53 protein-coding genes and 3 riboswitches (2 of these 56 cut by a window edge) are annotated in these 57,425 nt (G+C 66.5%); of the genes, 14 read left to right on the top strand and 39 right to left on the bottom strand.

Annotated features, from left to right (window positions below; genetic code table 11):
* The 3 genes in view from AAHS21_RS11290 to modA are tightly spaced (at most 9 nt apart) and all read right to left on the bottom strand, a layout consistent with a single transcriptional unit that may run on beyond the window.
* Positions 1-210, bottom strand: the start of a protein-coding gene (locus AAHS21_RS11290; RefSeq protein ID WP_342927743.1) for a sulfate/molybdate ABC transporter ATP-binding protein. It extends 915 nt beyond the left edge of the window; only the first 210 of its 1,125 coding nucleotides appear in the window; the start codon lies at positions 208-210; the stop codon falls past the left edge of the window.
* 3 nt (positions 211-213) lie between these two features.
* A complete protein-coding gene (locus AAHS21_RS11285) occupies positions 214-1,008 on the bottom strand; it encodes an ABC transporter permease (protein WP_342927742.1) in 795 nt (264 codons plus the stop codon).
* Positions 1,009-1,017: 9 nt separating this feature from the next.
* Positions 1,018-1,800, bottom strand: coding sequence for a molybdate ABC transporter substrate-binding protein (modA, locus tag AAHS21_RS11280; protein WP_342927741.1), 783 nt, complete (start codon positions 1,798-1,800; stop codon positions 1,018-1,020).
* A 257-nt stretch (positions 1,801-2,057) separates the two neighbouring features.
* On the opposite strand from modA, the gene AAHS21_RS11275 reads away from it, so the two are divergent.
* Positions 2,058-2,735: an SDR family oxidoreductase gene (locus AAHS21_RS11275; protein ID WP_342927740.1), complete on the top strand. Its 678-nt coding sequence runs from the start codon at positions 2,058-2,060 to the stop codon at positions 2,733-2,735.
* 293 nt (positions 2,736-3,028) lie between these two features.
* Entirely contained in the window at positions 3,029-4,417 is a 1,389-nt protein-coding gene (locus AAHS21_RS11270; RefSeq protein ID WP_342927739.1) for an NAD(P)/FAD-dependent oxidoreductase, read from the top strand.
* On the opposite strand, the gene AAHS21_RS11265 is transcribed toward AAHS21_RS11270, so the two are convergent.
* The 7 genes from AAHS21_RS11265 to AAHS21_RS11235 all read right to left on the bottom strand — a co-directional run bounded on the left by AAHS21_RS11265 (position 4,414) and on the right by AAHS21_RS11235 (position 9,557).
* Positions 4,414-5,055, bottom strand: coding sequence for an urease accessory protein UreD (locus AAHS21_RS11265; RefSeq protein ID WP_342927738.1), 642 nt, complete (start codon positions 5,053-5,055; stop codon positions 4,414-4,416). The two genes, AAHS21_RS11270 and AAHS21_RS11265, sit on opposite strands and share 4 nt — an antisense overlap.
* Positions 5,045-5,713, bottom strand: coding sequence for an urease accessory protein UreG (ureG, locus tag AAHS21_RS11260; RefSeq protein ID WP_342927737.1), 669 nt, complete (start codon positions 5,711-5,713; stop codon positions 5,045-5,047). The genes AAHS21_RS11265 and ureG overlap by 11 nt, the downstream gene beginning before the upstream one ends.
* A gap of 172 nt (positions 5,714-5,885) precedes the next feature.
* A riboswitch (guanidine-III (ykkC-III) riboswitch) is annotated at positions 5,886-5,948 on the top strand.
* 162 nt (positions 5,949-6,110) lie between these two features.
* Positions 6,111-6,746, bottom strand: coding sequence for an urease accessory UreF family protein (locus AAHS21_RS11255; RefSeq protein WP_342927736.1), 636 nt, complete (start codon positions 6,744-6,746; stop codon positions 6,111-6,113).
* A gap of 5 nt (positions 6,747-6,751) precedes the next feature.
* Positions 6,752-8,473, bottom strand: coding sequence for an urease subunit alpha (locus tag AAHS21_RS11250; RefSeq protein ID WP_342927735.1), 1,722 nt, complete (start codon positions 8,471-8,473; stop codon positions 6,752-6,754).
* The gene (locus AAHS21_RS11245) at positions 8,473-8,784 is read right to left on the bottom strand and encodes an urease subunit beta (protein ID WP_342927734.1); all 312 of its coding nucleotides are present in this window, start codon (positions 8,782-8,784) and stop codon (positions 8,473-8,475) included. Before AAHS21_RS11245 ends, AAHS21_RS11250 begins: the two co-directional genes overlap by 1 nt.
* Positions 8,781-9,083 (bottom strand): urease subunit gamma, encoded by a 303-nt coding sequence (locus AAHS21_RS11240; RefSeq protein WP_342927906.1) that lies wholly within the window; start codon positions 9,081-9,083, stop codon positions 8,781-8,783. Before AAHS21_RS11240 ends, AAHS21_RS11245 begins: the two co-directional genes overlap by 4 nt.
* Before the next feature lie 51 nt (positions 9,084-9,134).
* Complete coding sequence (locus AAHS21_RS11235) at positions 9,135-9,557, bottom strand: PaaI family thioesterase (protein ID WP_342927733.1); 423 nt, start codon at positions 9,555-9,557, stop codon at positions 9,135-9,137.
* A gap of 301 nt (positions 9,558-9,858) precedes the next feature.
* Between AAHS21_RS11235 and AAHS21_RS11230 the strand changes: the two genes are divergently transcribed.
* From AAHS21_RS11230 to AAHS21_RS11190, 9 genes are all read left to right on the top strand, one after another.
* The gene (locus tag AAHS21_RS11230; RefSeq protein ID WP_342927732.1) at positions 9,859-10,251 is read left to right on the top strand and encodes a BlaI/MecI/CopY family transcriptional regulator; all 393 of its coding nucleotides are present in this window, start codon (positions 9,859-9,861) and stop codon (positions 10,249-10,251) included.
* Between the two features lie 38 nt (positions 10,252-10,289).
* Positions 10,290-11,240, top strand: a complete 951-nt coding sequence (locus tag AAHS21_RS11225) for a M56 family metallopeptidase (protein ID WP_342927731.1) — start codon at positions 10,290-10,292, stop codon at positions 11,238-11,240.
* Positions 11,241-11,349: 109 nt separating this feature from the next.
* The gene (gndA, locus tag AAHS21_RS11220; protein ID WP_342927905.1) at positions 11,350-12,807 is read left to right on the top strand and encodes an NADP-dependent phosphogluconate dehydrogenase; all 1,458 of its coding nucleotides are present in this window, start codon (positions 11,350-11,352) and stop codon (positions 12,805-12,807) included.
* 26 nt (positions 12,808-12,833) lie between these two features.
* Positions 12,834-14,270, top strand: coding sequence for a GuaB1 family IMP dehydrogenase-related protein (locus tag AAHS21_RS11215; RefSeq protein ID WP_342927730.1), 1,437 nt, complete (start codon positions 12,834-12,836; stop codon positions 14,268-14,270).
* A gap of 118 nt (positions 14,271-14,388) precedes the next feature.
* A complete protein-coding gene (locus tag AAHS21_RS11210) occupies positions 14,389-15,759 on the top strand; it encodes a hemolysin family protein (protein WP_342927729.1) in 1,371 nt (456 codons plus the stop codon).
* The gene (locus AAHS21_RS11205; protein WP_342927728.1) at positions 15,756-16,796 is read left to right on the top strand and encodes a hemolysin family protein; all 1,041 of its coding nucleotides are present in this window, start codon (positions 15,756-15,758) and stop codon (positions 16,794-16,796) included. The genes AAHS21_RS11210 and AAHS21_RS11205 overlap by 4 nt, the downstream gene beginning before the upstream one ends.
* A gap of 285 nt (positions 16,797-17,081) precedes the next feature.
* Complete coding sequence (locus AAHS21_RS11200; protein ID WP_342927727.1) at positions 17,082-19,280, top strand: malate synthase G; 2,199 nt, start codon at positions 17,082-17,084, stop codon at positions 19,278-19,280.
* Between the two features lie 53 nt (positions 19,281-19,333).
* On the top strand, positions 19,334-21,421 hold the full coding sequence (locus AAHS21_RS11195; RefSeq protein WP_342927726.1) for a substrate-binding domain-containing protein: 2,088 nt from the start codon (positions 19,334-19,336) through the stop codon (positions 21,419-21,421).
* A gap of 119 nt (positions 21,422-21,540) precedes the next feature.
* Positions 21,541-22,413 (top strand): haloalkane dehalogenase, encoded by an 873-nt coding sequence (locus tag AAHS21_RS11190; protein WP_342927725.1) that lies wholly within the window; start codon positions 21,541-21,543, stop codon positions 22,411-22,413.
* Between the two features lie 12 nt (positions 22,414-22,425).
* On the opposite strand, the gene AAHS21_RS11185 is transcribed toward AAHS21_RS11190, so the two are convergent.
* The 13 genes from AAHS21_RS11185 to AAHS21_RS11125 form a co-directional block, all read right to left on the bottom strand.
* A complete protein-coding gene (locus AAHS21_RS11185; protein WP_342927724.1) occupies positions 22,426-23,697 on the bottom strand; it encodes a DUF222 domain-containing protein in 1,272 nt (423 codons plus the stop codon).
* A gap of 165 nt (positions 23,698-23,862) precedes the next feature.
* Complete coding sequence (gcvP, locus tag AAHS21_RS11180; RefSeq protein ID WP_342927723.1) at positions 23,863-26,688, bottom strand: aminomethyl-transferring glycine dehydrogenase; 2,826 nt, start codon at positions 26,686-26,688, stop codon at positions 23,863-23,865.
* 33 nt (positions 26,689-26,721) lie between these two features.
* A riboswitch (glycine riboswitch) is annotated at positions 26,722-26,843 on the bottom strand.
* A 181-nt stretch (positions 26,844-27,024) separates the two neighbouring features.
* A complete protein-coding gene (locus tag AAHS21_RS11175; protein WP_342927722.1) occupies positions 27,025-27,657 on the bottom strand; it encodes a MerR family transcriptional regulator in 633 nt (210 codons plus the stop codon).
* 248 nt (positions 27,658-27,905) lie between these two features.
* Entirely contained in the window at positions 27,906-28,400 is a 495-nt protein-coding gene (locus AAHS21_RS11170) for a bifunctional nuclease family protein (RefSeq protein WP_036469133.1), read from the bottom strand.
* A gap of 117 nt (positions 28,401-28,517) precedes the next feature.
* A complete protein-coding gene (locus AAHS21_RS11165) occupies positions 28,518-29,264 on the bottom strand; it encodes a MerR family transcriptional regulator (protein WP_342927721.1) in 747 nt (248 codons plus the stop codon).
* Positions 29,264-29,734, bottom strand: coding sequence for a glycogen accumulation regulator GarA (gene garA, locus AAHS21_RS11160; protein WP_108923474.1), 471 nt, complete (start codon positions 29,732-29,734; stop codon positions 29,264-29,266). Before garA ends, AAHS21_RS11165 begins: the two co-directional genes overlap by 1 nt.
* A gap of 201 nt (positions 29,735-29,935) precedes the next feature.
* The gene (gene gcvH / locus AAHS21_RS11155; RefSeq protein WP_342927720.1) at positions 29,936-30,334 is read right to left on the bottom strand and encodes a glycine cleavage system protein GcvH; all 399 of its coding nucleotides are present in this window, start codon (positions 30,332-30,334) and stop codon (positions 29,936-29,938) included.
* Between the two features lie 24 nt (positions 30,335-30,358).
* The gene (locus AAHS21_RS11150; RefSeq protein WP_342927719.1) at positions 30,359-31,234 is read right to left on the bottom strand and encodes a DUF881 domain-containing protein; all 876 of its coding nucleotides are present in this window, start codon (positions 31,232-31,234) and stop codon (positions 30,359-30,361) included.
* A gap of 5 nt (positions 31,235-31,239) precedes the next feature.
* Positions 31,240-31,572: a small basic family protein gene (locus AAHS21_RS11145; protein WP_096287752.1), complete on the bottom strand. Its 333-nt coding sequence runs from the start codon at positions 31,570-31,572 to the stop codon at positions 31,240-31,242.
* A gap of 16 nt (positions 31,573-31,588) precedes the next feature.
* Positions 31,589-32,503, bottom strand: a complete 915-nt coding sequence (locus tag AAHS21_RS11140; protein WP_342927718.1) for a DUF881 domain-containing protein — start codon at positions 32,501-32,503, stop codon at positions 31,589-31,591.
* Positions 32,496-33,116 carry a CDP-alcohol phosphatidyltransferase family protein gene (locus AAHS21_RS11135; RefSeq protein ID WP_342927717.1) on the bottom strand — a complete coding sequence of 207 codons (621 nt, stop codon included), beginning with the start codon at positions 33,114-33,116 and terminating at the stop codon, positions 32,496-32,498. The genes AAHS21_RS11140 and AAHS21_RS11135 overlap by 8 nt, the downstream gene beginning before the upstream one ends.
* A gap of 63 nt (positions 33,117-33,179) precedes the next feature.
* Positions 33,180-35,504: an accessory Sec system translocase SecA2 gene (secA2, locus tag AAHS21_RS11130; RefSeq protein ID WP_342927716.1), complete on the bottom strand. Its 2,325-nt coding sequence runs from the start codon at positions 35,502-35,504 to the stop codon at positions 33,180-33,182.
* A 47-nt stretch (positions 35,505-35,551) separates the two neighbouring features.
* Positions 35,552-37,192, bottom strand: a complete 1,641-nt coding sequence (locus AAHS21_RS11125; RefSeq protein WP_342927715.1) for an acetolactate synthase — start codon at positions 37,190-37,192, stop codon at positions 35,552-35,554.
* 94 nt (positions 37,193-37,286) lie between these two features.
* Between AAHS21_RS11125 and AAHS21_RS11120 the strand changes: the two genes are divergently transcribed.
* Positions 37,287-39,206 (top strand): ABC transporter ATP-binding protein/permease, encoded by a 1,920-nt coding sequence (locus AAHS21_RS11120; protein ID WP_342927714.1) that lies wholly within the window; start codon positions 37,287-37,289, stop codon positions 39,204-39,206.
* A gap of 59 nt (positions 39,207-39,265) precedes the next feature.
* On the opposite strand, the gene AAHS21_RS11115 is transcribed toward AAHS21_RS11120, so the two are convergent.
* From AAHS21_RS11115 to AAHS21_RS11105, 3 genes are all read right to left on the bottom strand, one after another.
* The gene (locus AAHS21_RS11115; RefSeq protein ID WP_342927713.1) at positions 39,266-40,756 is read right to left on the bottom strand and encodes an FAD-binding protein; all 1,491 of its coding nucleotides are present in this window, start codon (positions 40,754-40,756) and stop codon (positions 39,266-39,268) included.
* On the bottom strand, positions 40,753-41,253 hold the full coding sequence (locus AAHS21_RS11110) for a VOC family protein (RefSeq protein ID WP_342927712.1): 501 nt from the start codon (positions 41,251-41,253) through the stop codon (positions 40,753-40,755). Before AAHS21_RS11110 ends, AAHS21_RS11115 begins: the two co-directional genes overlap by 4 nt.
* 123 nt (positions 41,254-41,376) lie before the next feature.
* Positions 41,377-42,060, bottom strand: a complete 684-nt coding sequence (locus AAHS21_RS11105; RefSeq protein WP_342927711.1) for a TetR/AcrR family transcriptional regulator — start codon at positions 42,058-42,060, stop codon at positions 41,377-41,379.
* A gap of 117 nt (positions 42,061-42,177) precedes the next feature.
* On the opposite strand from AAHS21_RS11105, the gene AAHS21_RS11100 reads away from it, so the two are divergent.
* Positions 42,178-42,621 (top strand): nitroreductase/quinone reductase family protein, encoded by a 444-nt coding sequence (locus tag AAHS21_RS11100; protein ID WP_342927710.1) that lies wholly within the window; start codon positions 42,178-42,180, stop codon positions 42,619-42,621.
* Positions 42,622-42,627: 6 nt separating this feature from the next.
* Here the strand turns inward: AAHS21_RS11100 and AAHS21_RS11095 are convergent, their stop codons facing one another.
* Both AAHS21_RS11095 and AAHS21_RS11090 read right to left on the bottom strand, forming a co-directional pair.
* Positions 42,628-43,308 (bottom strand): hypothetical protein, encoded by a 681-nt coding sequence (locus AAHS21_RS11095; RefSeq protein WP_342927709.1) that lies wholly within the window; start codon positions 43,306-43,308, stop codon positions 42,628-42,630.
* Positions 43,309-43,427: 119 nt separating this feature from the next.
* Positions 43,428-44,369, bottom strand: coding sequence for a sterol desaturase family protein (locus AAHS21_RS11090; protein WP_342927708.1), 942 nt, complete (start codon positions 44,367-44,369; stop codon positions 43,428-43,430).
* A gap of 81 nt (positions 44,370-44,450) precedes the next feature.
* Here AAHS21_RS11090 and AAHS21_RS11085 point away from each other — a divergent pair, with 81 nt between their 5' ends.
* On the top strand, positions 44,451-45,644 hold the full coding sequence (locus AAHS21_RS11085; RefSeq protein WP_342927707.1) for an NAD(P)/FAD-dependent oxidoreductase: 1,194 nt from the start codon (positions 44,451-44,453) through the stop codon (positions 45,642-45,644).
* Between the two features lie 3 nt (positions 45,645-45,647).
* Here the strand turns inward: AAHS21_RS11085 and AAHS21_RS11080 are convergent, their stop codons facing one another.
* From AAHS21_RS11080 to AAHS21_RS11030, 11 genes are all read right to left on the bottom strand, one after another.
* Positions 45,648-46,358: an MgtC/SapB family protein gene (locus tag AAHS21_RS11080; protein ID WP_342927706.1), complete on the bottom strand. Its 711-nt coding sequence runs from the start codon at positions 46,356-46,358 to the stop codon at positions 45,648-45,650.
* 154 nt (positions 46,359-46,512) lie between these two features.
* The gene (locus AAHS21_RS11075; protein WP_342927705.1) at positions 46,513-46,857 is read right to left on the bottom strand and encodes a DUF732 domain-containing protein; all 345 of its coding nucleotides are present in this window, start codon (positions 46,855-46,857) and stop codon (positions 46,513-46,515) included.
* A 4-nt stretch (positions 46,858-46,861) separates the two neighbouring features.
* On the bottom strand, positions 46,862-47,185 hold the full coding sequence (locus tag AAHS21_RS11070) for a DUF732 domain-containing protein (RefSeq protein WP_342927704.1): 324 nt from the start codon (positions 47,183-47,185) through the stop codon (positions 46,862-46,864).
* 12 nt (positions 47,186-47,197) lie between these two features.
* A complete protein-coding gene (locus AAHS21_RS11065; RefSeq protein ID WP_342927703.1) occupies positions 47,198-48,598 on the bottom strand; it encodes a PPE family protein in 1,401 nt (466 codons plus the stop codon).
* A gap of 72 nt (positions 48,599-48,670) precedes the next feature.
* Positions 48,671-49,903 carry a PPE family protein gene (locus tag AAHS21_RS11060; protein WP_342927702.1) on the bottom strand — a complete coding sequence of 411 codons (1,233 nt, stop codon included), beginning with the start codon at positions 49,901-49,903 and terminating at the stop codon, positions 48,671-48,673.
* A gap of 909 nt (positions 49,904-50,812) precedes the next feature.
* Complete coding sequence (locus AAHS21_RS11055) at positions 50,813-51,169, bottom strand: DUF732 domain-containing protein (protein WP_342927701.1); 357 nt, start codon at positions 51,167-51,169, stop codon at positions 50,813-50,815.
* A gap of 6 nt (positions 51,170-51,175) precedes the next feature.
* Entirely contained in the window at positions 51,176-52,372 is a 1,197-nt protein-coding gene (locus tag AAHS21_RS11050) for a PPE family protein (protein ID WP_342927700.1), read from the bottom strand.
* 21 nt (positions 52,373-52,393) lie between these two features.
* Positions 52,394-53,599: a PPE family protein gene (locus AAHS21_RS11045; protein WP_342927699.1), complete on the bottom strand. Its 1,206-nt coding sequence runs from the start codon at positions 53,597-53,599 to the stop codon at positions 52,394-52,396.
* Positions 53,600-53,952: 353 nt separating this feature from the next.
* A riboswitch (M-box (ykoK) riboswitch) is annotated at positions 53,953-54,125 on the bottom strand.
* A 133-nt stretch (positions 54,126-54,258) separates the two neighbouring features.
* Positions 54,259-56,091, bottom strand: coding sequence for a type VII secretion AAA-ATPase EccA (gene eccA, locus AAHS21_RS11040; protein WP_342927698.1), 1,833 nt, complete (start codon positions 56,089-56,091; stop codon positions 54,259-54,261).
* Positions 56,088-57,287, bottom strand: coding sequence for a type VII secretion protein EccE (gene eccE, locus AAHS21_RS11035; protein WP_342927697.1), 1,200 nt, complete (start codon positions 57,285-57,287; stop codon positions 56,088-56,090). The genes eccA and eccE overlap by 4 nt, the downstream gene beginning before the upstream one ends.
* Positions 57,288-57,306: 19 nt before the next feature.
* Positions 57,307-57,425, bottom strand: the 3' end of a protein-coding gene (locus AAHS21_RS11030; RefSeq protein ID WP_342927904.1) for a type VII secretion-associated serine protease mycosin. The gene runs 1,750 nt beyond the window's last position; 119 of the gene's 1,869 nt are visible here — the last part of the coding sequence; the start codon falls outside the window, past its right edge; the stop codon is at positions 57,307-57,309.

Here is a 57,425-nt window from a genome sequence, read left to right as displayed (position 1 = left end):
GTCGACCCTGGCGGCGGTGTCGGTCAGCACCCGATCCCCCAACCGCACCACGCCCTCATCCGGGCGAACCAGACCGGCGATGACGTGCAGGGCGGTCGACTTTCCCGCGCCGTTGGGTCCGAGCACCGCGAGCACCTCGCCCGGGGACACCGAAAACTCCACGTCCAACTGGCGGTCGGCGACGACCGCGCGAAGCTGCAGCTCGCTCACCGGCTACCCAGCCTCCGTTCCGGTCAGTCGACGAGCGCCCAGGCCGAGCACCACCAGCGCGGCCACCGCGACGAGCAGAATCGACAGTGCCACGGCCGCATTCGCGTCGGTCACCCGTTGCAGATAGATCTCCAGCGGCAGGGTGCGGGTAACCCCTTGGCGCGAACCCGCGAAAGTCAGCGTCGCGCCGAACTCGCCCAGCGAGCGGGCGAACGCGAGCACCGCGCCGGACGTCAGTCCGGGCAGCAGCAGCGGCAGGGTGACCCGCCACCACACCGTGCTGGGGCGTGCCCCGAGCGTGGCCGCGACCACCTCATAGTTGGCGCCCGCCGTGCGGGCCGCGCCCTCGAGGGAAATCACCATAAACGGCAACGAGACAAAGGTCTGCGCCAGCACCACGGCGGTGGTGCTGAAGGCGATGCTCAAGCCCGCGGCTTCCAGGTACTGCCCGAGCAGCCCGAGCCGGCCGAACGCGTAGAGCAACGCGATACCTCCCACCACCGGTGGCAGCACCAGCGGCAACAGGATCAGGGGCCGCAGCAACCGGACCAGCAGGGCCGTACTGCGGGCCAGCACCAGTGCCATCGGCACGCCCAGCAGCACGCACAGGACGGTGCTTGCGGCCGCGGTCTTGAGGCTGAGCAGCAGCGCCGTCTTTGACGACGCGCTGGTGATCAGCGACCAGAAATTCGGCCAGTCGACCTTGACCGCGATCGCCAGCAGCGGCAACACCACGAAGGCGGCTCCGACGGCGGCAGGCACATACACCCAGCGGGGCAGGTTCGTGGGCCGGCGCACGGTTGCGGGTCAGGGTTTCGCGAAGCCGTATTGAGCCAGGATTTTCTGGCCGGCGTCAGAGGTCACCAGCGTCACGAACTTGCGCGCGGTCGCCGGTTGCGACGCCTTCTTCAACACCCCGATGGGGTAGACGTTGATCGCACCCGCGGCTTCGGGAAAGTTGACCGTCGCCACTTTGTCTTTCGCGTTCTTCGCATCCGTGACGTAGACCAGCGCGGCGTCGGCCTGCCCGGTGGTCACCTTGTTGAGTACGTCGGTCACGCTGGTTTCCTCGCTGACCGGGCTGAGATGCACCCCGGTGCTGTCTTCGATGCGCTGGGTCGCCGCCCCGCATGGCACCGGCTTCTGGCAGATCACCACGTTGACGCCCGGCTTGGCCAGATCGGCGAAGGAGCCGATGTTGCGCGGATTGCCCGGCGCGGTGACGATGACCAGCGTGTTGGCGGCAAAATTCGTCGGGTTCCCGGCGAGCAGCCCGGCCTTGACGACGGTGTCCATCTGCGCGGTGTCCGCCGACGCGAACACGTCGGCGCTCGCACCCTGCGTCAGTTGGGTGGCGAGTTCGGAGGAGCCGGCGAATTCGAATTCGACGCCGCTACCGGGATTGTCGGCCTTGAACTGCTGACCGAACTGGGTGAACGCCGGCTTGAGCGATGCCGCGGCGAACACCACGATCGAAGCGGGCGGCGACGGCGACTGACCGGGTGACGAGGACGGTTTCGAGCTACAGGCGACCAGGCCCGCGACGAGGATCGTGCATACCGACCAGGACAGCACCGCGATCCGACGCATGGTCAGACCCTAGCTTGCGGCAGAGGGAGCAGTGCCGACCAAAGAGTTATCGAAAATTGTCCGCGCGTCGTGGCGTCCTTAGTTTCCCCTTAGAACTACTGTCCAGTAACATTCGGCGTAGATTGACGCCATACGCGCTGAGATCCCAGGCATCGGTCCTGTGGCGTGACACCATCGGAATCACGATCACATCGCCGAGCAGAGCGTTAACGCTGGTGAAGGCCAGGGTCTGGGGTTCAACGTTGAACACGAGGAGGATGGCTGTGGAGGTGCTGGTCACCGGCGGCGACACGGATCTGGGGCGGACAGTAGCCGAGGGATTTCGCGATGGCGGTCACAAGGTGACCCTCGTGGGTGCACGGCGCGGCGACCTCGAGGTCGCCGCCAAAGAGCTCGACGTCGACGCGATCGTCTGCGACACCACCGACGCGGCCAGCCTCGAAGAGGCTCGTGGGTTGTTCCCCCACCATTTGGACACCATCGTCAACGTGCCCGATAGCGGCTGGAGCGATGGCGACCCACGCACATATTCGCTGTCCGACACCGCCGCCGTATGGCGCAGTTCGCTCGAGGCGACCGTGCTGTCGGCGGTGCTGACGGTGCAGGCGGTTGGCGATCACCTGCGCTCCGGTGGCTCCATCATCAGCGTCGTGCCGGAAAACCCGCCCGCGGCCAGTGTCGACGCCGCGATCAAAGCCACGCTGTCGAGCTGGATCGCCGGACAGGCCGGCATTTTCGGCACTCGCGGGATCACGGTGAACGCCGTGGCGAGCGGACGCAGCGCCCAAGCCGGTTACGAAGGGCTCTCGCGCACATCGCCTTCCGTCGCCGACGAGGTCGCACGGTTGGCGTTGTTCCTGACCACCCCGGCGGCCCGCCACATCACCGGCCAGACCCTGCACGTCAGCCACGGCGCCCTCGCGCGTTTCGCCTAGGCAGTATTCAAACGGGGTCCAAATCCCCTGTGTGCCAAGATGTTTGGTGATACGCCAAGCGGAAACCATTGCCGAACAGATCAAGAGCAAGGTCTACGGCTGTTGTTCGACATGTAACGGGCGTCGCATTCGGTGCCGGACATGACGCGAATCACGTTGGCGCGACCAGCGGCAATGGATCGGTGTGGTTGATTGCACAGGCTTACTATCTGGGTTTTGGGGCGGCCGGATGACTAGCGTTGTAGCTAACTGAGACCGCATCCCACGAAGCCCCACCAGGAGCATTCAAAGCAATGAGCCCCCAGCAAGAAGGCACAGCTGATCCGAAGCGACGCCATCAGGTCGTCATCATCGGATCGGGTTTCGGCGGACTCAATGCGGCAAAGAAACTCAAGCATGCCGACGTCGACATCAAATTGATCGCCCGCACCACTCACCACCTGTTCCAGCCGTTGCTCTATCAGGTGGCCACCGGCATCGTGTCCGAAGGCGACATCGCCCCGCCCACCAGAGTCGTGCTGCGGCGGCAGCGCAATGTCCAGGTGCTGCTCGGCGACGTCACGCACATCGATCTCGCCGGCAAGTTCGTCGTCTCGGACTTGCTGGGTCACACGTACGAAACTCCTTATGACAGCCTGATCGTCGCCGCCGGCGCCGGCCAGTCCTACTTCGGCAACGACCAGTTCGCGGAGTTCGCCCCCGGCATGAAGTCGATCGATGACGCACTCGAGGTGCGGGGCCGAATCCTGAGCGCCTTCGAGCAGGCCGAGCGGTCTCGCGATCCGGAACGACGAGCCAAACTCTTGACGTTCACCGTCATCGGGGCCGGGCCCACCGGCGTCGAAATGGCCGGGCAGATCGCGGAATTGGCAACCCACACCCTGAAAGGTTCGTTCCGGCACATCGATTCCACCCGGGCGCGGGTGATTCTGCTCGACGCCGCGCCCGCGGTGCTGCCGCCGTTCGGCGAGAAGCTGGGCACTCGGGCGCGTGCACGGCTGGAGAAGATGGGCGTCGAGATCCAGTTGGGGGCGATGGTGACCGACGTCGACCGCAACGGCATCACCGTCAAAGATTCCGACGGCACCATCCGACGTATCGAGTCCGCCTGCAAGGTCTGGTCCGCGGGTGTCCAGGCCAGCGGTTTGGGCAGTGACCTCGCAGACCAGTCGGCCGCCGAACTCGACCGTGCGGGACGAGTCAAGGTGCTGCCCGATCTTTCCGTGCCCGGATATCCCAACGTCTTCGTCATCGGCGACATGGCCGCGGTCGAGGGAGTGCCGGGAGTCGCGCAGGGCGCGATCCAGGGTGCCAAGTACGTCGCCAGCACGATCAAAGCCGAACTCGCGGGCGCCGACCCCGCGCAGCGAGCGCCCTTCCAGTACTTCGACAAGGGCTCGATGGCCACGGTGTCGAGGTTTTCGGCGGTGGCCAAGGTCGGGCCGCTGGAGTTCAGCGGTTTCATCGCCTGGCTGATGTGGCTGGTGCTGCACCTGGTGTATCTGGTCGGGTTCAAGACCAAGGTCAGCACCCTGCTGTCCTGGACTGTGACCTTCCTCAGCACCCAGCGTGGGCAGCTGACCATCACCGAGCAGCAGGCGTTCGCGCGCACCCGCATCGAACAGCTTGCGGTGCTGGCCGCGGAAGCGAAGCGACCTGCCGCTGCCAGAAAGGCGAGTTAGCCGACCAGCCGGTCGGCCTGCCACGTGCTGAGCGTCCCGCCACCTGCCAACTCCAGCACCGTGGCGACGCTGGGCATCTCAGTGAATTCTGCTGCCGGGTAACATAATTCGCTGACTGTCGCGCGTGGGGCAGCGATGCTGTCGTCGGCCACCGACCCGGCGCCCAAATCCACCCGGTGCCGCAGCAGGGGGCGATCGTGCCGGTCGGCGCGCAGCGATCCCGACCAGAAGCCTTCGCGCTCGTTGCATCTACCGATCTGCACTCGCTCGCGAAAGCGGACGCGGCCGTCGTCGCGCAGGATCAGCGCCACCGTCGAGATGTGCCGCGCATCGGCGGCCACGACGGTCGGCTCCAGATCGACGTCGAGGCTGCCGCTCACCTCGATACTCCAATCGCTTTGCGAGGTAGGCGTTTTAGGCCCGGGTAGCGCCACGGTGGCCGCGGCGCTGCGCAGCTTCAAGACCGCGCCGGTTTCGACGACGACCCGGATGCTGATGGTGTCACCGCCCAACGGGGTGGCTGCCGCCGATACCAGGTGCACGGTGTCGGGCGCCGTGCAGCGGGCTTGAATGCCACCGCCCCACTGGATGCGCGGCCAGCGGTCACGCGAGGCGACCAGCACAACCTCAGAGTGCATTGGCGCCCAGCTGAGCATGCACCCAGGCCAGCACCTCGGTGGCGGCGGGGTCCTTGGTCAGTGACTGCAGCACCGTCGGGCGGCCGTCGCGCACTGCGTGGGCATCGCGGGCCATCACGTCCAGGTCGGCACCAACCAGCGGTGCAAGATCAATCTTGTTGACTACCAACAGATCCGAGTAGGACACCCCCGGACCGCCCTTGCGTGGCACCTTGTCGCCGCCGGCCACGTCGATCACGAAGATCTGGACGTCGACCAAGCCCGACGAAAACGTCGCCGTCAAGTTGTCGCCGCCGGATTCGACCAGGATCAGGTCCAACGCATCGTGCGCGCCGATCAGATCGTCGATCGCGTCGAGGTTCGCGGTGATGTCGTCGCGAATCGCCGTGTGCGGGCAGCCGCCCGTCTGCACGGCCGCGATCCGGTCGTTCGGCAGCACCGCGTGCTTACGGAGGAAGTCGGCGTCCTCGGTGGTGTAGATGTCGTTGGTCAGCACCGCCAGCGACAGCTCGTCACGCAGTTGCCGGCACAGCGCGGCGACGAGCGCGGTCTTCCCGGAGCCGACCGGACCGCCGACTCCGATGCGCAGCGGCTCCCCCGACTGCCTGACGCGTTTCGGGCGCTCGGTGTGCGAATGACTGTGGGAATGTGGTGGCATGTCGTGTCTTTCAGGGCTCGCGCTCGGCGTGGTTTAGGCCAGCGTATCGACCGAAAGATGGCCGAGTCGGCGAGGTGGGGATTCGCCAGTCGAGGCCATTCCCAGGAAAGTCACAGCCGCTGAGGGCTGCGACGAACTTGAAGTCCAAGGCCGAGCCTGTACCTTAAACCGTGGCGCGCCGAGACGGCCGCCCGGACGAGTTCGCCGTACCCGGAGAGCGAAAAGACGGTGACCGCGGGATGCCCATCAGCCCTGGTACGACGACTACATCGTTCTGCTGATGTCGGTGACGATCATCGGCCTGGGCGTCTTGTACCTCGCGGTGACGCGAGCCCACACCAAGAGCGACGCGCCACACGCCGACGCCATCCCGAAAGCATAAGCACAGCAGCATCTTTCACGACACGAACAGCGGCCGCTCGCGTTCGGCGTGGCGCTGGGCCAGGGTATCGAGCAGCGGGTCCGACAGATCGGCCAGCCCCGCGGCCGCCTCGTCGGCGGTGCGCTCGCACACCGGCGCCAGCCGAAACGTCAGCGCCGCCACGTCGGCCGGGTCCAGCGCCAGCAGCCGCTGGGCCGCGGTCGCCGAGCCCGTCATCGTGGTGTAGACGATCGCCAGCGCGGTGTGCTCGGGATTCAGGCCGCTGACCGCGCCGACCCGTCCCGCGGCGACGGCGAGGTGCGGTCGCGGGCCGAGATCGTCCCAGCAGACATCGGGCCAGACCCGTCGCGCCAGCCTCGCCAACCCGCGGCCCTGGCCGCGTGAGGCTCGCCGGGCCGCCGGTGCCGGGGTGCGGGCGTCGGTCTCCTGATCGGCTCGATCGGCGTCAAGCTCGCCGCGATGAACCGCCGCGGCGATCGACGCCGTGACCAATCCGTGGCTGCGGATCCGCCGCTGCAAGAACGCTTCCAGCGTGTCCAGGTCGACTACCAGGCCGCCGGTGACAGCTTCTTCCGCGCCGCCGGAATGCACGTGAGCCCCGGCCGGCAGTCGCGAATCGGCCAGGGTGAGCAGCGTCGCCAATGCGGACATGTGACTCAGAACAGGAAATAGCGTTGTGCCATCGGCAGTTCGGCCGGCGGCTCTTCGTGCCAGACCTCGCCGTCGATGCGCACGGTGAAGGTGTCCGGGTCCACTTCGATGTTCGGCAGCGCGTCGTTGAGCGGCAGCGAGGCTTTGCCGAGCGCGCTGGTATCGCGCACCGGGACCAATCGCCGTTTGACGGCCAGCTTCTCGGCCAGGCTCGCCTCGATCGCCTGCGGCGCAACGAAATGCACCGACGTGGCCGCGGACGCCGCGGGCGCGGCGCCGAACATCGGCCGCGGCAGCACCGGCTGCGGGGTCGGGATGGACGCGTTGGCATCACCCATCGCCGCCCAGGCGATCATGCCGCCCTTGAGCACCGCGTGGGGGCGGACCCCGAAGAACTCCGGATCCCACAGCACCAGATCGGCCAGCTTTCCTACTTCCACCGAGCCGATCTCGCCGTCGAACCCGTGCGCGACGGCCGGGCAGATGGTGTATTTCGCGACGTAGCGCCGTACTCGCAGGTTGTCCGCGGCGCCGTCGCCGGGCAGTGCCCCACGCCGGCGCTTCATCACGTGCGCCGTCTGCCAGGTACGCAGCACCACTTCCCCGATGCGGCCCATCGCCTGCGAATCACTGCCGATCATCGAGATCGCACCGATATCGTGCAACAGGTCTTCGGCCGCCATGGTCGACGGCCGAATCCGGCTCTCCGCGAAGGCCAGATCCTCGGGAACCTGAGGATTGAGGTGATGGCAGACCATCAACATGTCCAGATGCTCGTCGAGGGTGTTCAGCGAATGCGGGCGGGTCGGGTTGGTGGAACTGGGCAGCACATTCGGCTGGCCGGCCACCCGGATGATGTCGGGCGCGTGGCCGCCGCCGGCGCCCTCGGTGTGATACGTGTGGATGGAGCGGCCGGCGATCGCGGCCAGGGTGTCTTCGACAAAGCCCGTCTCGTTCAGCGTGTCAGTGTGCAACGCCACCTGGACCCCTGCGGCGGCGGCCACGGTGAGGCAGGCGTCGATGGCCGCCGGGGTGGATCCCCAATCCTCGTGCAGCTTGAAACCCGAAGCGCCGCCACGCAATTGTTCCCACAGCGCCTCGCCGCTGACGGTGTTCCCCTTGCCCAGCAGCGCGAAGTTCACCGGCCAGCCGTCCAGCGCCTCGAGCATTCGGGCCAGGTGCCAGGATCCGGGGGTCACCGTCGTCGCCTTGCTGCCCTCGGCCGGACCCGTGCCGCCGCCGAGAATGGTCGTGATCCCCGACCCCAGCGCTTCGGGCATCAGCTGCGGGCAGATCAGGTGCACATGACAGTCGACGGCGCCGGCGGTGAGGATGCGGCCGTTGCCGGCAATGACCTCGGTGGATGGACCCACCACCAGCTCCGGATGCACGCCCGTCATGGTGTCGGGGTTACCGGCCTTGCCGATCGCGACAATGCGGCCGTCACGAATACCGATGTCGGCCTTGATGATTCCCCAGTAGTCGATGATTACCGCGCCGGTGATCACGGTGTCGGGTGCGCCCTCGGCGCGGGTGGCCCGACCTTGGCCCATCGACTCCCGCAAGACCTTGCCGCCGCCGAAGACCGCCTCGTCGCCGGCCAGTCCGGGCCCCCCACTGCGGTCTTCGGTGATCTCCACCAGTAGGTCGGTGTCGGCCAGTCTGATCCGATCGCCGGTGGTGGGGCCGTACAGCTGGGCGTAATGCTCCCTCGACAGGTATGTCATCAGATGTCCAGTCGTCCAGGCGGATTCAACGTCAGGCCGTGCACCTCGCGGCTTCCGCGCAGCGCGACCAGACCGACGGTCTTGGCGACCCCGGGTTCGAACCGGACCGCGGTGGCCGCCGGGATGTCCAGGCGATAGCCGCGGGCGGCCGCGCGGTCGAACCACAGCGCCGAGTTGGCCTGCGGCAGATGGACGTGACTGCCCACCTGCACCGGACGATCACCGGTATTGACGATCTGCATCTCGATCCGCTGCGCGCCGGCGTTGATCTCGATATCGCCGCTGCCGTAGAGGATTTCGCCCGGAATCATAGGATCGGGCGGTGGACGGTGACCAGCTTGGTGCCGTCCGGGAAGGTCGCTTCCACCTGCACGTCGTCGAGCATCTCGGGTACCCCCTCCATCACGTCGTCGCGACTGAGCACCTCGCACCCGCTGGTCATCAGCTCGGTGACGGTGCGCCCGTCGCGCGCGCCCTCCAGAATGTGGTCGGTGATGACCGCGACCGCTTCGGGATGATTGAGGCGCAGGCCGCGGGCGCGGCGTCGGTGGGCCAATTCGGCGGCATAGGACAGCAGGAGCAGCTCCTGCTCGTGCGGCGTCAGGCGCATGGTCTGGGATCCTGCCATGCTCCGCTGATGGAGGCCTGCGACGCCGCCCGCTCAGCCTTCGCGGGGCTCGAGATTCTGCAGCCGCACCTGTCCGCGCGCGATGACCTTGTCCTTGTCGTCGGTGATGGTGACCAGCCACAGCTGCTGGCGCCGGCCCCGGTGAATCGGCTCGGTGACGCCGTAGACGGTTCCCGAGCCGATCGAACGCAGGAAGTCTGTGTTGTTGTTCACACCGACAACTTCGCCGCCGCCCTGGGTGGACAGCCAGGTGTAGGCGGACACGCTGGCCATGCTCTCCACCATCGCGCAGTACACACCGCCGTGTACCAGGCCCATCGGCTGTAGCAGCTTGGGTGTGACCTCGAGCTGGGCGCGAGCTCCGTCGGGGCTTACCTCGGTGAATCGCAGGCCTAGCTCGGTATCGAATGGCGCGGTGAAGTCCGGCGGGATCACTGCTTCTGACGACGTTGACACCCTCTGTTGTCTACACCATGCGGCGGCAAAGAACAGGCGAGCCCCGTGCGCAAAGGCACGGGGCTCGCCGATCGAGTAGACCGGGGGTCACTGCAGCCCTCAGGACACTCCGGCGGTCTGTTGCGCTCGACCTCCTTGAGTATAGGCAAGGCTGCCCTAACTTTGCAAGGGTAGGCTGTGAACTATGCCGGCCGGGTCCACGTGTAGCCGTGGTCGGATAACGAATAGCCCGGCCGTCTTTACGACCGCCGGTAGTAAGCCGGAGTACGCTTGTTTCAACGCTGATGGAGATGAACGAACTATGGCCAAGCTGACACGGCTAGGGGACCTGGAACGCGCAGTGATGGACCACCTGTGGTCCACGCCCGAACCGCAGACGGTCCGTCAGGTGCACGAAGCCCTGTCGGCGCGCCGCGACCTTGCCTACACCACGGTGATGACCGTGCTGCAGCGGCTGGCCAAGAAGAACCTGGTATCCCAGATCCGCGATGACCGGGCGCACCGCTACGCACCCGTGCACGGCCGCGACGAACTGGTCGCCGGGCTGATGGTGGATGCCCTGTCGCAGGCCGAAGACCCGGGCGGCAGGCAGGCCGCGCTGGTGCATTTTGTCGAGCGCGTCGGCGCTGATGAGGCCGAAGCGCTGCGCCGCGCCCTTGCCGACCTGGAAGCAAATCAACGCAATACGCCATGAGCTGGCGCTAGACCGGCGGCCTGAGGGACACTAGTGATGTGTCCGCGATGGCCTTCACCTTCCTCGCGGTGCTGCTGATTGGCCCAACGCCAGCCCTGTTAGCGCGCGCGTCCTGGCCACTGCGTGCCCCGCGTGCGGCGATGGTGCTGTGGCAAGCCATCGCCGTGGCCGCCGTGCTCTCCACGTTCAGCGCCGGCATCGCGATTGCCACCCGCATCCTCATGCCTGGCCCCGACGGCCGCCCCACGGCCAGCGTCGTCGGCGCCGCGGGGCGGCTCGGTTGGCCCCTGTGGACGGCCTACATCGCCGCCTTCGCGCTGACCGTGCTGGTCGGTGTGCGCCTGGTGGTGGCCGTCCTGCGGGTCGCGATCGCCAACCGGCGCCGGCGGGCTCACCACCGGATGCTGGTCGACCTCGTGGGGGTCGGGCACGACGCGGCCCTTTCCCAACCCTGCGCACGCACCCGCGACCTGCGCGTGCTCGAGGTGGACGAACCGCTGGCCTACTGCTTACCCGGGGTCCGCAGCCGGGTCGTCGTCAGTGAAGGAACGCTCACCAAGCTCAACAACGACGAAGTCTCGGCCATCCTCACCCACGAGCGGGCGCATCTGCGTGCCCGGCACGACCTGGTGCTGGAAGCGTTCACCGCGGTGCATGCCGCGTTCCCTCGGCTGGTCCGCAGTTCCAATGCACTGGGCGCGGTGCAGTTGCTGGTCGAGCTGCTCGCCGACGACGCCGCGGTGCGTGCGGCCGGGCGAACTCCCCTGGCCCGGGCACTGGTCGCCTGCGCGGCCGGGCGGGCGCCCTCGGGAGCGCTGGCCGCGGGTGGTCCCAGCACCGTGGTGCGGGTCCGCCGGTTGTCCGGGCGGGGCAACAGCGTGATGCTTTCGGCGGCCGCGTACCTGGCCGCGGCGGCCGTTCTGGTGGTGCCCACCATCGCACTCGCGGTGCCCTGGCTCACCGAGCTCAAGCGACTGTTCAACCTCTAGCGCAGCCCACAGCGAATCCCTTTGGCGGACCGGAACTCCGCTGTGCCACAGTGTGACGGAAACCGTGTAGCAAAAGTTCTCCAACCTGAGAGGCGAAGACATGAGTGCCTTGGACTCCAAGGATTCGAAGACTGGTACCGCGCAGATCGGCGTCACCGGGCTGGCAGTCATGGGCTCGAATCTCGCCCGCAACTTCGCCCACCACGGCTACACCGTGGCGCTGCACAACCGATCGATCGCCAAGACCGACGCACTGCTCGCCGAGCACGGCGACGAGGGCAAGTTCGTGCGCTCGGAGACCATCGAAGAGTTCCTGGACGCGCTCGAGAAGCCGCGTCGGGTGATCATCATGGTCAAGGCGGGCGACCCCACCGACGCCGTGATCAACGAGCTCGCCGACGCCATGGAAGAAGGCGACATCATCATCGACGGCGGCAATGCCCTCTACACCGACACCATCCGCCGGGAGAAGGCGATCCGCGAACGCGGGCTGCACTTCGTCGGCGCCGGCATCTCCGGCGGTGAAGAAGGTGCGCTCAATGGGCCGTCGATCATGCCCGGCGGGCCGGCCGAATCGTACAAGTCGCTGGGCCCGCTACTCGAGGAGATCTCGGCGCACGTCGACGGCGTGCCGTGCTGCACTCACATCGGCCCCGACGGCGCTGGGCACTTCGTGAAGATGGTGCACAACGGCATCGAGTACTCCGACATGCAGCTGATCGGCGAGGCCTACCAGCTGCTGCGCGACGGACTGGGCAAGTCCGCACCAGAGATCGCCGACGTCTTCGCCGAGTGGAACTCCGGCGACCTGGACAGCTATCTCATCGAGATCACCGCCGAGGTGCTCAAACAGACCGATGCCAAGACCGGCAAGCCGCTGGTGGACCTGATCCTGGACGAGGCCGAACAGAAGGGCACCGGCCGCTGGACGGTGAAGTCCGCGCTTGACCTCGGCGTGCCGGTCACGGGCATCGCCGAGGCGGTCTTCGCCAGGGCGCTGTCGGGTTCGGTGGCCCAGCGCAAGGCCACCACCGGACTGGCCTCCGGTGATCTCGGCGAAAAGCCCACCGACGCAACACAATTCACAGAGGATGTGCGCTGCGCGCTGTACGCGTCGAAGATCATCGCCTACGCCCAGGGCTTCAACCAGATCCAGGCCGGCAGTATTGAGTACGACTGGAACATCACCCCCGGCGACATGGCCACCATCTGGCGCGGCGGCTGCATCATCCGGGCTAAATTTCTCAACCGCATCAAAGAGGCTTTCGACGAGAACGCCGACTTGCCGTCGCTGATCGTCGCGCCGTACTTCCGCGAAGCCATCGAGGCATCAATCGACAGCTGGCGCCGCGTTGTGGTGACCGCAACGCAGCTGGGCATCCCGATCCCCGGGTTCGCCTCGGCGCTGTCGTATTACGACGCTCTGCGCACCGAGCGGCTGCCCGCCGCGCTGACCCAGGGCCTGCGTGACTTCTTCGGCGCCCACACGTACGGGCGCATCGACGAAGACCCGGACAAGCGCTTCCACACGCTGTGGAGCGGCGACCGCAGCGAAGTGCCGGCGTAGCGGGGATCTACCAGGGGGCGAGTGCGATGAAGTATCTGAACGGCGACCGGCCCGGCTACGACTTGACCTATAACGACGTGTTCATCGTGCCGAACCGGTCCGATATCGCGTCGCGGTTCGATGTCGACCTGTCCAGCAGTGACGGTTCTGGCACCACGATCCCGGTGGTCGTCGCCAACATGACGGCGGTGGCCGGGCGGCGGATGGCCGAGACGGTCGCGCGGCGCGGGGGCGTCGTGATCCTGCCGCAGGATCTTCCGATCACGGCGGTTCAGCGGACGGTGGAGTTCGTGAAGAGCCGGGACCTGGTGCTCGACACCCCGGTCGTGCTGTCCCCCGACGATTCGGTGTCCGATGCGCTCGCGCTGATCCACAAGCGGGCGCACGGCGCCGCGGTGGTGCTCTTCGAGGGCCGCCCCATCGGCTTGGTCACCGAGGCGTCCTGCTTCGGGGTGGATCGTTTCGCCCGGGTGCGCGACGTGGCCGTGTCCGACTTCGTCAGCGCCCCGCTGGGCACCGAGCCGCGCAAGATCTTCGACCTGCTGGATCACGCACCCATCGAGGTCGCTGTCATCACCGCCGCGGACGGCAAGCTCGCCGGCATCCTGACCCGCACGGGCGCGGTGCGTGCCGGTCTCTACGCCCCCAATACCGACGCGGAGGGCCGGCTGCGCGTCGGCGCGGCGGTCGGCATCAGCGGTGACGTGGGAGCCAAAGCCCGTTCGCTGGCCGAAGCCGGCGTCGACATGCTCGTCATCGACACCGCGCACGGGCATCAGCACCGAATGCTGGACGCGATCAGATGCGTGGCGTCGCTGGACCTGGGCCTGCCGCTGGCGGCCGGCAACGTGGTGTCCGCGGAAGGCACCCGTGACCTGCTGAACGCGGGAGCCAGCATCGTCAAGGTCGGCGTCGGGCCCGGCGCGATGTGCACCACCCGGATGATGACCGGTGTCGGGCGCCCGCAGTTCTCTGCCGTCCTCGAATGTGCCACTGCTGCAAGGCAACTCGGTGGATATGTGTGGGCCGACGGCGGGATACGGCATCCGCGTGATGTCGCGCTGGCGCTGGTCGCAGGGGCGTCGAACGTCATGATCGGGTCGTGGTTCGCCGGCACCTACGAGTCGCCCGGTGACCTGATGCGCGACCGCGACGACCAGCCGTACAAGGAGAGCTACGGCATGGCGTCCAAGCGGGCGGTGGTGGCGCGCAACGCCGCGGACAGCGCGTTCGACCGCGCCCGCAAGGCGTTGTTCGAGGAGGGCATTTCGCGGTCGAGGATGAGCCTGGACCCCGACCGCGGCGGCGTCGAGGATCTGATCGACCACATCACCTCGGGCCTGCGCAGCACCTGCACCTATGTCGGTGCCACGAACCTGGCGGAGCTGCACGAGCAAGCCGTCGTCGGGGTTCAGTCGGCCGCAGGCTTCGCCGAGGGCCACCCGCTTCCGCTGGGGTGGTAATCGGGCCAGATGTCTTCGCTACCATGTGAATTTCTAGATCTGCACGCTCGCAGCAGCGCGCTGCGCGGCATCAAGCGAAAGGGATGACGTGCCGCAGCCATCGCGGTAGCCGCCCGCCATGAACCTCACCGTGACCCTCGTCAGCGTGCTCGCCATCGCCCTGCTCATCTTCGGCAACGCGGTCTTCGTGGCGGCCGAATTCTCGCTGACGGCGCTGGACCGCGCCACCGTCGATGCCAACGCCCGTAAGGGCGGTCGGCGCGACCGCTACATTCAGCGCGCCCAGGACCGGCTGTCTTTCCAGCTCTCGGGTGCCCAGCTCGGCATTTCGATCACCACCCTGGTGACCGGTTATCTGACCGATCCGATGGTTGCCGACCTGCCGCACCCCTGGCTGGACGCCCTCGGCGTGTCGGATCGGCTGGCCGACGGCATCACCGCGTTCATGGTGATGGTGATCGTGACCTCGGTGTCGATGGTTTTCGGCGAGCTGGTCCCGAAGTATCTGGCCGTGGCGCGGCCGCTGTCGACCGGGCGCGCCGTCGCCGGTTTCCAGCTGATGTTCTCGCTGCTGTTCACTCCGGTGATCCGGCTGACCAACGGCGCGGCGAACTGGATCGTCCGCAAGATGGGTATCGAGCCGGCCGAAGAACTGCGATCGGCGCGCTCGCCGCAGGAGTTGCTCTCGCTGGTGCGCAGCTCGGCCCGCGCCGGGGCCCTGGATCCCGCCACGGCCGCGCTGGTCCGGCGGTCGCTGCAGTTCGGCGCCCGGACCGCCGAGGAGCTGATGACGCCGCGGTCGAAGATCGTGGCGTTGCAGACCGACGACACCGTCCGGGACCTGATTGCCACCGCGGCCGAATCCGGGTTCTCCCGCTTCCCCATCGTCGACGGCGATCTCGACGAAACCGTGGGCATCGTGCACGTCAAGCAGGTGTTCAATGTCCCGCGCGCCGAGCGCGCATCGACGCTGCTGACCACGCTCGTGCAGACAGTGCCGGTGGTGCCGTCGACCCTGGACGGTGACGCGGTGATGGCCGAGATCCGGGCCAACCCGTTGCAGACCGCGATGGTCGTCGACGAATACGGCGGCACCGCGGGGATTGTGACGGTCGAGGATCTGATCGAAGAGATCGTCGGCGACGTGCGCGACGAGCACGACGACGCCACACCGGATGTCGTGGCCGCGGGCGACGGCTGGCAGGTTTCGGGTTTGCTGCGCACCGACGAGGTGGCCGCCGCCACCGGCTACCGGGCTCCGGAGGGTCCGTACGAGACGATCGGCGGCCTGGTGCTGCGCGAACTCGGCCACATCCCGGTGGTCGGCGAGACCGTCGAGCTGACCGCGCTCGACGGGGATGGCTTGTTGGACAGCGAAATCCGCTGGCAGGCGACGGTGATCCGGATGGATGGCCGCCGGATCGATCAGGTCGTGTTGACCGAACTGAGCAGCCGTGGCGAAACACACGCCGAGCAGGGCCAGCGATGAACGACACACTCGGAGTGCTGGTGGCGCTCCTGCTGATCGCCACCAACGCCTTCTTCGTCGGCGCGGAGTTCTCGCTGATCTCGGCCCGGCGCGACCGGCTGGAAGCGCTGGCCGAACAGGGCAAGAAGCGGGCGGTGACCGTGATCCGCGCCAGTGAGCAATTGGCCTCGATGCTGGCCGGATCGCAGTTGGGGGTCACGGTGGCCTCGCTGCTGCTCGGCCGTGTCGGTGAGTCGGCGGTCGCCAACCTGTTGCATTCGGCTTTCGGGTTGACCGGGATTCCCCTGGCGTTGCGACACACGTTGTCGTTCGTGATCGCGCTCGCACTGGTGGTGACACTGCACGTGCTGTTGGGCGAGATGGTGCCGAAGAACATCGCACTGGCCGGCCCGGAGCGCACTGCGATGCTGCTGGTGCCGCCCTACTTGGCTTACGTGCGCGTCGCCCGACCGTTCATCTTCTTCTACAACAAATGCGCCAACGCGATCCTGCACCTGCTGCGCGTGGAACCCAAAGACGAGCTCGACATCACGGTCTCGCCCGCCGAGCTGAGCGCGATGATCGCCGAATCGGTGTCCGAAGGCCTGCTGGACCCCGAAGAGCACACCCGGCTGACCCGGGCGCTGCAGATCGGCAATCGCGTGGTCGGTGACGTGGCCGTCCCGCTCGAGGATGTCCGGGCGGTGCCGGTCGCGGCGCCGGGGTCGGGGCCGACGGTCGGCGACGTCGAAAGTGCCCTGGCGCAGACCGGCTACTCCCGCTTCCCCGTTGCGGCCGCCGACGGCAGATTCATCGGGTACCTGCACATCAAGGACATGCTGCCACTGGGCGACGACCCGCAGACGGTCATCGACCTCTCGTTGGTGCGCCCGCTGCCGCGGGTGAGCATCACGTTGCCGCTGGCCGATGCCCTGTCGCGGATGCGTCGCACCAACAGCCATCTGGCGCTGGTGACCGACGGCCGCGGCGTCGTGGCCATGGTGGCGATGGAGGACCTGATGGAGGATCTGGTCGGCAGCATGCGCGAGGCGCACTGAAGCCGCCGCCCGCCAAAGGGGGTCCCGTCCAGCCCGTATGATTGAACGGCGCCAGTCCAAGAAGGGGCGAGGGCAGGGTGCGGCGGCGGAATACGCGTTGCCAGAAGGCGCTCCCCAGGGCCCGTCGGGAAGCCCACGGCAAAGCCCGCCACCCGCACCGTGACCTGCTATTGCGGGTTGGGCGCCGGCGATCGTTCGGGCCGTCGGCCGGTAGGCTGACGGCGTAGCTAGTTGGGGCCAGTCGGGAGTCGAGTGGGACCAATGAGGCAACTATGGAGGAGAAAAATGACTGACCGCGTGTCGGCGGGGAATCTGCGCGTCGCCCGAGTGCTCTACGACTTCGTGAACAACGAGGCGCTGCCCGGCACCGGCATCGACCCCGACAGCTTCTGGGCCGGCGTCGACAAGGTGGTCACCGATCTCACCCCGCAGAACCAGAGTTTGCTGAACACCCGCGACGACTTCCAGGCGCAGATCGACAAGTGGCACCGGCAGCGCGTCATCGAACCGCTCGACGCCGAGGCCTATCGCCAGTTCCTCACCGACATCGGGTACCTGCAGCCCGAACCCGACGACTTCACGATCACCACGTCCGGGGTGGACGACGAGATCACCACGACCGCCGGCCCGCAGCTGGTGGTGCCGGTGCTCAACGCGCGTTTCGCGCTGAACGCGGCCAACGCCCGCTGGGGCTCCCTGTATGACGCCCTGTATGGCACCGACGTCATCCCGGAGAGCGACGGTGCTGAAAAGGGCAGCAGCTACAACAGCATTCGCGGCGACAAGGTGATCGCCTACGCCCGCAACTTCCTCGACCAGGCGGCGCCGCTGGCGTCGGGCTCGTGGGTGGACGCGACGGGGCTGAGCATCGAAGACGGCCAGCTGAAGATCGCCCTGGGTGCGCAGTCCACGGAGCTGGCCGACCCGGAGAAATTCGTCGGGTACAGCGGCGAGCTCGGCTCCCCCAATTGGTCGGTGCTGCTGGTCAACCACGGGCTGCACATCGAGATCCTGATCGACCCCGAGTCTCCGATCGGTAAGACCGACGCGGCCGGCATCAACGACGTGGTCCTGGAATCGGCCATCACCACGATCATGGACTTCGAGGACTCGGTGGCCGCCGTCGACGCTGACGACAAGGTGCTGGGCTACCGCAATTGGCTCGGTTTGAACAAGGGCGACCTGTCTGAAGAGGTCCGCAAGGACGGCAAGACCTTCACCCGCGTGCTCAACGCCGACCGCACCTACGCCACCCCGGACGGTGGCGAGCTGACCCTGCCCGGGCGCAGCCTGCTGTTCGTCCGCAACGTCGGGCACCTGATGACCAACGACGCGATCGTCAGAGCCGAGCCCAACGGCGAAGAAACAGAGGTGTTCGAGGGCATCATGGATGCGCTGTTCACCGGTCTGACCGCGATCCACGGGCTCAAGACCGGCGACGCCAACGGACCGCTGACCAACAGCCGAACCGGTTCGATCTACATCGTCAAGCCGAAGATGCACGGCCCCGCCGAGGCGGCGTTCACGTGCGAGCTGTTCAGCCGTGTCGAGGACGTGCTGGGCCTGCCGCAGGGCACGATGAAGGTCGGCATCATGGATGAGGAGCGGCGCACCACGCTGAACCTCAAGGCCTGCATCAAAGCGGCCGCCGACCGGGTGGTGTTCATCAACACCGGCTTCCTGGACCGCACCGGCGACGAGATCCACACCTCGATGGAGGCCGGTCCGATGATCCGCAAGGGTGCGATGAAGAACACCACGTGGATCAAGGCCTACGAGGACGCCAACGTCGACATCGGGTTGGCCGCCGGGTTCTCCGGCAAGGCCCAGATCGGCAAGGGCATGTGGGCGATGACCGAGCTGATGGCCGACATGGTCGAACAGAAGATCGCTCAGCCGAAGGCCGGCGCCACCACCGCGTGGGTGCCCTCGCCGACGGCGGCCACTCTGCACGCGATGCACTACCACCAGGTGGACGTGTTCGCCGTGCAGAAGGAGCTCGAGGGCAAGAAGCGCACGACGATCGACGAGCTGCTGACCATCCCGCTGGCCAAGGAACTGGCCTGGGCGCCCGAGGAGATCCGTGAGGAAGTCGACAACAACTGCCAGTCGATTCTGGGCTACGTGGTGCGCTGGATCGACGAGGGCGTCGGCTGCTCGAAGGTGCCCGACATCCACGACGTGGCCCTGATGGAGGACCGCGCCACACTGCGGATCTCCAGCCAGCTGCTGGCGAACTGGCTGCGCCACGGCATCATCACCAGCGAAGATGTCCGCGCCAGCCTGGAGCGGATGGCCCCGCTGGTCGATCAGCAGAACGCTGGCGACGCCGCCTACCACCCGATGGCGCCCAACTTCGACGACAGCATCGCGTTCTTGGCCGCCCAGGAACTGATCCTGTCCGGTGCGCAACAGCCCAGCGGCTACACCGAGCCGATCCTGCATCGGCGACGGCGTGAGCTCAAAGCCCGCGCCGGTGCCTGATTCGGGCTCACCGGGACAGATGACGATTCGACGGAGAGGCAGCGGTCGCCGCAATGGGTAGGCACAGCATGCCCGGGAAGTCGGCCGACGAGCCTTCCGACGAGTCCACGACCAAGTTCACCGCCCGTGACCTGGTGTCGCGCTACCAACAGGAACGGGACAAGCCGGTCCCACGCGACTCCGGCGAGGACGACTACCCGGACGACTACGACTACCCGGACCAGCACGGCGCCGAGGCGCACTTCGCGGACGACGAGAACTACGAAGACGACGACCATGCCGACGAGGATTTCCCCGCCGACGAGGACCACTACGCCGCCGATGGCGTCGACGACGAATACCCCGAGTTCCCTTCTCGGCCAGTCAGTCCCGAGCCGGAGGAACCGAAGCAGGGCCGCGTTCTGGGCGATTGGCGTGGCGGGCACCGCAGCACCGGCGGGCGACGGGGAGTCAGCATCGGCGTGATCGTGGCCCTGGTCGCGGTGATCGTGGTGGTCGGCACCGTCATTCTGTGGAGTTTCTTCGGCGACGCGTTGTCGCATCGCTCGCACAATGCCGCTGCACGCTGCGTGGGAGGCAAGGAAACCGTTGCCGTCGTTGTCGATCCGTCGATCGTCGACCAGGTACGGCCGTTCGCGGAAAGCTACAACTCCTCGGCCGGCCCGGTCGGTGACCACTGCATGGTGGTGGAGGTCAAACCGGCCGGCTCCGACGCCGTCATCGCCGGCTTCATCGGCAAGTGGCCGGCGGACTTGGGTTCCCAACCGGCGCTGTGGATCCCGGGCAGTTCGGTGTCGGCCGCCCGGCTGGCCACGGCGGCTGGCCAGAAGACGATCAGCGACAGCCGCTCACTGGTGACGTCTCCGGTACTGCTCGCCGTTCGGCCCGAACTGCAGCAGGCGCTGTCCAACCAGAACTGGGCTGCTCTGCCCGGCCTGCAGACGAATCCAAACGCGTTGGCGGGATTGAAGTTACCGGCATGGGGATCGTTGCGACTGGCGTTGCCGACGAGCGGCAACAGCGACGCGTCCTATTTGGCGGGTGAAGCGGTGGCGGCGGCGTCGGCACCGCCCGGCGCACCGCCCACCCAGGGCACGGCCGCCGTGCGCTCGTTGACGAGCGCCCAACCCAAATTGGCCGACAACTCGCTCACCGAGGCGATGAACGCGCTGCTGAAGCAGGGTGATCCGGCTACCGCCCCGGTGCATGCCGTGATCACCACCGAGCAGCAGCTGTTCCAGCGCGGCGAATCGCTGTCGGACGCCAAGAACACCTTGGCTTCCTGGCTGCCGCCGGGGCCGGCGCCGGTCGCCGACTACCCCACGGTGCTGCTCAGCGGCTCGTGGTTGTCGAAGGAGCAGACCTCGGCGGCCAGCGAATTCGCCCACTTCATGCGCAAGCCCGATCAACTCGCGAAGCTGGCCAAGGCCGGCTTCCGGGTGAACGGCGTGAAACCGCCGAGCAGTCCGGTGACGAGCTTCGCCGCACTGCCCGCCACCCTGTCGGTGGGCGACGACACCATGCGCGCCACGCTCGCCGATGCGATGGCCGCGCCGACGAGCGGGCTGGCGGCGACGATCATGCTGGACCAGTCGATGCCCGGCGACGAAGGCGGAAAAACCCGGCTAGCCAACGTGATCGCGGCGCTGCAGGACCGGATCAAAGCACTACCGCCGACCGCGATATTGGGGCTGTGGACGTTCGACGGCCACGAGGGCCGCTCGGAGGTGGCGACGGGACCGCTGTCCGACCCGGTCAACGGCCAGCCCCGCCCGGCGGCGTTGGCGGCGGCGCTGGACAAGCAGTACTCCTCGGCCGGCGGCGCGGTGTCATTCACCACGCTGCGCATGCTCTATCAAGACATGCAGACCAATTACCGAGCTGGACAATCGAATTCGATTCTGCTGATCACAGCTGGACCGCATACCGACCAGTCCCTCGACGGGCCGGGACTGCAGAATTTCATCCGCACCAGCGCTGACCCGGCCAAGCCGATCGCCGTCAACGTCATCGACTTCGGCGCCGACCCAGACCGCGCCACCTGGGAAGCGGTCGCCCAGCTCAGCGGTGGCAGCTATCAGAACATGGCGACCTCGGCCTCCCCGGACCTGGCCAACGCAATCGGCACATTCCTGAGCTGATGCTCGCGGATCGACGGCCGCCGTGCGGCCGCATTCGCCGATAGTGCGTGGACAAGCGCCCTCCCCGCGCCTATCGCAGCGGGCCTACCATCGTGAACATCGATCGAGCAGGGAGGGTCATGGAGCAGGAGTTCAAACCAGATTTCACCCCGGATCCACGGCTGTATCCGTTCGAGTCGCGCTGGTTCGACAGTTCGCGGGGCCGCATCCACTACGTCGACGAAGGAACCGGTCCGCCGCTGCTGCTGTGCCACGGTAACCCGACGTGGAGTTTCCTTTACCGTGACATCATCACGGCTCTTCGCGGCCAATTCCGTTGCATCGCACCGGATTATCTCGGTTTTGGGCTGTCGGATCGCCCGGCCGGATTCGGGTACACGGTCGATCAGCATGCCCGGGTGATCGGCGAGTTCGTGGATCATCTGGGACTGGACGGCTATGTGACGATGGGTCAGGACTGGGGCGGACCGATCAGCATGGCGGTCGCGGTCCAGCGCGCCGAGCGGGTGCGCGGTGTCGTGCTGGGCAACACCTGGTTCTGGCCGGTCGACGTGCTGACGACCAAGATATTCTCGCGTGTGATGTCGAGCGCACCACTGCAAAAAGCGATCCTGCAGCAAAACTTCTTCGTCGAGCGATTGATCCCCGCGGGCACGGCACAACGGCCGGGAACTGCGGTGATGGACCACTACCGCGGCGTGCAGCCCAGCCCGGCCGCACGCTTGGGGGTGGCCGAGATGCCCAAGGAATTGTTGGCAGCCCGGCCGCTACTGGAACGGCTGAGCCGCGAAGTCCCGGCCAAGCTCGGCGCCAAGCCGACCCTGCTGGTGTGGGGCATGAAAGACTTCGCGTTCCGGCCTGGTCCGACCATTCCGCGGATGCGGGCGACGTTCCCCGATCACATGCTGGTCGAGCTGCCCGCGGCCAAGCACTTCATCCAGGAGGATGCGCCCGACGAGATCGCCTCGGCAATTATCAAATGCTTCGGCTGAACTGCGTTGAACCTAGGCGGCATGCTTAGCCAGTGCGATACCGACTCGCACTTCAATGGCGCTGAGCGTGATCGTGGGTGCCCGCGGTAGGGCCGCCGACCGGTAGGTCTGTCCCGTTGGTGTGGTGAATTCGGCGGTGTGGGTGTGGGTTTCGTCGATACCGGTGGTGACCCGCCAGCCGGCGGCCTCTTTGGCGTAGTTGCACCGCTCGCACGAGCCGAGACCGTTGGCCGCGGTGGTCGCTCCGGCCGCGGCCCATGGTTGCGCATGGTCGCGATGCCGGATCGGCGCGTCGCAATAGGGCGTGCGACAACGTTGATCGCGCAACTTGATGAAGCTGGCCAGACCGCGCGGGAAAAGCCGCGCCCGCGACTCCATCGCTACCAGCGCGCCAGAGCGAGGATGAGCGTAGAGCCTCCGCAGCGTCGCCCGGGACCGCCGGTCGGCGACGGCGTTAGACACCAGTGCGCGGGCGACCGCGGCCGGAATGGGGCCGTAGCCGCCGACGTCGGCCGGTGCGCTGCCACCGCCCAACAGCGTTTCGTCCGAGAGGACAAGATTGACCGCCACCGGCATGGGGACCGCCGCGTCATGCCCGGTGACCCGTTCGACGAGGGTGTCCGCCATCGCTTGTCCCCGGGAGCGTCCGTCACCGCGCCCGTCAGCTTCGCGGCGCAGCGCCGCATACACCGAAACCCCCTGGGCTACCGGCAATAACGCGGTCAGATAGGTCATCGTGTCGGGCGCCGGCCGGATGGTGACGGTGCGTTCGCTCTCGGCCCTGGCGGCTCGTTCGACCACGGCATGGGGGTCCAGCCGATAGGCGATCGCCTTGGCGGCGGCGGCCACTCGCGCATCGCCCATTCCGTCCAGTCCGGCCGCGTCCGCGCACATTTCGGCATCCAAGGCGCGACGGTCTTCGACATCCAGGCACGCGCTCTCGCGCACGATGAGGGTGGCCCGCCACTCCGAGAGCACACCGTCTTCGAGTGCCGCGAGAGTATGAGGCATCTCGTGCACCAGGGCTTTGGCGAGGCCCAGATGTCGGCTGCCCCGGGCCGGCGAATCCCGTCGTGCGAGCGCGATCTCGCTGGCCACTCCGCGTCCGCGCTGCGCCGCGGGCATTCCGAGGGCCGCTTCGGCAGCCCGGCGCGCCGCGTCGAGGGCAGCCGCAGCCCGGGCCTGTGCCGCCGCTGCCGCGGATTTGATTCTTTCCAGCTCCGCGATGCGTTCGATCAGCGCCGATTGGCCGGCTAGCGGATCGATGGCAAATATGTCGAACATGTGTTCGAGTATACGGCACTCCACTGACTTAAACTTGTGGCAAGGTCGCCTGTTGTGGATAACTGCGGCCGGGACTGAAAGGTTGTTGACATCGTGCGGTCGCGGCGAAGGGCGCTGCGTTGCTGCCGAGGCCACCGGCAAGTGCCACGTCGAAGTGGGTTCGGCCTACTCGTACGTCTCGATCGGCGGGCAGGAGCACATGAGGTTGCGGTCCCCGTAGGCGCCGTCGATGCGGCGCACCGGCGGCCAGACCTTCGGCCGGAAGCCCTTGCCCAGCGGGTAGGCGGCCTCCTCGCGGGTGTACGGGTGATCCCAGTCCGAGACCAGCAGGCACTCGGCGGTGTGCGGCGCACCCCGCAGCGGATTGTCGTCGGCAGACCACTCCCCCGAGCCGACGCGATCGATCTCACCGCGGATGGCGATCATCGCGTCGCAGAATGCGTCGATCTCGTTGAGGTCCTCGCTCTCGGTGGGCTCCACCATCAGCGTGCCGGACACTGGGAAGCTCATGGTCGGCGCGTGAAAACCGTAGTCCGCCAACCGCTTTGCCACATCGTCGACGGTCACGCCGGTGGTTTTGGTGATGCCGCGCAGATCCAGGATGCATTCGTGGGCGACCATGCCGTTCTCGCCGGTGTAGAGCACCGGGAAGTACTCGTCGAGCCGGCGGGCGATGTAGTTGGCCGAGGCGATCGCGGTCAGCGATGCCGCCCGCAGTCCGTCGGCGCCCATCATCCGGATGTAGGCCCAGCTGATCGGCAGGATCGAGGCCGATCCGTACGGCGCCGACGACACCGGGTGCCCCTCGGGCAGTTCGGGTGCGTGCGGGTGGCCCGGCAGGAACGGGGCCAGATGCGCACGCGCGGCGACCGGGCCCACACCGGGGCCGCCGCCACCGTGCGGGATGCAGAACGTCTTGTGCAGGTTCAGGTGGCTCACGTCGCCGCCGAACTTGCCCGGCCGGGCCAGGCCGACCAGCGCGTTGAGGTTGGCCCCGTCGACGTACACCTGCCCGCCGGCGTCGTGCACCGCCGCGCAGATCTCGGCTATGTCATGCTCGTACACCCCGTGCGTGGACGGGTAGGTGATCATCAGCGCTGAGAGCCGATCGGCATGTTCGCCGATCTTGGCGCGCAGATCGTCGAGGTTAACGTCGCCGTTGTCGTGGCAACCCACCACGACCACCCGCATGCCGGCCAGGGCGGCGGACGCCGCGTTGGTGCCGTGCGCGCTGGACGGGATCAGGCAAACGTCGCGGTGCGGTTCGCCGCGGCTGGCGTGATAGTCGTGGATCGCCAACAGGCCCGCGTACTCGCCCTGCGACCCGGCGTTCGGTTGCAGGGACACCGCGTCGTAGCCGGTGATGTGCACCAGCCAGGTCTCCAGGTCTCTGATCAGCCGGCGGATGCCCGGGGTGTCGGCCTCCGGAGCGAACGGGTGCAGCCGGGAAAACTCCGGCCAGGTGATCGACTCCATCTCGGCGGCGGCATTGAGTTTCATCGTGCACGAGCCGAGCGGAATCATGCTGCGGTCCAAGGCGATGTCCTTGTCCGCCAGGGTGCGCAGGTAGCGCATCATCGCCGTCTCGGTGTGGTACTGCGTGAAGGCGGGATGGGTGAGGAATTCCGATGTGCGGTTGGCGATGTCGGCGCCGGAAGAATCGGCGGGCGCCACCCCGAACGCGTCCAGGACGATCGCCACGTGGGCGTCGGTGGTGGCCTCGTCGCAGGACACCGACACGTGGTCGGCGTCGACGCGCCAGAGGTTGACGCCCCTGGCCTTGGCCTTGGCCAGCACTTCGTCCGCACGTCCGGGCACTCGGGCCAGCACCGTGTCGAAGAACCTCTCGTGCACCAGCGCCTCACCCAGCGCGGCGGCGATGGATTGGGCGCGGCCGTGGACCCGGCGGGCGATGGCGGTCAGGCCGTCGGCGCCGTGGTAGCTGGCGTACATCGCGGCCATCACGGCAAGCAGCACCTGCGCGGTGCAGATGTTGCTGGTCGCTTTGTCGCGGCGGATGTGCTGCTCGCGGGTCTGTAGCGCCAGGCGGTAGGCCGGTGACCCATCGCTGTCGACCGAGACGCCGACCAGTCGGCCCGGCAGCTGACGCGCGTGCGCGGTGTGCACCGCCAGATACCCGGCGTGCGGGCCGCCGAATCCCATTGGCACACCGAATCTTTGGGTGCTACCGAACGCGACGTCGGCACCGATCTCGCCCGGCGGGGTTATCAACGTACACGCCAGCAGGTCGGCGCCGATCGCGACCAGCGCGCCCCGCTCGTGCGCCTCGGCGACCAGCGCGGACCAATCAGTGATCCGGCCGCTGGCGCCGGGCAGTTGGGTGATGACACCGAAGAAGTCACCGATCGGCAGGCCGTCACGCAGGTCAGCGGTGACAATCTCGATCCCCAACGGTTCAGCGCGGGTCGTCAGCACGGCAGCGGTCTGCGCGAAAACGTCGGCGTCGACGGCCAGCCGGCTGGTCTTGGCGCGCGACGCCCGGTGCATCAGGGTCATGGCCTCGGCGGCCGCGGTCCCTTCGTCGAGCATCGAGGCGTTGGCGATCTCGAGCCCGGTCAGATCGGCGACCATGGTCTGGAAGTTCAGCAGCGCCTCCAGCCGGCCCTGGCTGATCTCGGGCTGGTACGGCGTGTAGGCCGTGTACCAGGCGGGATTCTCCATGATGTTGCGCAGCAACACCGGCGGGGTGAGCGTGTCGTAATAGCCCTGCCCGATCATCGACACCGCGACGGTATTGGTGTCGGCCAGCGCTCGTAATTCGGCCAGCGCCTCGGCCTCGCCGGCGGCCGGCGGCAGCGCGCTCAGACCCGGGGCGAGACCGCTGTCGGAGAGTTTGTCGAGGATGCCGGCCGGTACGGCCTTGGCCGCCAGCTCGTCGAGCGAGCCGACTCCGATCACGTCGAGCATGGCCTCGATGGCCTGGCTGTCCGGTCCGATATGACGGGCGGCGAAACTGGATGGGTCGACCACGGGTACTCCTGACGTCGGCAGAGGGACTATCGGCCCTCTCCCTCTGTCCTTACCCAGTCACGGGCGCCTGAGAGATTCGGCGCGTAGTCCCCCCAAGCGCCTTTCCCCATCGGCGGGTGCCGCTCGAAGCGGCACCGCTTTCCAGAGGCATCGTCACCTTGACGCGGTCCGGGTGCCTGAGAGGTTGACGGAGAGGTGTTGCTCCTTCGGCGTCCATGGCTGGCTGCCACAGAACTCTCCCGCGCGGGCGTGATGCAACGCCCAGTTTACCCTTGAGTGAAGCCCGGTACATGAAATATCCCAACAATGCGTGTCGGGATAACGAACAGTGGGTTGCTATCCGATTTTGCGGTCGCGATGCTTGCGCCGCGACGCCAGCTCGTCCTCGGGCGCGGCGATCGACTCGCCGCCGTCGGCGCGCTCACCCGGGAAGTCGGCAATCACGCCGGTCAGCTCGCGCATGGCGCCCGAGACGGCGATGCCGAACACGCCCTGGCCGCCCTGCAGCAGGTCGACGACCTCTTCGGCGGAGGTGCACTCGTAAACGGTGGTGCCGTCCGAGAACAGGGTGATGTTAGCCAGATCCTCGACGCCGCGCTGACGCAGATGGTCGACGGCGACGCGGATGTTGTGCAGCGAAATGCCGGTGTCCAGCAGCCGCTTGACGATCTTGAGAACCAGAATGTCTTTGAAGGAGTACAACCGCTGGCTGCCGGAACCGGCCGCACTGCGAATCGACGGCACCACCAACGACGTGCGTGCCCAGTAGTCCAGCTGCCGGTAGGTGATTCCGGCGATCTGGCAGGCGCTCGGCCCGCGGTAGCCGACGAGCTCGTCGGGGACCGAATCGTCAGGAAACAGGCCGGGCTGCACGGGGCCGGCCGCCACGGTGACGCTCGGTTCACCATTGGTTGCGGCATCCGTTTGGTCAGCAAGGTCCAGCTGTTCTTGACGTGGCTGGTCGCTCACAGTGAATCCTCTCGCCGATCGCGCTCTAGTCACTAGCTGCGTCCACTGGCTGCCTTTACAGCCGCGTTGGCCAAGGCCCGAGTGTTAGAGAGCTTACGCTGTCCAATCGCTGCCGTGCCTTAACTTGTCCTCAAAGTATGGCGGCCGTAAGGGCAAGGGGCGTGCTATCCATCAGGCGTGTCGACATCACAGTGTCAGATGAGACGGATCCGTGATGTCGGTACCCACCTTAACGCGGGGTTTCCCGCCTAGGTCGCCTTGAAATCATCGGGCGACACGCTGTCGAGAAATTCCTTGAATTTCTCCACCTCGTCTTCGCGAACAGCGGTGTTGGATTCCTCGTCGCTCTCGTCGGGGATGAGCAGGCCCGCCTGGGCGAGCACGGCCTCCTCCACGTAGATCGGGACACCGACGCGAAGCGCTATCGCCACCGAGTCCGACGGGCGCGCCGACACCGTGATGTTGCGGTCGAAGACGAGGTCGGCGTAGAAGGTGCCTTCCTGCAGATCGACGATCCGGACTTCTTTGAGTGAATGACCAAGTGCTGCAATGAGATCGCGAATCAGGTCATGCGTGAGCGGCCGGGGCGGCTCGACGCCTTGTTGTTCGAGCGCAATGGCGGCCGCTTCGGACTGGCCGATCCAAATCGGCAGGTAGCGGTCTCCGTTGGCCTCGCGCAACAACAGCACCGGCTGGTTCTGCGGCTGCTCGACGCGAATGCCGACAACACGAACTTCACCCATTTGTGTCTGCCCTCCGCACATGCCGCCGTGTCCGACTTTCGCTCGGCGTGACGACCCGGTGGGGCACCATTCCTCTCCGTGTCGTCGAACGCCAAGCTGTTGAGGGAAGTCTAGTCCTCAGCGTCGCAGAACGTCGCGAACGGCTGACTTGATCAGCGACGTGTGCAAAGTAATTGCAAGCGCGGCAACCTCACGCGCCAGATCGTCGGCGCGATCGCGGGCGCCGGCCTTGTCGGCTTTGATGAGCGGGCCCGCGATCTGGGCGATCAGATCGGACTGTCGGTCGGCCGCCGAGCGGAACGCACGCAGATGCCGTGGCTCGACGCCGTAGTCGGACAGCGCCCGGGCGCACTGCAAGATCACGACGGTGTGCTCGTCGAAGAATCCGCCCGGACCGGTGGTGACGACTCCCGCTTTGAGCAGCGCGGTGAGCAGATCTTCGTCCACACCCGCGCGTTCGAGGAGGTCTTCTCGGCTCAACCGGACGCGGGTGGGTGCCACCGCGGCCGCGTCGGGTCCGGTTTCGGGGGCGGCCTCGCCGTCGCTCACCGAAACCAATCGCGGTACGCCATAAGGCGATCCGAACGGCGGCAGCTCGCCGTCGGGCTGGGCATCGAGCTGGGCCCGGATCACCTTCAGTGGCAGGTAGTGGTCGCGCTGTGCGGTGAGAATGAAGCGCAGTCGCGCGCAGTCGTAAGCAGTGAATCTGCGGTATCCCGACGCGGCGCGTTGCGGCGTCACCAGTCCTTCGGCTTCCAAGAACCGAATCTTGGAAATCGTGACATCGGGGAAATCCGGCCTCAACAGGTCCAAGACCGCCCCAATCGACATCCCGGCAAGAGCCGAGCTATCGGGTGCGCTCACTAGCCTCCGGATCCTCCGTCGTCGTCACCTTTGGGTCCCGTCAGGAACACCAAGCGGAACTTGCCGATCTGTACTTCGTCGCCGTTCGCCAGCACTGCTGAGTCCACCGGCTCGCGATTGACGTACGTGCCGTTGAGGCTACCCACATCGACCACGTGGAATTCGTTGTTTTCCAACCTGAATTCGGCGTGGCGGCGGCTCACCGTCACGTCGTCGAGGAATATGTCGCTGTCGGGGTGCCGTCCGGCCGAGGTGATGGCCTGGTCGAGCAGGAAGCGCGATCCGGCGTTGGGCCCCCGTTTGACGACTAGCAACGCCGAGCCCGCGGGAAGCCCTTCAACCCCGGAGACCGTGCTCTCGGCGCCCGACTGGGCGGGCGCGTCCAGTTCGTTCAGGAAGTCGGCGCGGAAGACCGAAGTCGTCTCCACGGTGACTTCGTCCGAAGTCTGGTCGTTGTCCATATCCGTCACGCGCTGCTCCTCACTGGCCGCTGTGGCGTCGTCTGACCGGGCCGTTCGGCCGGCTTCCCACTAGGTTTCTTCACCCTGTATTGCCGATTACTTGCCTTCTAACGCTGATGTGTTGACCGTACCGCGCGGTGGTTCCGAATGCGCTAGCCACCGGCAGGATCGCTGACCGGCCAGCCCCCGTGGCAGGGACACTAGCAACCGTCACTCCGTCAATGTGCCGCGGTAGGCCTCGGCATCGAGCAGCGTGGAAACGGCGGACTCCCACTCCGAGCCGTCCGCGACCTGAATATCCAGCAGCCAGCCAGCACCGTACGGGTCGGAGTTGACCAGCTGCGGGTCGCCTTCCAGATCGCCGTTGACGGCGGTCACCGTGCCGGACACCGGCGCGTACAGGTCCGACACGGATTTCGTCGATTCCACTTCGCCGAAGGATTCGCCCGCGGTCACTTCGGTGCCGACGTCGGGCAGCTGGACGAAAACCACGTCGCCCAGCGCCGATTGCGCGAAGTCGGTGATCCCGACCCGCACGGTGTCGTCACCGCTCCGGCGAACCCACTCATGTTCGGCGGTGTAGTGCAGATCGGGCGGGATATCGCTCACGGCAGTCCTGTTCTGTTCGGCGTCTCACTTGACGGGCTGAGCGTATTGGTGCGGTTTTGGTTGTCGCAAGGTGGTCACGTTGATGCGGTCGCCCTGCTGCACGGACATCTTTGCGCCGACGCGCTTGATGCTGTCCTCGGCACCGCCGGGAATGTTCATCGCCGCGGCCAGGGTGGGCGGATCGCCAATGGCCAGAATCGAATACGGCGGCGACAGCGCCTTTGTGTCGATGGTCAGCGCACCGGGCGTGCCGACCACCCAGGTGTCGACACCCACCCGCACCGACTGGTGTCCGCCGTTGACCTCGATCGCCTCGGCTCCGGCGGCGCGCAACTCATTGATCACGTCGAGCATTACTTCCGGGGATATCCCTGGACCGGGATCATCGATCGTGATGGTGACGCCGGGTCCGGTCGCGCCGACCGCGCCCACCAGGATGGACAGCGCGGCCAGCCGGGCCTGCGCGCTTTGGATCGCGGCCTGATCGGTGTTGCCGGACGCCTGCAACGAATTCAGCGTGTTCTGCAGCTCGTTGACCTCGCCGTTCAGCGTGCCCTCGCGTTGGCGCAACGAATCCAGCAGCACCAGCAGATCGGCCGGACGCGCGGTGTCCAGCGAGTCGCCCGACCGGGTCTGGCGGACCTGGGTGACGATCGCGACGCCCAGCAGCAGACAGAGCAGGACCGCCAGCGTTCCGAACATCAGCCGCGATCGCCCGCTGCGCAGCATCCCGGATAGCCCCCCGCGCCCTACCGCGCCGATCTCGGGGCGCGGGCTGTGCGCCGGTAACTCGTGACGACCATGGTGCGCGGCATCGTCGGCTCCGGGACTGGGATCGTCGTGTCGGGTTGGCGCGTCACGACTTTCGTCGGCCACGCCGTCGGGCTGATCCTGGCTCATTTCCATTACGCCCCGAACAGCCTGCGCCGCAACGCGGCGGCATTGCCGAAGATCCGGATGCCCAGCACGACGATGATGGCCGTGGACAACTGCGTGCCCACGCCCAACTGATCGCCGACGTAAACGATCAGCGCAGCGACAAAGACGTTGAACACGAACGAAATCACGAAGACTTTGGAGTCGAAGATCCGCTCGAGGTAGGCCCTCAGCCCGCCGAAGACCGCGTCGAGCGCGGCGACCACCGCGATGGGCAGATACGGCTGGACGACCTCGGGCACGGCGGGATGGAAAACCAGGCCCAACACGATGCCGACCACAAGCGCCGCGATACCGATCATGCGAGGACTTTTCTCACTAGGGCCCAATCTGCTTGGCGAACTTGACTTCCCGGACCGATCCGGCCGGCAGCGATAGACCATCGGAGACGTTCACCGCGATGCCGACACCGTAGGAGACCTCCAGCAGCCTAAGACGCTGCAGACCGGGGCTGTTCTCGAAGGCGTCCCGCATCCCGTTCGGCGGCCCGACCGCGAGGATCGTGTATGGGCTGCTGGTCGGGTTGTTGTCGACCAGGATCGCTCCCCCGGCCTGGCGGATCGTCACATTGGGCCCGATGCGCACCCCGCCGACCGAGATCGCCTCGGCGCCACTGGCCCACAACGAATTGACCACGAGTTGCAGGTCGCGATCGAGGATGATTTGCCGGCTCCCGTTCACGCGCTGCTTGGACACGTCGGAAAGGTTCGGGCTGGCACCGGGATCGGTCACCTTCACGGTCAGACCGGGACCGATGATCGCTGTGCTGGCCGCCGCCAGGCTGAGACTGTCCAGCCGGCTCAGCAGCCGCTGGCCCTCGGCGTCGTCGGCCAGCGCGAGCCGCTGCACGTCGTAGACCTTGCTCGACAGCGTGCTGCGCTGCTGAGCCAATTTTGTGTCGGATTCTTCCGTCGATCGCACGCTGCGCGCCAGCAGCTGCTGAGCGGTGCGCACACCCGGTTCGACCGAACGGGCTTGCGCGACCGCGGCGGCGAAGACCGTGGCGACCAGCATTGCCGCCAGGGCTTGCCAGAGCCAGCGGGTGCGACCAGGCTGCGGTGCGCCCGCAGCGGCGCGCCGCTGCGCTGCCGCGGCGTAACCGGGATCCAGATGCTCCGAGAGCAACGCGCGCAACAGCGAGGGCACCGGGATCAGCGTGGGGCGCGCGGCGGCGTGCGCGCTGCGTCCCGCGTTCGGGTCGTAGCCGCCGAGCAGGCGATCCGGTTCAGCCATGCTCACCCGCTTTGCGAGCGATCGGCGCGGGTTGGGTGACCTTGGGCATGCGCCGCATCACCAGCACCATCTGCACCGCGTACAGGACGAATGACCACAGGTAGGCGTACATGCCCCAGATCAGAAAGCCCCAACCGCAGGCGCCGATCACCCGGCTCCACAACGTGTTCCAGGTGCCCAGCAGCACGAGCGGGAAGCCGGACATCAAGGCGAACGTCGCGGCCTTGCCGAAGTAGGTCACCGGCAGCGCCGACAATCCACGACTGCGCAGCAGCGGCAGCGTCGCCGCCAGCAGTGCGTCACGCACGATCAGGGTGATCACGAACCACCACGGCACAATGCCGCTCACCGCCAGCACGACGGGAACAGTCACCATGTAGAGCCGATCGACCGCCGGGTCCAGCAGCACGCCCAGCCGCGACGATTGATTCAGCGTGCGGGCGATCTTGCCGTCGGCCCAATCGGAGGCGCCGGAGAACATCAGGATCGCCACCGCCCAACCGTTGGCGTGGGCGACCAACAGCAGGTAGATGAACACCGGGATGAGGACCAGGCGCAGCGCGCTCAACAGGTTGGGCACTGTCAGCACCCGGTCTGGCAGAACCGGCTCCATGAAGCGTGACATTAGCTCGCTGGCAATGTGGTCCGCACCGCGGGACGAGCCGCGCGACGCCGGCTAGCGGAATACCCCGGGCAGGCTCAGGGTGGACAGCGTGTCGTCGGACAGCGGGTTGTCATTGACCATGTAGGTCCACGTCGACGTCGGTCGCGCCAGCTTGGACAGATCCAGGCCGGGCTCCTTTTCGAGGATGTTGGCGGTTTCGAACGTCTGCTGAGCCGCCTCGATCGCGTCGGCGGCCAGCGACGCGAACGCGTCGACCGCCATCCGGTGGAATTCGTCGAGCGGGTTCTGCCGGCCCAGCGCGCGCAGGTGGATGCTCTCGCGGATGTCGGCCAGGAAGGCCAGATGGTCGGCCCAGCCGCGGTCCAGGTGGTAAAGCATGATCTGCCGGCAGATGGTCTCCAGGCGTTCTTCCGAGATCTGCTCGGATAGCTCCTCGTACCGCTTCGGGGCCAGCTCAGCCAGCTCTTCACGCGCGGTTGCGGTGCGCAGCAACGTGTTTCGACGATCCACGATGATGGCCCGCTGTTGGGCGGTCAGTTGGTTGTACCGCCAGGTGTTCGCGTGCACGTCGAGCATGCGGCCCTCCGCGACGCGCTGGGCGTGGTCGAGCAACCCGGCCGCCTTGGGGCTGACGATCCGGCCGTCCTCATCGGTCTGCTCCGGCAGCTTGTTGCGATCGAGGTTGGCAGCGACGACGTCGTCCTCCCAGCTGGAGAAGAACACCGACGAACCGGGGTCGCCCTGACGTCCGGCCCGGCCGCGCAGCTGGTTGTCCAGCCGCTCGGTGTGGTGGCGGCCGGTGCCGACCACGTGCAGCCCGCCCAGCTCGGCGACCCGGTCGTGGTCGGCTTCGTCGGATCCGCCGAGGCGGATATCGGTTCCGCGCCCGGCCATTTGGGTGGATACCGTGACGACGCCGTACTTGCCGGCCTCGGCGATCACCTGAGCTTCCTCAGCGTCGTTCTTGGCGTTGAGCACCACCGCCGCCACCCCGCGGCGGACCAGGCGCTCGTGCAGCTCCTCGGACTCGGCCACATCGCGGGTGCCGACCAGCACCGGCTGTCCGGTCTCATGCACTTGGGCGATGTGCTCGACGATCGCGTCGTTCTTGGCCGCGGCGGTGATGTAGACCCGGTCGGTCTCGTCTTCACGAATGTTGGGAGTATTCGGCGGGATTGGTGAAACACCGAGCTTGTAGAACTGACGCAGCTGCTCCCCGGCGGCCAGCGCGGTCCCGGTCATTCCGCACACGGTCGTGTAGCGGTTGATCAGCGCCTGCACCGTGATGGTGTCGAGCACCTCGCCGGTCTCGGTGGTCTCGATGCCCTCCTTCGCCTCGACAGCGGCCTGCAGGCCGTCCGGCCAACGCTGCAGTTGCGCGATGCGGCCACGCGAGGCGTTGATCAGGTGCACCGCATCGTCGCGGACGATGTAATGCACGTCGCGCTGCAACAGCACGTGGGCGTGCAGGGCGACGTTCACCTCGGTCAGGGTGGTGGCGACGTGCTCCTCGGAGTACAGATCGATGCCGCCGAGCGCCTTTTCGACCTTGCGTGCGCCGACGTCGGTGAGGTGCACGTTGCGGCTGTCGGAGTCGGTGTCGTAATCAATCTCCGGAGCGAGCTCGCCGACCAGTTTGATGATCTCGAGCCGCGGCGTTTCCCGGTGTGTGGTGCCGGCCAGCACCAGCGGCACCAGCGCCTCGTCGACCAGCACGGAATCGGCCTCATCGATAAGGGCCACATCGGGATTCGGCGACACCAGGTCGTCGACGTCGGTCACCAGCTGATCCCGCAAGACGTCGAAGCCGATCTCGTTGACCGAGGCGTAGGTGACGTCGCAGTCGTAGGCGGCGCGCCGTTCCTTGCTCGTCGACTCGGCGGTGATCCAGCCCACCGTCAGTCCCATCGCCTCGAGCAGCGGGCCCATCCATTCCGCGTCCCGGCGGGCCAGGTAGTCGTTGATGGTCACCACATGGACGTGTCGGCCGGCGATCGCGTATCCGGCGGCCGCGATCGCGCCGGCCAGGGTCTTGCCCTCGCCGGTCGCCATCTCGATCACGTCGCCGTCGAGCATGCGCAACGCACCCAGCAGCTGAACGTCGAAGGGCCGCAAACCCGTTGACCGCTCCGCGGCCTCCCGCGCGATCGCCAGGAACTGTGAGATGTCTTCGGAATCCGCGAGATCGTCGAGGTTGAGCAACCCGGTCGCCTTGCGCAGTTTCTCGTCGGAGAGGCCGGCTGCCTTCTCGTCGTATTCCGAGGAGTCGCTGACCTGCGAGAGCGAGCGCGAGCGGTTCTTTTCCGTACTAGCGCCGAGCAGCTTCCAGAATCTGCTGCTCAGGCGGCCCGGTTGAGTGCGGGTGGTCTTTGGCACAGGTCAACGGTACGCGGTGAGCTGCGCGGACCCCGCGAGGCGACCCATCAGGCCAGGTTCGAGCGGCGCGGATAGGCGATGCTCGGGTCGGTGAGCACGTTGACGACCGCGGGCAGGCCGCTGGCAAACGAGCGCTCCAGCGCGGGGCGCAGCTCGGCGGGCGCCGCGACCAGCTCGCCGTGGCCGCCCAGGACGCGCACCACCTCGTCGTAGCGGGTGCCGGGACGCAGCTCCGCCACCACGGAGTAGCCGTAAATCGCCTCCATCGGATGCTTTTCCAGCGCCCAGATTCCGTTGTTGCCGATCACCGATACGACCGGAACCTGGTGGCGCACCAGGGTGTCCCACTCCATGCCGCTGAAGCCGAAGGCGCCGTCGCCCTGCAGCAGCACGACCTGACGCTCGGGGTGGGCCAGTTTGGCGGCCAGGGCGTAGCCGGGGCCCGAGCCCAGGCAGCCGAACGGACCGCTGTCCAGCCAGCAGCCGGGCAGATAACTGTCGATCATCCGGCCGGCGTAGGAGCCGAAGTCGCCGGCATCGATGACCACGATCGCGTCGCGGTCCAGCATCGGCGCCAATTCGGCATACACCCGCATCGGGTGCAGCGGGATTCGGTCGTCGCCCAGATCGGCGGTCTCCTGATCGCGGGCCGCGGTCTCGGCCGACCGCAGCGCGGCGATCCAGTCGCCGTGCTCACCTGCGCTCCCGGCCAACGCCGAGAGAATGCCCGTCAGGTCGCCGTACAGGCCGGCCGCGATCGGCCGCGGATGCTCCCGATCGGGTTCGGCCCGATCCGCGACGACGAGCTGGGTTTCCGGTCCGAACACCTTGCCGAAGCCGAGCCGGAAGTCCATCGGTACCCCGACGACCAGCGCGACGTCCGCCTCGCCGAGGGCTTTGGCACGCGCCCGCGAGAACGCCAGCGGGTGGTCGGCGGGCACGACGCCGCGGGCCATCCCGTTCATCAGCACCGGGATCCGGCGCTGCTCGGCCAGCCGAAGCAGCGCCGCCTCGGCGTGTCCCCACCACACGTTGGTGCCGGCCATGATCACCGGCCGCCGCGCACCCGCCAGCAGCTGCGCGGCGCGATCCAGCGCGTTGCCATCCGGAGCTTGCGGCGGTGGTGGCACGGTCAGCGCGCCGGGACGGCCGTCGTCCTCGGCGACGGCGAACACGTGATCCATCGGAAAGTCGACGAATCCGACTCCTGACGGCGCGCCGACGGCGGCCCGCAGCGCCTCGTCGACCAGTCGGCCCGCGTCGGCGGCGGACTGCGCGGTGGCCGCAAAACGCGCCAGCGGTGCCACGAACGGTACGTGGTCGATCTCCTGTAGCGATCCCATGCCCCAGCGCTGCGCGGGTGCCCGTCCGCCAAGCACCACCAGCGGCGACTGGTTTTGCTGCGCGGCCGCCATCGCGCTCATGCCGTTGGTGACACCGGGGCCCGCGGTCAGCGCGGCCACGCCTGGCACCCTGGTCACCTTCGACCAGCCCTCGGCGGCGAAGGCCGCCGTCTGTTCGTGGCGGGTGTCGACGAGTCGAATGTCCTCGTCGCGGCAGCCGTCGTACAGGGAGAACAGGTGGCCGCCCGACAGCGTGAAGACGGTGTCGACACCGCTGGCCCGCAGGCGCCGGGCGATCAGCCGGCCGGCATGGACAATCTGGCTGGACGGAGCGTCGATGCTCATCCTGGCAGCCTATCCGCCGGTCTCGGGTACCTTCGCGGGGAAGCATTCGCCATGAGGCTCCTCGAGATGCCTCGATAGCAAGGAGACGTCGAAGTTGGGTCCCACGCTATTCAAGCCATCCATCGACTGGTCGTCGGCACTTGTGGACTCGTTGCAGTGGGTCGCCATCGCCTGGGCGATCGGCGCCGTGTGTCTGATCGTCGTGCTCGCCGCGTTCAGGTTCTTCACGCCATGGGGCCGCCAGTTCTGGCGGATCACCCGCGGGTATTTCGTCGGCCCGGCCAGCGTCAAGGTGTGGCTGGTACTCGGGGTGCTGCTGCTGTCGGTGCTGCTTGCGGTGCGGCTGACGGTACTGCTCAGTTACCAGGGCAACGATCTGTACACCTCGGTTCAGATCGCGGTCCAGGGCATGGCCGCCGGCGATGACGCCGTCAAACAGTCTGGCATTCACGGCTTTTACATGTCGCTATGGATTTTCAGCATACTGGCCACCCTGTACGTCGTCCGATTCATGCTCGACATCTACATCACCCAGCGGTTCATGATCGCGTGGCGCATCTGGCTAACCGCTCACCTGACCGACGACTGGCTGGACGGCAAGGCCTATTACCGAGACCTGTTCATCGACAACACGATTGACAACCCTGACCAGCGTATCCAGCAGGATATCGACATCTTCACCGCCAACGCCGGCGGCACTCCGAACAACCCGTCCAACGGCACCGGCGGCACCCTGCTGTTCGGGGCCGTCAACGCCGTCGCGTCGGTGATCTCGTTCGCGGCCATCCTGTGGAACCTGTCCGGGGACCTGACCCTTTTCAGTATCACGTTGCCGCGGGCCATGTTCTGGACGGTGCTGGTGTATGTGCTGATCGCGACGATCGTCGCGTTTTGGCTTGGGCGCCCGCTGATTTGGCTCAGCTTCAACAACGAGAAGCTCAACGCCGCGTTCCGTTATGCACTGGTGCGGCTGCGCGACGCCGCCGAAGCGGTCGGCTTCTATCGCGGCGAGCGGGTGGAGCGGTCACAGCTGTGGCGGCGCTTCACCCCGATCATCGACAACTATCGCAAGTTCGTCCGCCGGACCATCATCTTCAACGGCTGGAACTGGTCGGTGTCGCAGGCGATTGTGCCGCTGCCGTGGATCATTCAGGCACCGCGGTTGTTCGCCGGCAAGATCAACTTCGGCGACGTCGGCCAGACGGCAACGGCGTTCGGCAACATCCACGACTCGCTGTCCTTCTTCCGGAACAACTACGACGCGTTCGCGTCGTTCCGCGCGGCGATCATCCGGTTGCACGGGCTGGTCGACGCCAATGCCCAGGGCCGCGCGCTGCCCGCGGTGCTGGTCAAACCGAGCCAGGACAAGGCGGTCGAGCTGGCCGGAATCGAGGTCCGCACGCCGGCGGGAGATCAGCTGATCGACTCGCTCGACGTCGAGCTGGACACCGGCGACTCGCTGGTGATCACCGGCCGTTCCGGCGCCGGCAAGACCACGCTGCTGCGCAGTCTGGCCGAACTGTGGCCGTACGCCTCGGGAACGTTGTGCCGCCCGGACGGCGACAACGCGACGATGTTCCTCTCGCAGTTGCCGTACGTGCCGCTGGGCACTCTGCGCGGCGTCGTGTGCTACCCGAATCCGCCGGAATCCATCAGCGATGGCGAGCTGCATGAGGTGCTGACCAAGGTGGCGCTGGCCCCGCTGATCCAACGGCTCGACGAGGAGCAGGACTGGGCCAAGGTGCTCTCGCCGGGTGAGCAGCAGCGTGTTGCCTTCGCCCGGATTCTGCTCACCAAGCCCCGCGCCGTCTTCCTCGACGAGGCCACCTCCGCGCTCGACGAGGGGCTGGAATTCGCGCTGTATCAACTACTGCGCAACGAACTTCCGGAGTGCGTCGTGGTCAGCGTCAGCCATCGCCACACCGTCGAGCAGCATCACGAACAAGAGCTGCAACTGCTCGGCGGCGGCCGTTGGCAGCTCGGACCGGTCGGCCAGGAGCCGGCGACGGTTTAGCGCTACGCGTCCGCGGCCTGTCGGGCGGCGCGCGCTCCGGCACGGTTGTCGTAACGCGCCTACGCGTCCGCGGCCTGCGCCGCGTGCGTTCCGGCGCGGCGACCGAAGAACGAGCCCTCGCCCAGCTGGGTGCCGCTGGCGTAGCCCTTGCCGTCCTGCGCGATATTGGAAGCACACGCCGCGACCGCGTAGAGGCCGGGCACCGGCGTGCCGTCTTCGCGCAACACCTCACCGTCCACCGACGTGGCCAGCCCGCCCATCGTGAACCCCGAGTACATGGCCCGGCCCAGCGACAAATCGAAAACCGCCCAGGGCCCATTGTCTTGCGCCGCAAGGTATTCCGGTTGCTTGTGGAAATCCGGGTCCTCGCCCTTGGCCGCGAACTCGTTGTAGCGGTCCAGGGTGGCCGCCAGGTTGCCGCTGGGGATGCCGAGCGCCTCCTCTAATTCGGCGATGGTCTCGTAGCCGTCGAGGAATTTGATCAGCGGCATTTCCGGCATCTCGGTGTGCGCCTCGTCGACGATCAAATAGGCGGTCTGCTCCGGCTGCTCGAGGACGAATGCCGAGGTGCGCGAATGGTACGAGTCCTCGGTGACGAAGCGCTTGCCGTCCTTGTTGACGATTACGCCGGTCAGCAGGACCGCGGGCGGATACGCCGCCGCGGTGATGAACAAGTCGTCCATGTTCTTGGCGACTCCACCCGCCGAGACGCCCATCCTGATGCCCAGGCCGTCGTCGTTGGGGTTGCCCAGGATGTAGGGCGCCACCATGCCGTGGTGCTTGGTCTTCCGTTCCTGGGCCAGCGCGGGGGTGTACTCGGCGACCATCTCCGGGTTCATCGCAAAACCGCCGGCGGCAATGATGACCGACTTTGCTTTGATCGCACCGGTTTCGGTGAAGTGCTTCCAGGCGACTCCGACCACCGCGCCGTTGTCGTCGACGACGAGGTTGGTCGCCGCGGTCTCGTAGCGCACCTGCACTCCGAAATCGGCGGCGCGCTTGACCAGGAGGTCGATCACCATCGCCGCGCCACCCAGCTCGCCCGGCACCGGCACCGAGTGCCCGCGCGGTGCGGGCTTGGCCTGCTCGCAGAAGGGCCACACTTTTTCGTTGCCCGTGTAGCTCAGCCCCTCGGTCCCGGGTGGGACGACAACCTTGCCCGGGTAGTAGCTGCGCTCGAACTGGAAGCCCAGATCCTCCAGCCAATTGAAGTGCTCGACGCTGTCGTCGGAGTACACCCGAATCTTGTCGAGGTCGGGCTCGCGAGACACCGCGACGAGGTACTTGTACATCTCCTCGGGGGTGTCGTCCTGGCCGGTGGCCTGCTGGACCGCCGTGCCGCCGCCCAGATAGAAGTGGCCGCCGGCCATGGAGGAGGTTCCGCCCGCCGCAGCGGCGCGCTCGAGGACCAGCACCCGCGCGCCGGCGGCAGCCGCACTCACCGCGGCGCAACCACCGCCGATGCCGAAGCCGATCACGAGCACGTCGACGTCGTCGGACCACGACGTCACGGTGTCCGCCTTGACCGTTGCTGGAATCTCGGTGCTCACCCTTGCTCCTGTTTGATGTAGTCGTAGAACGCCCTCATCTCGGGCGACAGGTACGCGATCTCCACAAACGGCACTCCCGCCTGTGGCGCTGCGATGTACGCGAAGTGGATTCCGCCGGGCATCAGGCCCTGCTGCACCACCTCGGCGCCGTGATTGGCGGCGTCGGCCAGTGCCGCGTCGAATTGTTCGGGGCTTTCGGCCGCCATGCAGATGTGGTGCAGACCCGGTCCGGAGTCACGGAGAAATTCACTATAGATGTTCTCCCCGCTGACCGGTTCTATGAGCTCCAGCTGCATGTCGCCGAGATAGCTCAAGGAGATGTGGGCGACGAAGTCGGCCGGCTTGCCGCGGTAGCTGCAGCTGTCCGGAGCAAAGTGCACGTCGGGTATCCGCACCCACTTCCGGGCGCCTAACAGGCCGGTGAGAGCCGTTTCGGTGGCATCCAGGTTTTGGGTGACCCAGGCGATCTGTATCGGCGATTGAACGGTTAGCGTCATCGTTTGGCAGGATAGCCCAGTGTGTCGGCCGTCAGAAAGGCCCGGAAATTCTTTGCCGTAATTCGCCGCCCGGCGTCCGGAATGGCCGGGTGAACACGTTCTAATTCAGGCCCGACGGGTGGGTCAGTGCTGGGCGAGCATGTCGACCAGCAGGCCGAGCTGGATGTTGAAGACGGCTTCCGGGTCGGTCAGGGTGTCGGCGCCGTATTGTCCGAACACCTCGAGGCTGATGGCGCCCAGTACCCCGGCCCAGAACAAGAAGCACTTGGCGATGACGGCGTCGTCGCCGGGAAAGCTGAACTCTTGCCGGATCCGGTCGAAGTCCGATGACATCGGTTGCGGGACAACAGTATTGGTTAACCGGATGTCCCCGGTGGTGATCCCGGCGGCGATGGCATCGAAGATGGCTCCCACCACGCGGGTGCCCACTGCGACGGTGCGTTCCGCGGGTGCGTGATATCCGGGGACCGGGCTGCCGTAGAGCAGGGCCCACTGGGCGGGATGCTCGACGGCCCAGCGGCGCGCCGCCCGGGCGATCGCGACGAGGTCGTGGCTCCACACTTCGTCGGCGGAGTCGCGGGCTCGATCCACCGCGTTGGCCAGGTCGGAGTAGGCGTCGATGAGCAGCAGGGTGAGCAGTTCGTCTCGGCTGGACACATACCGGTACACCGCCGAGGAGACCATGCCCAGATCGCGGGCGATCGCGCGCAGCGACAGCCCGGCCGCGCCGCGATCGACCAGGTGCCGACGGCCCAGCTCGACGATGCGCGCCTCGATCTGCTCACGTGACTCCTGGCGTTTGCCCACGTCGTCAGTCTTGCATAAACCGAGAACACCGCTCTTGCTTTCCGGCGGGTGTTGTGTCATTGTAACCAGGAAGAGAGCACTGCTCTCAGATATCCAGGCCGCTTGAGGGGATCCACCATGTCCACCCGTTACGAGGAACCCAACCGTGTCGCCCGCACCGGAAACGCCGTGATCCGCTGGCTCGCCGAACTCGGGGTAAGCGTCGCGGGGACCCGGGCACTGCGTGTCCGTGGGCGCAGGTCGGGAAAGCCGCGCGCGGTCGTGATCAACCTGTTGACCATTGACGGCACGGACTATCTCGTTTCGCCGCGTGGCAATACCCAATGGGCACGCAACGTGCGCGCCGCCGGCGTCGTCGAGGTCGGGCCGCGGTGGCGTCGCAAACGCCTGACGGCCACCGAGGTCGAGGATGCGGCCAAACCCGCGGTCTTGAAGCGCTACCTGGACAGGTGGTACTGGCAGGTCAAGGGTTATGTGGCGGGCCTGACGCCGGATTCCACCGAGGATGAGTTCCGCGCGGGCGCCCCGTCCATACCGGTGTTCGTGCTCAGGTCGCTGTGACGCGCGTTAGCCGCCGTTGAGTTGCCCTGCCATGTCCTGGTGGACCTGCTCGGAGGTGGACCGCCACGATACCGCCGCGGGAAAGTCGCCCCACATGCTGTTGAAGATCCCGACGATCTGCCCCGGACCGGCGGCCGAGGCCAGATACACCGGTCCGCCGGAATCGCCGGGATGGCTCTGGACGCCGTGGGACATGGTGAACCAGCCGTTGTTCACCGCTTCGACGGTCCCGCAGGTTTCACCGGTGGAGACGCCGAAGTGGCAGACCGCTTGCCCGGGCTGCAGCGCCACGTTAGGGCTCGACACCAGCGGCCGTCCGCCCGGCAGGGTGTTGTTCAGCGCGATGTTGGGATCCAGCGCGATCACTTCGTAGTCGCTGATGGCCTGGTCGACGGCGACGGTCGAGCCGCTGGGGGTGTCGTCGCGGAAGGTCGCGAGATGGCCGATCGGGTTGCGGTTTCTGTCGGTGACGATGTTTCCGGTGCTGCGGCAATGCCCGGCGGTGTAGGCGATTCTCGCGGCCTGATCGACGTAGCCCAGGGTGCACAGCCGGTTGTCCTGCAGGATCTCCATGCCCGGGGACACCACCACCGGGTCTGCGTGGGCGGTGGCGGCCGACAAGCCCGGGGTGCAGGCCAGGACGGCGATCGTCGCGACCAGTACGCGAAGTGCCATGCGGTACACCATGGACGGACTCCGTTCCGTCAAGGCCGGCGCGTGCACCGACCACAAGTTGAGATTACGTCGTTACTGTTTCGTCATCGACCTTTTCGCGCTAGCCCGGGCTAGCGTTACAGCGACGTCAGTTACGACGACGTCGCCAGCCGAACGGAGTCGTCGGTGACGGCGGCCGGGCGCGGAGTCCAGCCCGGCGGTCCGAATACGTAACCCAGCCGGTCGCGCAACCGGCTCGCCGAGCGCCAGTCGCGCGCGATCGCGACATATTCGCGCGTCTGCAGCTTCCAGATGTTGAAGGTGTCCACCTGCTTGGTGAGCCCGTAATGCGGGCGGAACAGCTCGGCCTGGAAGCTGCCAAACAGGCGGTCCCAGATGATCAGGATGCCGCCGTAGTTTTTGTCGAGGTACACCTTGTCCATGCCGTGGTGCACGCGGTGGTGTGACGGCGTATTGAAAACGAACTCGATCGGTCGCGCGAGCTTGCCGATCCGCTCGGTGTGCACCCAGTACTGGTAAATCAGACTGATCGAGAAGGCGAAGAACACCATCCAGGGTGCAATCCCCAACAGCGGCAACGGAATCCACATCAGGATCTCGCCGCTGTTGTTCCACTTCTGGCGAAGAGCGGTCGCGAAGTTGAAGTATTGGCTGGAATGGTGGGCCTGGTGAGTGGCCCAGATCAGCCGCACCCGGTGGGCGATTCGGTGGTAGGCGTAGTACAGCAAGTCGACGCCGAGGATCGCGATCACCCAGGTGTACCACTGGTCGGCCCGCAGGTGCCACGGCGCCAGGTAGGCATAGATCGCCGCATACCCGAACAGGGCCAAGCTCTTCCAGCCGGCGGTGGTGGCGATCGAAACCAGCCCCATCGAGATGCTGGCCCACGAATCTCGGGTCAAATACGCGCCCGACGCCGGCCGGGGATCCTCGGCGGCGGCCACCAGCCGGTCGAGCTTGCGCGCCGCGGTCCACTCGAGAATCAGCAGCAGCAGGAAGAACGGAATCGCGAACAGCACCGGGTCCCGCAGCTGCGGGGGCAGTACGGCTAAAAACCCGGTGATCGCACTCACACAGACAGGTTACGGCCTCGCGCACCGCGGTCGTAGGCGCTATCTGTTGCTTCGGCCGCCGGACAGTCCAGACTGTGGCTGATGGCAGACAAGCTGGCGGTGCTGGTCATCGGCTCCGGATTTGCGGGATTGTGGGCAGCGTTGGGCGCTGCCCGGCGGCTCGACGAGCTCGCGGTGCCGGCGGGGACCGTCGACATCACCGTGCTCAGCGCGACGCCGTTCCACGACATCCGGGTCCGCAACTATGAGGCCGATTTGAGTGCCTGCCACCTCCCGCTGGCCGAGCTGCTGGACCCCGCCGGCGTGACTCACGTCGTGACCGAGGTGACCGCTATCGACGCCGGCGCGCACACTGTCGGCACAGCCGATGGTGCGACGTACAGCTACGACCGGCTGGTGTTGGCCTCGGGTAGCCGGGTGCTCAAACCCGCGGTGCCGGGGCTGCGGGAGTTCGGTTTTGATGTCGACACCTATGACGGCGCAGTCGCGCTGCAACGGCATCTGCAACGGCTCGCCGACGATTCGCCGGAGGCGGCGACGGTCGTCGTGGTCGGCGCCGGGCTGACCGGTATCGAGACGGCATGCGAGCTGCCCAACCGGTTGCGCGCGTTGTCCTGCGGAAGTCCTCGGGTGATTCTGGTCGACCGAAATCCACTGGTCGGCTCCGATATGGGTGCCTCGGCACGGCCGGTCATTGAAAAAGCGCTGTCGGACAACGGGATTGAGACGAGGACTGGGGTCGGTGTCGATGCGGTCAGCCCGCACGGCGTGACGCTGTCCTCCGGTGAGCAGCTGGAGGCGGCCACGGTGGTGTGGTGCGCCGGGATGAGGGCGAGCTCGCTGACCGAACAACTGCCGGTCGAGCGTGACGCCTCGGGCCGGGTACCCGTCGATGACTATCTGCGGGTGATCGGGGTCGGCTCGATCTTCGCCGCGGGTGATGTGGCGGCGGCCCGCGTGGATGACGGGCATCTGTCGGTGATGTCGTGCCAGCATGGGCGGCCGATGGGCCGTTATGCCGGCTACAACGTCATCAGCGACCTGTGCGGCGAGTCGATGCTTGCCCTTCGGATCCCTTGGTATGTAACGGTTCTCGATCTCGGACCGGCCGGCGCCGTCTACACCGAAGGATGGGACCGCGTGGTTGTCGCCACGGGCATGGACGCCAAGACGACCAAGCGGACCATCAATTGCGAGCGGATCTATCCCCCACTGACCGGTATCCGGGCTGAGCTGTTGGCCGCGGCCGCACCGGAGTTGCAGGCGCGCCCGTAGCCGTCAGTCGGCCTGCGCGTCGTCACCGGCGTACCACTGCACCGCGCGAACGCCGGGCTGCAGGGATAGCTCGGCGACTAATCGCTCGAGCTTGGCCGGTGTGTGACCATCCACGAGAAGGTATGCGGTCAGGGTGATCTCGTCGTCGGCGGACTGCCCGGTGCGGATGCCGCGCAGTGTCAGGTCGTTGCTGCTGGCGTGTTGGACCAGCTGTGCGCGGGCGTACTTCTCGGATTTCGGGCGACAGATCGCCTGCACCAGGAAGGGTTGGCGGCCTTCGTCTTCCTCGGCGTCGTTGTCATGGTCGATGACCCGCCCCAGCGGGCGGCCCACCACGTGGATGGTGATGACGGTGAGGGTGGCGATCAGCGTGAACACCAAGTTCCCGGAGGCGGCCAGCACGCCTATCGCCGCGGAGCACCACAGGGTGGCGGCGGTGTTGAGGCCCCGGACGTTGACGCCCTCGCGCAGGATCACCCCACCGCCGAGGAAGCCGATACCGGACACCACGTAGGACGCGACCCTGGTAGGGCTGCTGTCCGGGGTGGCGACCGCGTACAGCACGAACAAGGTCGCACCCGCGGCCACCAGCGCGTTGGTCCGCAGACCGGCCCGGCGGGCTCGCCACTGCCGTTCGATCCCGACCAGGGCGCCACACCCCACCCCGACGGCCAGCCGGAGCGCGAAATCGGCGACGCTCAACGTCTGCGACATCCCGGACTCCTTCCCCCGACGGCATGGCCGCGCCGTCGCCGTGCCGGTCGCGGCGAGCTAACCACTCACAGGTGAACACTGGGTGCATGTCAACCTTGCCGGTTGCCCGGTGGACATTCTCGCGCAACCTCTGCGCCGCCGACGGTTGGCGTCGCTACCCTGCCGAGGCCGGCTTGTTGAGCCGCTGCGGGCAGTAGTACTTCGCCGCTATTCCCACGAACAGGGTGGCGTGGTCGGTCGTCAGTCCGGGGTTGTTGCGCTGCAGGTGCTGAATCAGTTCCGGCCCGGATTTGCCGGCGGCCATCAAGGCGCACAACGTCTTTCCGAATGCGACGGCCTGAGCCGAGTCGGTATAAGTGAGACCAGCGCCGCGCACCGTCGTAAGGAAGCCGGCGTCGTCGGAGCCATCAGCCGGATCGCTGTGGGCGGGCGCCGCCAGGCCGAGCATCACGGCAGCACCAAGTAGCGCCAGCAGTGGTCGACTCAGGGCGGTGGTCACCGCATCACGCTTTCGAAAGTTGGTGCGGGCAATAGAATTTCGCTGAGATCAGCGCGAAATTCGATGCCATCTCCATGTCCATCCCGGGATTGCGACTCTTGACGTCGTGGAGCAACTCCAAATTGTCCTCTCCGTTGTTCAGGCAGGAGCACACCGCCCTGCCGGCCGCGACGGCAGCACCCTCGCTGGAAAAGCTGAATCCGGCCTGGCGCAGAGCGGCAATGAAACCCGCGTCGTCGCCGTTGGGCTCCGGAATGGGATCCGCGTACGCCGGCGCCGCAAAGCCGATCATCGCGGCAACGGCAAGTGCTGTCAGTAACCGTTTCATGTCACTTGTCCCCTACCCTAATTGCGCTTCTTCGGAAGGAACGACCTTGGACTTGCCCTTTTTCAAGTGCACCGCGTGGATTCCGGGCTTCTTCGCCAGCTGTTCGAGCAGCGCGTCGAGGCCTTCTTGATCGACGTTGTGGTGCTGCACCGTTTCCGGCTTCTCCGATATCTGAGCGACCAGACGTTTCAGGTGCTCCGGTGAGTTCTTGTCCTTGAGGTCTTTGAGCGGTTTCATCCGGTTGCGGACGCTGGCATTGACCACGGTCGGACCTCCAGCGCCCATCGCGCTGCCCAGCATCCCGGCCATCCCCAGCGAACTGAACAAACTGCCCTCACCGAGGGCGGCCGCCGGGATCGCCTCGGGACCCGCGGCAGTCAGGGCAGCGGCCACCGTCCTGATTGCCGGGGTGGCCGAGGCCCAGCTGGGTGGGACCGTCAACGATCCGACCAACGTGCCACGTGCGAAACCGGCCGTCGGGCTGATGGAGTCGAACAGTGTGCCCCGGCCGAAGCCCAACGCGCCCAGACCGGCCCCCAGCGCATCTTTCGGCAGCGCGCCGTAGGCCGCCGGTGGGGCGAACTTGAGCCACTGCGACACGGGGAAGTTGATCAGCAGTCCAATGTCGTTGTACTGGGTGGTGAGGCCGAGCGGGATCTTCAAGGCGTTGTAGAACTGCGTGTAAAAGTTCGCCCCGCCTGGAACGGTATTCAGCAGGTTCGTCCAGAAGGTCTGGTAGTCCGTGGCCAGCTGCGCGAGCCACGCCAGCGGACCGGTGTAGCCGCTGGGCGTGGTGGCTGCAGCGGCCACCGCATTCGCCGCGTTGCCGGCCCCGGCACTGGATGACGAGGTGACCGCGGCCGCCTGCATGGTCGTGGCCGCCTCATTGGTGGTCTGCGGCGCCGGGCTGAATTCCTGCAGATTGTTGGATGCCGTCGCAGAAGAGGCGAAGTACGTATCCATCGCTTCGCCGTCCTGGGCCCACATTTCGCCGTACTGCGCCTCGGTGGCAGCAATCGCCCCGGTGTTCTGCCCGAAGAGGTTGGTGGCCATCAGCTCCGCGAGCAGTTCACGGTTGGCCGCAATCAGGGGAGGCGGCACGTGGGCGGCGAAGGCCGTCTCATATGCGGCGGCGGCCTGCGTCGCTTGCGCCGCGGTTTGGGCGGCTTGCGCCGCGGTTTGTTGCATCCAGGTGACGTAAGGAGTCGCGGCGGCTGCCATGGCAAGCGATGACGGGCCCACCCAGGGCCCGGTGGTCAGATTCGAGATCACCGACGAGTATGAGGTCGCGATCGACTGCAATTCGGCAGCCAGGTTCTCCCAGGCCGTCGCTGCCGTCACCAACGACTCCGCTCCCGGACCGGCGTACATGCGGCCCGAGTTGAACTCCGGTGGAAAGGCTCCGTAAAACATGTCGTTACCCCTTACTTGACGGCGCGATTCGGGTGGACCATGCCGGGTGGCTGTGCGTCGTGTTCATCGCGATCAGTCCTCCAGAGCCGGTATGACGATGATGGTGGCGGCGGCGGGGTCGGCCTCGGCCACCAGACCACCGAGCGCGGACGCCGTGGCGGCATTGCCGCTCACCGTGTGGGTCGCGGTGGCGGCGACGGCGCGGCCAGCCAGGCTGGACAGCGCCATCTGGCTGAAAACGCCTTCTTCGCCGATCAGCGAGGCGGCCGGCGCGGCAGCCAGATTGGTGGGCAATGACTGCGCGAGCATTCGGATGTTCGGCGCGGCTTCGGTCCAGCCCTGCGGTACCGACATGCTTCCGACCAGGGCCGACTTACCCATCGACCCGCTGACCTGAGCTCCGCTGACGGCGGAGCTGAGCATGGGCCGCACGGCGGCGCCCCTTGTCAACGGCTCCAATTGACCTGAGATGAATTTCGGCCCGGCCAGATAGGCCTGGGCGGCCTGACCGTTTTGTGCCCATGCGTACGTCTGTCCGAAGGAGAGGAATGGACCGCCGGGGATGGTGCTCCACGACTGGGGCGAGAACACACCGGTGATGGCGCCCCAGATGGTGTTCCAGTTGCTCACCGCCGGCGGCACGGTCAATCCTGTCGACGGGGCCGCCGCCGCGGCCGCGGGTGTCGATGCGGCCTGGGTGAGTTGTAGGGCCGTATTGGTGCCCGAGGTGGAGCTCGACTGAACCAGCGCGGCCGCCTGCATCCCCGTCCCGGAGTCGTTCGTGGTCTGCGGCGGTTCGGCGAACGGCTGCAACTGCGACGCCGTCGCCGACGATCCGGCATACCCGTACATCGCGGCGGCGTCCTGCGCCCACATCTCCATGTATTGGGCTTCGGTGGCGGCGATCGCCGGGGTGTTCTGTCCCAAGATATTAGTTGCGATCAACGTCGCAAGCAGGGAGCGGTTGGCCGCGATGACGGGCGGCGGCACCGTCGCCGCGAAGGCCGCCTCGTACGCGCCCGCAGCAAGTTTGGCCTGGATGCCCGCCTGCTCTGCCTGGGCCCCCGTCGCGCTCATCCATTGCACATACGGTGCGGCGGCGGCGGCCATCGCGATCGAGGAGGGGCCGGTCCAAGGCCCGACGCTGAGGCTCTGGATCGTCGAGCCATACTGCGCCGCCGTGGAGAACAGCTCCGCGGCTAACTCGTCCCAGGCGGCGGCGGCGGCCAACATCGGCCCCGATCCCGCACCGACGTACATTCGACCGGAGTTGATCTCCGGCGGTAACGCCCCGAAGTCCAACATTTTTACCTCCGCTCCCTCATTTGGCCGCCATGGTAGGCCCGGTTTCGCGGCCCTCGCCGCAAACGCGCCGCAGCTCTAATGAAATACATCGAATCCGCGCTGTATGACACGTGTTTAACGACAGCATGTTCGTAACTCTCTCGGCTGAAATTCTCTCAGGTTCTCGTCCGGTCCTGATTCACCACAAGGCTCTATATTGCGGATATTATCGCCAAAAACCATGCGCGGCACGTTCCCTACCGGTAATCGCCCTGTAAAAAAGAAATGTCACCGCGTGGAGCGTCCGTGTGAGAACATCGAAGTGATGTAGCTAACTTGACTATTGGAGTAATCCCACTATAGAAGCCAAGTAATCATTACTTAGCGAATGCCGACAGCACTTCCTGGCGTATTCATATTTCGGTAAATACCGCGCCGGAGCGACACCATCGCAGTCGCGTTTCCGTTATCCGATACCACTGTTGCCGACTCTCTAGTGACTTACTTGATCCTTTCAATCAGTACATCCAGAAACCAGGTTGTGTGTAACATGAAAATGCGTCGACAATTCGGGCTGCTTGCCGAATTTGGGAGTCGTTCGAAATGCGCGCTGTAATTATCCTAGAACGGCATCCGGTAGCGAATTATGGATACCATGAAATGGTCGCTGGCATTAAGGATTTTAGGCCTCCGATATACCGCGCGGCGCCAAAAGTCCCCTGCGGCAAGCGCATCACCGGTGCCGGGCTAGGGCTCGGCCGCGCAGCAGGCGGTCGGGGCACGGGGCGACGCGCGATGTCCAACGGCAGCGCCGAATTGGCAGGCAATGGTCATATGCAGCTCCCCTACATTTCACCTAACGAAAACATGGAGAACTGCTACGACGCTTATTGACATCTGCAGGTTTGCTGTGAGGGCAAGACCGCGAAGTCAGCCGCCTCCGCCGCCTCCGGCGCCGCCCGGGCCGGGGTTGCTGCCGCCGCTGTCGGTGGAGAGGCGTTCTGGGCAGTAGGCCATGGCGGCCGCCTTGGCGAACTGGGCGGCCTTAGTCATGGTGAATGCCGGGTTGAGATCGCGGATGTCGCGGATGATGTCGAGCTGGGAGGTCCCGGAGTTAGCCAGGTCGCAGACCTTTTGGCCGGCTTTGATTGCGTGCTCCGGGTCGTGATAGGTGATGCCCGCGTTGTTGAGCGCGGCGAGGAAGGCGTCGTCAGCCGGATCGGCGCGTGCCGGCGCGGCCAGGCCGATCAGGGTGACGACGATTGCCAGTAACGGTAGGGCCTTCATATGTCGTTAACCGGCGGCGGGTGGGCGCCCGATGACGCGGGGCCGGAACCCGTAGATCGGGTCCGCGAACTCATCCTCGTGCGCACCCGGAACACCGGCCAGCGGCACCCCGGGCATGCCCACTGCCCCGGCTTCTTCCATCACCATCGGGGTGGCGGCGCCAAAGCTGTGGTACGCCCCGGCTCCGACCTGAGTCGTGGCCGCAACCGTGCTGACGGTTGCTCCGCTGCCGGCCCAGGTCGGCGGGACCGACAGGGCGCCAACCAGACTCGCCTGTCCTACCGCCGCGGTGGCGGCGGCGCCCGGCAGGCTCGTCGTCGATGACACAGCAGCCGCACCACCCAGGCCGGCGGCCAGATCCTCTAGGCCCGACGTGGTCGCGCTTTGTACGGCGCTGTTCGCGGCCGCGGTGGCGGCGGGATCGATGATCGTCGTCGGGTTCATAATGCCGTTGGTGGTGAAGGCGTTCGACAGGCCGGACACGCTGTTGTTGTTGAGGAAAGCCCCCAGCAGATTCGGGTTCGAATTGCTGAAGATGTTCAGCAACCCGGACAGTCCGGTGGTGTCCGAACCCGAGCCGGGCGTGAATATGTTGTTCCCCGCGCCGGCGGCCAGCGGGGCGGCCAGCGCATTGGCATTGTTGACCGCGTCGGCCTGCAAGACCGTTGCAGCCGGGGTGGTGTCGGACTGCGGGTCGCTGAACTGCGTCATCTGGGTGGCGGCCCGCGACGCCGTGGTGTAACTGGTCATCGCGGCGGCATCCTGCGCCCACATCTCGCCGTACTGGGCCTCGGTGGTCGCGATCGCCCCGCTGTTTTGGCCAATGATGTTGGTAGCCACCAGGTTCGCCAGCAGCGTGCGGTTGGCGGTCACCAGCGGCGGGGGCACCGTCGCGGCGAACGCGGCCTCGTACGCGGCAGCGGCCGCGTTGGCCTGAGCGCCGGCCTGCTCGGCCTGCGCGGCGGTGGTGCTCATCCACTCGAGATACGGCTGCAGCGCGGCCGCCATCTTCGCCGACGCCGGCCCCAGCCAGCCCTCGCTGACCAGTGACTTGATTACCGCTTCGTAATTGCTTGCCGCTGAACGCATCTCAGCAGCGATCGCGTTCCATGCCGCCGCGGCAGCCAGCATCGATCCGGACCCAGGTCCGGCGTACATCTTGGCCGAGTTGACTTCCGGCGGTAACGCCCCAAAGTTCAGCATGACATCTCCTCCTGAAGTCTCTTATCCGGCGGCCGGCGGACGCGGCATGACGACGGGCCGAAACCCGTACCTGGGGATGGCGCGACGCAACCGCTTCCCGGTGCCACCCAGCGGCCCGGCAACACCGCCCGGCCCGCCCGCGGCCGGCGTGCCGGCGGACCCGATGTCACTGAGGCCGGTGACCGGCGCCGGCCCCTGACCGGCACTGATCGTGGCGGCGTTGCTCCAGCTGGGCGGCACCGACATCGAACCGATCAGGTGCGCGTTACCGATTCCCGCCGAAGCTCCACCCATGCTCACCGACCCCACCGAGTTGGCCGTCAGGCTGGTGGTGGCGGCCTCGGCACCGGCGGTGAAGTCGTCCAGACCGCCCAGCGTCGTGGCCGTCGTCTGCAAGAAGTTGAAGCCCTCGACCGTTCCGATGATGGATTGCGGGTTGAACGGGCCGCCGGCGATGGAACCGTTCAGGATCGAGTTGGCGAAGAAGTTACTGCTCAAGAACTGGCCCGCGGCTGTGTTGTTCGTGTTGCCGAAGAACTGGGTGAGGTAATCGTAGAGCGATCCCGACGCCTGCGGAGCAGCCAGGGCGTTGGCGTCATTGCTAGACAAGGTGTTACCCGACAACAGCGACTGCGCGTTCCCGGTCGCTGAGTTCAACGCCTGAGAGACCGCCTCGTTTTGCCCGGTTGCCGCGTCAGGAGTGGTGTTCGTCTGCGGCGAGGTGAACGGTGTCATCTGCGCCGCGGCGTTCGAGGCGGTGGCGTAGCCGTTCATCGCCCCGGCGTCCTGCGCCCACATCTCCATGTACTGGGCTTCGGTGGCCGCGATCGCCGGGGTGTTCTGCCCGAAGATGTTGGAGGCCACCAGGTTCGCCAGCAAAGTACGGTTGGCCGCAACGACCGGCGGGGGTACCGTCGCGGCGAACGCGGCCTCGAAAGCGGTAGCGGCCCCGTTAGCCTGCATACCCGTCTGCTCGGCCTGGGCAGCAGTGGCGTTGAGCCACGCCAGGTACTGCGCGGCCGCGGCCAACATCGACGCCGACGACGGACCGATCCAGCCCGCGCTACTCAGTTCCCGAATCACCGACTCGTAATCGGTTGCGGCGGAACGCATTTCAGCGGCCAGCGCATTCCAGGCGGCGGCAGCAGCGAGCAACGGCCCCGACCCGGGGCCAGAATACATTCTGGTCGAATTGACTTCCGGCGGTAATGCCGCAAAATCCAGCATGGTTCCCCCTCGGCGCTTAACGGGTCGCCGTTACGTTGGCTGCCTTGGTAGCCGCACACGAACCGGCAGTGGTCTGTACGTTGGCAGAGGTCATCGGAGTTCTCCTCAGGAATAAGGGTGAGCCGGAGGCGCGACCCTTGCCAGGACGTACACCGATTGCGCAACGTGGGTAGGCGACTCGGTGCAAGCCGACAGGTAAACGCGTAGCCTTTGCCGGCTCGAACGAAACGTCATCGATCGAGAATAAGGACTATCACCGGGATTAATTTCGTTCTCACCTCCTTGCGGCCTGGGCACACCGAGATGCCTTTATTCTGCACGAAGGGATGAGGACACAGGCGCGTTCGCCGGATCCGGCACCCCTCTCATCAGAGCTTCGGCACCACACTGCGTATCCGGCCGAAGCCAGAAGCCACTTGGGCTCAACCCTTAAGCCGGGAAGAGCTGTCCTGACCCTGGGCGTCTTTCGACGTTTGAGGTCAGTGGCCTATATCCGTAATGGAAGCCTCACCTAACGAGGTGCTTGCACAGGACATCGTGGCATTCGAGACAGAGTGAGTCAAGCTAGCTGCGAGGCGTTCGCAACAATTCACTGTGCGGCCATACCGAATCCATTCAGCCGCTCCGCGGCAGTGTTAAAGCGTGTAATGAAAGGGCGTTCAGCTCGACTTCTTCTCTGCGACTGCCGCACTGAGGCCCTCGAGCAGATCGTCACCGCTGAGTTCTTTGAACCGCAGCAGCTGCAGCTCGCTGAATTCGGTGGTGTCGCTGGCCAATACCGCGTCGAGGTCCTCGTCGTCGAGGCGGAAGCTCCGGTGATCGCGGGCCTTTTCCACCACGTTTCGCACGAAGCCGGCGTTACCGAGGGTGTCGATACCGCGGATCAGGTCGCCGTCTTCGGAGTAGCTCTCGTCGGCGTAAAACTTGGCGTACGACGGCCGCAGGGCCTCGGCTGCTTCCTCGGTGATGACGTCTTCGTTCTCCTGGCCCATCAGGCGGGTCAATGCGACCAGCTCGTCGGGCGTGTAGCTGAAGAACTCGATCACGGTCGAAAAGCGCCGTCGCAGACCCTGGTTCACGTCGAGCATCTTGTCCATGGCCTTGGCGTAGCCGGCGCCGAACACCACCAGATCGTCGCGGTGGTTCTCCATGTACAGCAGCAGGGTGTTGATGATCGCGTTGCCGTACGGGTCGCCCTGTTGGTATCCCTTCTCGTGCAACGTGTGCATCTCGTCGAAGAAGACCGCTCCGCCCAGGGCTTCCTCGAGCATCTCCTCGGTGTTCTTCTCCGCGTCGGCCATGTAGCGGCCCAGCAGCTTGGTGCGGCTGGTTTCCACCACCACGGGCTTGCGCAGTACCGTCAACCCGCATAGTTGCTTGCTGAAAGCACGCGCCACCGAGGTCTTTCCTGTTCCGGGCGGGCCCAGCAGCAAGGTGTGGCGCGAGGTGACCGGCACCGGTAGGCCCATCTTGGCGCGGGCCAGGTTCACCTTGGTCGTGGACTTGATGAGTTTGATTTCCCGCTTCGCTCGCTCCATGCCCAGCATGGCGTTGAGCTCTTCGTCGCCCTCTTCCAGGTACTTGGCCGCCGTCTCGGCTTGCTTGGCCGCCTCGGCCTGCGCGCGCGTCGGTGCGCTGTCCGGGTCCCACGGGTCGGTCCGAGCCTCGATGGTTTCCGGGTCGGTCAGCACCAACTGGTAGTTGGGGTTGTCGAGGGCTTCGCGGGCCGGGCCGAACTTGGGGTCGCGGGAGTACACCCGGCGCAGCACCTCGACAGCCTCTTCCTCGCGTCCGAGGTGCCGCAGGCACATGCCCTGGGTGTACAGCGCGACGTTGGCCGCTCCGGGTACCCGATCCGCCTCGATGGCGTCTTGGCTGCGCCGCACCGCTTCCTCGAAGACGCCGAGCGACGCCAGTGCCGTGGTCGCCATCGCAGCGCCGGCTGCCTTCAACTCGGGGTTACGCCAGATCTTTCCCTCGGGGAATTGCGCGAGGACATCCGGCCATCGTCCGGCACGGAAGTAGAGGACCCCTCGCACGTAGGCGATCAGCTCTTCATCGATGGGTAGGCGCGGTTCGACGCGGTCGAGCAGTTCGGCGGCTTCCTCGTAGCGCTTTGCCTCCGCGAGCACCGCGGCGTACGCGCACGCGAGCGACTCCACGCTGAGCACCGCCAGCCGCAGAAACAGCCCGTCGGAGACGTCCGGATGAAACTGCATTTCCGTGACGCCGAGCCGACGGGTTTCCCAGCCGAAAGTACTTACCGCCGACCAGGCTCCGGCGATCACCTCGATGCTCTGGTCACCGGCCAACAGACGTGCCAGCCAGGCGTCGCACATCGCCGGGTCCAGCGTGGTGGCCGTGGTGAACATCCGCAGCGCCACTTGCGGGTTGTGGCTGGGCTGAAGACCGTTGACGGAGATTCCCGACGCCAACAGCCCGGCAACCATTGCGTTACGGGCGTCCTCTGCCGTCGATTGCGGGCGGCTCATTGACCTGCGAGCAAGCGCTCAGCGTCCTCCCGCACCTGGCCCACCTGAAGCACGAGGTCGTCGTCGGGGAGCAGTCCTCGGGTGGGCACGACCAGCAATGGGCGAATCGTCGGAGCAGGCAGGCTGGCGCGCACCGCCGCCAACTGGCGACCGGTGAGCCGGTTGAGTCCCGACGACACTCCCCTGGGCAACCGGCTGTCGCTGTGATAGCGCACCCAGCCGGAGACCTCGGGCTGGCCGTCGTCGGCGGTGAGCTGAATGGTCACCACGGTCGCCTCGGCGTCGGGCAGCCACAGCTCCTCCAGCGTCTCGGTGGTGATGTCCGACGGCGTCAACCAGAAACTGGTCGCGAACCCGTTGAAGTGCTTGAGGTAACGCCAGCCGGGGCGGCTCCAGGTCGGCTCCAGGTCCGCCAGCACGGCGCTGTCGACCTCGGCGATCTCCTCGGAGGTCAGCGGCCGGGGCGTGCAGCCCGGCGCGTCCAGATCCTGGACCAGCCGCTCGGTGGCCGCGACCAGCGTGGAAGCCAGCGAATCGCGGGCCGCGACCGCGGCGACGTTGGACTGCGGATTCATCCGCAACACCAGCCAGGTACGGCGCACGTACGAGGCAGGCTGATCGCTGACCAGCCCCCACTCCTCCGGACCCAACTTGTCGAGCTTGGACAACTCGGCGGCGTTACCGCCGCGGCGCATCTGCACCGACACGATGTCGATGCCGTCCAGGATGACGTCGAACTGGCGCAGTCCCGCGGCCACCGATCGCACCAGCACGCTGGCCGGCGGTGCGCTCTTCTGGCGGTGGTGGCGCGATGTCGCGTCGTCGTCGCCGTCCAGCGCGATCACCGTGACCAGCCGGCCGTCGTACTCGCGCACCCCCACCTTGTCGCGCCCGTACCGGCGCTGGTAGTCGAGCGCGGGCGTGCAACCGGCAGCCAGCGTGGTGCCCGGGTCGGCGGACCAGTCCCAGAGCCAGCCGGCCAGGCCGGAGGTCACCGTCAGGCCGTGATGGGTGACCAGCGACAGCAACGTGATGATCACCGAGATGCCGACACCCACCCACCAGGCGATGTGGTACTTGCCCTGCCACGACTCGGGGCAGTGGCTGGCGATCAACAGGATCCCGACGACGACCAGGAACACGACCGTGACCCGCGCCCACGACAAAGACAACCCAAACCTGCGCTGAGCCTTCATTGCTGTTACTGCTCCGCCCTTATTGTTGCTGCCTACGACGCTTCATCAACGTCGCGATACCGAAAACGGCGCCGCCTATCAGCAGTGCGCCGGTCAATCCCCCGGCCGCCACCCACACAGGCATCATGTCGCGATGCG

Origin of the sequence: Mycobacterium sp. 050272 (genome assembly GCF_039023525.1) — a bacterium.
In the GTDB taxonomy this organism is placed as follows: domain Bacteria; phylum Actinomycetota; class Actinomycetes; order Mycobacteriales; family Mycobacteriaceae; genus Mycobacterium.
This window is presented reverse-complemented; position numbering and strand designations above follow the sequence as displayed.

Excerpts from the sequence above, each read along its gene's own strand:
- AAHS21_RS11060 (WP_342927702.1), bottom strand. The coding sequence starts at position 49,903 with ATGTTGGACTTCGGGGCGTTACCGCCGGAGATCAACTCCGGTCGAATG.
- AAHS21_RS11210 (WP_342927729.1), top strand. The coding sequence starts at position 14,389 with ATGAACCTCACCGTGACCCTCGTCAGCGTGCTCGCCATCGCCCTGCTC.
- AAHS21_RS11185 (WP_342927724.1), bottom strand. The coding sequence starts at position 23,697 with ATGTTCGACATATTTGCCATCGATCCGCTAGCCGGCCAATCGGCGCTG.
- AAHS21_RS11255 (WP_342927736.1), bottom strand. The coding sequence starts at position 6,746 with ATGTCCGCATTGGCGACGCTGCTCACCCTGGCCGATTCGCGACTGCCG.
- AAHS21_RS11100 (WP_342927710.1), top strand. The coding sequence starts at position 42,178 with ATGTCCACCCGTTACGAGGAACCCAACCGTGTCGCCCGCACCGGAAAC.
- AAHS21_RS11055 (WP_342927701.1), bottom strand. The coding sequence starts at position 51,169 with ATGAAGGCCCTACCGTTACTGGCAATCGTCGTCACCCTGATCGGCCTG.
- AAHS21_RS11190 (WP_342927725.1), top strand. The coding sequence starts at position 21,541 with ATGGAGCAGGAGTTCAAACCAGATTTCACCCCGGATCCACGGCTGTAT.
- AAHS21_RS11095 (WP_342927709.1), bottom strand. The coding sequence starts at position 43,308 with ATGGTGTACCGCATGGCACTTCGCGTACTGGTCGCGACGATCGCCGTC.
- AAHS21_RS11140 (WP_342927718.1), bottom strand. The coding sequence starts at position 32,503 with ATGGCTGAACCGGATCGCCTGCTCGGCGGCTACGACCCGAACGCGGGA.
- AAHS21_RS11195 (WP_342927726.1), top strand. The coding sequence starts at position 19,334 with ATGGGTAGGCACAGCATGCCCGGGAAGTCGGCCGACGAGCCTTCCGAC.
- eccA (WP_342927698.1), bottom strand. The coding sequence starts at position 56,091 with ATGAGCCGCCCGCAATCGACGGCAGAGGACGCCCGTAACGCAATGGTT.
- AAHS21_RS11230 (WP_342927732.1), top strand. The coding sequence starts at position 9,859 with ATGGCCAAGCTGACACGGCTAGGGGACCTGGAACGCGCAGTGATGGAC.
- ureG (WP_342927737.1), bottom strand. The coding sequence starts at position 5,713 with ATGCCACCACATTCCCACAGTCATTCGCACACCGAGCGCCCGAAACGC.
- AAHS21_RS11050 (WP_342927700.1), bottom strand. The coding sequence starts at position 52,372 with ATGCTGAACTTTGGGGCGTTACCGCCGGAAGTCAACTCGGCCAAGATG.
- AAHS21_RS11215 (WP_342927730.1), top strand. The coding sequence starts at position 12,834 with ATGAAGTATCTGAACGGCGACCGGCCCGGCTACGACTTGACCTATAAC.
- AAHS21_RS11070 (WP_342927704.1), bottom strand. The coding sequence starts at position 47,185 with ATGAAACGGTTACTGACAGCACTTGCCGTTGCCGCGATGATCGGCTTT.
- AAHS21_RS11080 (WP_342927706.1), bottom strand. The coding sequence starts at position 46,358 with ATGTCGCAGACGTTGAGCGTCGCCGATTTCGCGCTCCGGCTGGCCGTC.
- AAHS21_RS11125 (WP_342927715.1), bottom strand. The coding sequence starts at position 37,192 with ATGAGCATCGACGCTCCGTCCAGCCAGATTGTCCATGCCGGCCGGCTG.
- AAHS21_RS11045 (WP_342927699.1), bottom strand. The coding sequence starts at position 53,599 with ATGCTGGATTTTGCGGCATTACCGCCGGAAGTCAATTCGACCAGAATG.
- AAHS21_RS11170 (WP_036469133.1), bottom strand. The coding sequence starts at position 28,400 with ATGGGTGAAGTTCGTGTTGTCGGCATTCGCGTCGAGCAGCCGCAGAAC.
- AAHS21_RS11150 (WP_342927719.1), bottom strand. The coding sequence starts at position 31,234 with ATGAGCCAGGATCAGCCCGACGGCGTGGCCGACGAAAGTCGTGACGCG.
- AAHS21_RS11135 (WP_342927717.1), bottom strand. The coding sequence starts at position 33,116 with ATGGAGCCGGTTCTGCCAGACCGGGTGCTGACAGTGCCCAACCTGTTG.
- AAHS21_RS11085 (WP_342927707.1), top strand. The coding sequence starts at position 44,451 with ATGGCAGACAAGCTGGCGGTGCTGGTCATCGGCTCCGGATTTGCGGGA.
- AAHS21_RS11065 (WP_342927703.1), bottom strand. The coding sequence starts at position 48,598 with ATGTTTTACGGAGCCTTTCCACCGGAGTTCAACTCGGGCCGCATGTAC.
- AAHS21_RS11265 (WP_342927738.1), bottom strand. The coding sequence starts at position 5,055 with ATGCACTCTGAGGTTGTGCTGGTCGCCTCGCGTGACCGCTGGCCGCGC.
- AAHS21_RS11145 (WP_096287752.1), bottom strand. The coding sequence starts at position 31,572 with ATGATCGGTATCGCGGCGCTTGTGGTCGGCATCGTGTTGGGCCTGGTT.
- AAHS21_RS11245 (WP_342927734.1), bottom strand. The coding sequence starts at position 8,784 with ATGATTCCGGGCGAAATCCTCTACGGCAGCGGCGATATCGAGATCAAC.
- eccE (WP_342927697.1), bottom strand. The coding sequence starts at position 57,287 with ATGAAGGCTCAGCGCAGGTTTGGGTTGTCTTTGTCGTGGGCGCGGGTC.
- AAHS21_RS11275 (WP_342927740.1), top strand. The coding sequence starts at position 2,058 with ATGGCTGTGGAGGTGCTGGTCACCGGCGGCGACACGGATCTGGGGCGG.
- AAHS21_RS11240 (WP_342927906.1), bottom strand. The coding sequence starts at position 9,083 with ATGCGCCTGACGCCGCACGAGCAGGAGCTGCTCCTGCTGTCCTATGCC.
- AAHS21_RS11110 (WP_342927712.1), bottom strand. The coding sequence starts at position 41,253 with ATGACGCTAACCGTTCAATCGCCGATACAGATCGCCTGGGTCACCCAA.
- modA (WP_342927741.1), bottom strand. The coding sequence starts at position 1,800 with ATGCGTCGGATCGCGGTGCTGTCCTGGTCGGTATGCACGATCCTCGTC.
- AAHS21_RS11205 (WP_342927728.1), top strand. The coding sequence starts at position 15,756 with ATGAACGACACACTCGGAGTGCTGGTGGCGCTCCTGCTGATCGCCACC.
- AAHS21_RS11270 (WP_342927739.1), top strand. The coding sequence starts at position 3,029 with ATGAGCCCCCAGCAAGAAGGCACAGCTGATCCGAAGCGACGCCATCAG.
- AAHS21_RS11250 (WP_342927735.1), bottom strand. The coding sequence starts at position 8,473 with ATGACATACCTGTCGAGGGAGCATTACGCCCAGCTGTACGGCCCCACC.
- AAHS21_RS11200 (WP_342927727.1), top strand. The coding sequence starts at position 17,082 with ATGACTGACCGCGTGTCGGCGGGGAATCTGCGCGTCGCCCGAGTGCTC.